Raw genomic sequence first — 57671 nt, forward strand, 5'->3', positions numbered from 1 at the left:
AATACAAATTAGCTGCTTAAAAGCAGCTAAAAAGAATCGTTATGCTTACTTGACCGGATAAGGTTCATATGTGTTAGGTGTTCTTTGTAAACCAGAATTCAATTTCATCTGTTTCTACTTCGAACCGAGCTGAATGTTCGACGTGGGCAGGAACGTGATACCACTGCCCGAGCCCTATTTTCTCAGTTTTTCCACCCATAGTTAGAATCAACTCGCCCTTAGTTATTACACCATAGTTGTCAGTATCATGTGTATGTAGTGGAATTTCAGTTCCCGCAGGATATGAGGCGAACAAAACATCGCTATCTTTAGCCTCTAGCTTGTAAGCATCAAAACGACCATCGTAGAGAGGTAATTTCTTTATTTTTGCAGGGTAACTTCCAGACATCTCAATCCTCGCTAGAACACATAACATTTTAGTATTTATGCGACACGCAGTTTGTGTTGCATAATCGCTTTTTGGAGGCTCTCACTTTCCTAGCTAGTGTTATCAGTTTAGCTAGCGTTATTAAGCTTTCCCTGCATTGCTCAGCGCTTATTATGTATTCATTACACCTAAATTTGCCTTAATAAGCAATTATATTTTTTACGCATAAAGAGGCCGCTAGCCTGAACAATTAATTAGGTTAACTACTTGATTTTATAAAGCAGCCCTAATCAAGCAGTTAACCCCTTGAGCAAAATTTTCTAGCTTGTTTTGGGCAGGAATGAGTTGGCTGAACGGCCGCTTTGTAGAATGAAAGTGACATTGACGACCCTCTAGTTTGCTCTAAGCCGCCTGTGAGGCCTGGTCTAGACCCATATTCAAAAATCAGAAAATGCTCTGTGAGTTCTATCTAGTATTTTTATGGGGGCTTAAAATGAATGAGTACAGACCAGACAGTGTGCTTTGAAAAGCCGACTGCCTGGTTTAATACAGGTTATTTTGAGCTAAACGAGCTCATTCCGATTTTCTTTTAACTTTTTCTTTGTGATCCGCCAGTTTAGATTGACACCAGCCGCCCCTATCAAAATTGCACTGGCACCAGCGAATTGTAGTAACGTCAAGCGTGTATCGAATGCCGCCCAGTCAACGATAACCGCAACGACCGGATAGATGAAAGACAACGCTCCTACCAAAGCGGTCGGTATTTTCTGAATGGCACTATATAATAGTAAACACATCAGCCCGGTATGAATAATCCCTATCGTAACTAAAAAAGACCAAGATACAGCTGAAATGGCAGAAATATCTCCCAAAGGAGTAAATGGAAGAAGCACAAAAATACCAATAAAAAGTTGAAATGCCACAATAATATGAGGTGGGATATGCTTCAGCTTTTTGGCCGTGATAGCCGCAATCGCATAGAAGGACGCGGCTATTACCGCATAAAATACACCTTGTAAGTAAGTGTCTTTATCAGTGAGCGCCGCCCCTCCTTCTTGTTTTCCCACAATAATAAATATGGTTCCTAAGAAAGCACATATTAGCCACAACACTTTGTCCGTAGAAATATGCTCTTTAAAAAAGATAGCGCCAAGCAAGACAAGTATAAACGGTTCAATATGATAAGTAATCGTAGCAATTGCAATGGATGATAGCGAAAAGGATTTGAATAAAAACAGCCAGTTGAGTGATAAAGCCACACCGCCAACTGTTAGTAATATGAGTGACGGTTTATTGAGTTTAACTTGTTTAAAAATGCCCTTATACAAACAAACTAAAAGCATGAAAGTGGCCCCAAATAAACAACGCCAGAAAACTGCCGTTTCCGGTGATTGTTCTGACATCACAACGAACCAGCCTATGGTCCCTGCAATGGTCATTGAAGCAATCATTTCGAGGTTTCCTCTAAAACCTTCCTGTTTTTGCATTCTAACTCACTCCTTTTTCAGTGTTATTGAACCTGCGGTTAAGACATTTCTATTAGACTATACCAATATAAGAAAATGGAAAGGCTTTCACTTCAATAGAGTGTTGATCTGAACTGACATAAGACTGAGCATTTCCTGCAACCACTTTCCTGTTGTCACTATTGAAAATGTTAGTTTCGATACGAACTTTGTTGATCCCTATTTTCTCTCGCACTGTAAGCTCTATACGTATAACTTCATCAATCTTTACCGCGCCCAAAAATGCTAGATCCTGACCAAGATAAATACTCCCAGGTCCGGGCATTGCCATCGCTAGCGCGGCACTTATCAACGCGCCACTTAGCATGCCATGAGCAACTCTAGTTTTAAAAACGCTTTGTTGAGCGAACACTTCATCAAGATGAAGCGGGTTACAATCGCCAGATACTTGTGCAAACAGTTCGACATCAGATTCAGTAACTTTTTTATATAAAGTGACCTTTTTACCTAGGTGTAATTCATCAAATGGTGTACTTATTAATGTGTGCATACTTAACCTTCGATGTCTTCCTGTACTGAATTCAGCAGCACCACTTTTCCCGGGTTGAGGATATTATTAGGGTCTAGTGCTTGTTTAATTTTTTGCATAAGGCTAATGGACTCGGACCCCAATTCCTGTTCCAGATAGTGCATTTTTCTCATTCCAACACCATGCTCACCTGTACAAGTCCCTTCAAACTTAATCGCACGTTCGATGAGTCTGGAATTTAATGCTTCAGCAGTTTGCCTCTCTGCTTCAATATCTGGGTCAATCAAGTATCCGAAATGAAAGTTACCATCTCCAACATGCCCCACAAGGAAATAAGGGAGACCTGAGTCGTTAACCTCATTAATCGATTCAAGTAAGCAATCAGCCAATTTATCTATTGGAACACATGTATCAGTGCTAATCGAACGAGCGTTCTCTTTTGAGGCGATAGCGGCATAATAGGTATCGTGTCTTGCCTGCCATAGTTTGTTTCTTTCTTCTTTTTCAGTTGCCCAATTAAACTCGGAACCACCAAACTGAGATACGATTGAATTTACTCTCTCAACTTGTTCACTGATATACTGCGACGATCCATGAAACTCCAAGATTAACTTTGGAATTTCAGATAGTTCAAGTTGGCTATAGTCATTCACTAAAGAAACAGTATGGCCATCCATCAGCTCTACTCGCGCAATAGGAATACTATTCTGAATTATACTAATAACAGAGTTGACTGCGTCAGAGATACTTTCAAAAGAACAAATGGCCACTGATATTTGCTCTGGTACCGGGTAAAGCTTCAGCGTAATTTCGGTGAATACACCCAACGTTCCCTCACTGCCGATCATCAATCTAGTCAAGTCATAACCTGCACTTGTTTTTCTCGCTTTGGTGCCTGTTTTAGCAAGCTTTCCTTCGCTTGTAATAACTTCAAGCCCGAGCACGTTTTCTTTCATTGTTCCATACTTAACAGCATTGGTACCACTGGCACCGGTTGAGCACATCCCACCTAGCGTCGCATTCACTCCTGGACCAATTGGAAAACATAAATTATATGCAGCAAGTGCCTGATCAAGCTGCTTTCTGGTAACGCCTGGTTGCACTTTTGCTGTAAGAGACTCAGGAGAAATTTCGAGAATCTGGTTCATGTGTGTCATATTCATGGCAATCCCCCCATGAATTGGTAGCACGTGACCCTCAACAGAGGTACCAGCTCCGAAAGGTACAATCGGCATTTTCATTTGATTAGCGATAGATACAATGTCCATCACATGCTGAGTATGCTTCGGGTACACGACTATATCAGGAGAAATCACGGTAGAAATAGGTGACTGATCTTGTCCATGCTTGACGCATTGATCCTCATCCATAGAACAGTCGACACCAAGATTTTTTAGTGCTTCAAATACCGTTAATGCATTTTGACTTACCATCATCTTTCCTTTTTAAACTGAAAGTCCACCGTCAACAGGAATAACTTGCCCTGTCATATAGTTACAAGAGTTTGAGCCTAAGAAAGTGACAATTTCTGCAATATCTTTTGCACTGCCAAATCGCTTCATCGGGATCGAGCCTAGTACTTGCTCCTTTACTCGCTCGTGCAGTTTATCTGTCATATCCGTTACGATAAAACCAGGGGCTAGAGCATTAACATTAACACCTCTGCTTGCATACTCTTTGGCAAGTGAACGAGTGAGACCCAATATGCCAGCTTTACTAGCGGCATAATTTGCCTGGCCTGCTACGCCTATTAAGCCAGATACAGACGCAATGTTAATAATGCTTCCTTGTGTTTCTATAAGGTATTTGATTGCCTGTTGGCAGTGTAAAAAGGTACCTGATAGGTTAGTATCTATAACTTGTTGCCAGTCTTCGTAAGATAGGGATTTAAAAGCCTTATCTCTGTTTATACCCGCATTGTTTATCAAATAATCTAATCTTCCAAATTGCGTAATGTGCTTCTCAATTGCCAGACAAATGCTATCTTTATCTGCTGCATTACTAAGTACACCGAGCACAGAACCATCACATTCCTGAATTAGTGACTCTGCGGCTTCTCGGTTATTTCGATAGGTGAATGTGACATTATAATTATGTGCGACAAGGTGACGAACGATTTCTCGTCCTATACCTCTGGCGCCTCCCGATACGAAAGCCGCTTTTTTTTCAATGTTGTTATGCATATCTAATTCCTTGAAATTAATTGTTTTATTTTTTATGACAATTCAGATTGGTTAGCCATGATTGATTATTTTGTGTTTTTGATATTTGAATATCTGATAACTTCTGAGCGAGTGTTTGCGCGGTCAAATACTGTTCAAAATTAAGGCTGTGCTGTAAATAATCAATTTTTTTAACTGAGGTGATACCCGCGGTGGTACCTGTAACAAAGACTTCTAACAGATCGCCGTTATACCAATCATTAATAAGTTGTTGCAGCTCAATGCTTGACTCTTCAACGGTAAAGTTATTTTGCTGTATAAGACTGATGGTGGTATCTCTGGTAATCCCCGGTAGAATCGAGCCACTTAGGCGAGGTGTTATAACTTTGTCTTTATAAACAAAGAAAATATTTGAGGAGCTTAACTCCTCTATATACTTGTTGTGGTTGGCATCTAACCACAGAACCTGGTGATAGTTCTGTTCTTTGGCCTGCTGCTGAGAGAGGATGGTTCCGGCATAATTACCAATCGCTTTAACAGCACCAGTTCCACCTTTAGCTGAACGACTGTAATTGGACTCAACCATAATGTTAATGGCGTTGGTTGAGCTAAAATAGTTGCTCATAGGACACGCGATAACAATAAACTTGAAGCTCTTAGCTCGACCATAGAAGCCTAATGAAGGCTCAGTTGCGATTATGAAAGGTCTGAAATAAAGCGTACCCTCCCTTATATCAGGAAGGTATTGAAGATCTGCTTTAAGCAGCGTAAGCAACGCATCAACAAACACATCTTCACCTAACACAGGGATGGCTAAGCGCTCACATGAAGATTGAAAACGACGAGCATGATCATAAGCTCTAAACAATGCCGCATCGTTGTTTGCTTGCCTAAATGCTTTTAACCCTTCAAATACACCTTGAGCATAATGAAAGCACTGAGAATGTGGCGCCAGAGACAGGTCATGATATTTCTGAAGATGAATATCGCCCCAGCCGTTAGCTTCATGCCAATCTATTGTGACCATATGGGGCGTCATCGTCAGACCAAAGTCAGATGGTGTATTCTTCATTTAGAATGTCCTCACTTTGTGGGTAACGTTGACAAAGTTGCTCTTGATAACCTAGCTGACTGATGTGTGTTGTAACGCGGTCTCCGGGCTTGAGGTAGGGTATATTGTCATTTCCAAGGGATATACCATCCGGGCTTCCCGTCAGTATTACATCACCTGGGTACAAGGTCATAAACTGGCTGACATAATGCACTAAAAAGGCAGGTGTAAAGACCATGTCTGTCGTACTTCCATTTTGTCTCAAGACCCCATTAACGTAACAAGTTAACGTTAGGTCCAGAGGGTAAGAGAAGGAATCAGCAGTCACAACGTATGGTCCTAGAGGACAAAAACTTTGAAAAGATTTGCCTTTTACCCATTCACCTTCACGTTCAAGTAGCCATTGTCTATCTGAGAAGTCATTGGCGACACAGTACCCTAATATCGAGTTGTGTGCTTGTTGCTCTGACTCCAATAATTGGCAGGTTTCGCCGATGACAACGCCGAGTTCAACTTCCCAGTCGACGTGGTTGGCGTGCGTAGGGATTAACACTGGGTCTGTCGGCCCACATACAGAGCCAATTGATTTGCAAGAAATAATGGGCTCCTTTGGTAAAGAAAGGCCCGCTACCTGAGCATGCTTTCTATAATTTAGCCCTATAGAAATGATCTGTTTTGGCTGTATTGGCGCTAGAAACTGAACTTCCTGGTCATTAAACTTAGGTAATAAGGTTAAGTTAACATCGGAAATTAAGGTGTTGAGTGCGCTAAGTGACAGCGCTGTATCATACCAAGAACTGATAATGCTCGACACATCTCTTAAATCACCATTGCAGTCAACTAAGCAAGGGTAGCGACTACCCTTGCTTAAAATGGTTGCTAACTTCATAAAGTAACACCACTATCCTGATGAAGGTAGGTCTCGAAAAATGCACTTTCTGCTGCACTTAAAGACCGGGGCCGTGACTTTTTATAGCAATAAGGTGCCATAGTTGTTTCAGCTGAAGTGCAAAGCCGATCGCCATCATGCACGGTATATGCAATGGTTACTGTCGCTGCGGATATGTCACTTACCCACATTGTAATGTTCACGGGCTCATGCTTGTGAACCAATGGAGCATGATATCTAACAGAATGAGACACAACTACCGAGCCTTGATCGAAAAATGCATCGCCATTTTTTTTTGAAATCCCCCAAATAAAATCAACTCTAGCCTCTTCGAGCAAACGCATGATTGATACATTATTTACTACACCATAGACATCCATATCAGACCATCTCACGGGGCATTTATATAAGTGCTTATTCATAACGCTTTCCTTCGCTATTCATACGTTCGGATCTAGCCGTAAACTGTTCGCCATAATCAGGGAAGCAAATGGGAGCATCAAAAAGTGCTTCGTCATAGCCAAACGCGTCAATGAGTGTGTTGATATGAGGCTCGAGGAGCAGGCAAAGCCTGTCGATTTCTCTGTCCAAGCCATGAATCAGCTCACACTGGACTAGACCACAACTGCAATACCAGGCTGAATCTTCTTTTAGAAGTGATAACCCAAACAAGCGACCTAAAGTTTCCAAATGTGATTGGGCTACAGAAGACTCACATTGCCATTTCGCCTGAGCTTGCAGCGCTAATCGATGGCCTCTCAGACGGGCTAACTTAATAGAATCATTTGCGTTGTCATTCCACTCATCAAAGAAACTACCTGCTGAGTTTATCTTATTCTCTGAAATGCTCTTATGTAAGTGGCTTTCTCTCGCGTTTAACAATGTAATGATATTCTCTACAGACAGTTCACTCAGGTGCTCATCACCTGTATGGATAAGAGCCGCAGGAGACTGATTGACAAGTTGCCCAGCCGCAGTGGCAATTAGGACTTGGTTATCACCTTCAGCCGTTACTAGGCCTTGCAGCAAGGAAATATATTCAGTGATTTTATTTATAGAGAATATCCCCTGAGCGCCAACTCGTTCTCGGCAGTTTGAGACAACATCAGCCATTTCCCAGGTTACAATGGCTTTAGTGATATTAATTTGAGTTGTTAAGTCGTTATCTACTTTGCCATCGCCATCGAGGAATTTAGTCTTGCCATCGTTTGTTAATGCAGACATGGCATACACTTTACTCAAGTTAACAAACAACGCTCGCTGGAATGGTCGGAAATGTATAATTGCAGTATCGCTAGCACCAGGCGCATTAGATAAACGATATTGAGCAAATTTCAAGGCAATGTAACAGCTCGCTTTGCCTGCTCCAAGCGCAGCACTCGAAACACAAAGGCGACCGGGCATGATGCGCGACATAGATTTTAAAAATCTTGCTCGTACATTCTTAATATTGGCTACAAATTCTCCATCTTCTGAGATAGCTGCGATCTCACCCATTAAAGCGTGATCTCGCTCGACTCTCAGGTTGTGGAACGAAGTGAGGCCATTGTCCAGACCTTGCACTGGTTTTTCTGGGCAAGGTATCGCCTGAATACCGTCACGTAACCCGTTTTCATCGCAAAGACGAACAACAAAGGGAAACACACCGTGGTCTTTCTCTTTAATTTTTAGTCTTGCCATTACAACAGCTATTTTAGGTATGTCTGAAAAGCCGCTGTAAGACATGTATTTTTGTGCCAGGCAGTCAGGTGTATTCAGAAAGAAGCACTTTTCATCATGGTCATAGATTGCTTCCGTTTTTAATGCGGCAACATTATTTCCATACCCTAGTTCAGTGGCCATATAAGGCCCGAAAGATTTTAGGTTATTTAATTCTTCTAATTCTGCAGCGGTCGCTTGGTTATGTAATGCATGGTCATAGAATGTACCCATAGTTAGGTTATAGTGAACCATGATGATTGAAAAGCAAGATACATCAAGCAAACCTGCCCACTCAGCAAGGGCAAATAGCCTAGAGGGATTTGCCAGTACCTCAAGAGGAGATTCAATCTTAGAGTGTATAAATTCACTTCTTTTATAAGATAGCTTACCCAACTCGGCCATATTAAGACCACTTTGGTATTTGAAAATATTGTCTCGTAATAAAACCTGCAGATCTTTATGATCCAAGTCATAAGCTCGGTTGTAGATAAAGCCTAGCAAGTCCTTTTTTGTCTGTAGTTCCATATAATTTTCCTTATTAATTTGATAACAACAGCGCCGCGTTTTGGCCTCCGAAACCAAATGAATTTGATAGCGCTATGCGATACTGTCGCTCAATGGAGTTACCTGCAATTACATTTACATTGATATTTGGGTCCAACTCTTTCAAGTTCGCACTGGCGGGGATAACGCCGCTTTGAAGCCCTTTGAGACAATAAATAGCCTCAATAGCACCACCTGCGCCTAGTAAGTGACCTGTGACTCCTTTTGTTGAGCTAACTGGTACTTGTGAGCCAAATAGCCTTTTTATCGCTTCACTTTCAATAACATCATTGCCTTTAGTTGATGTCCCGTGCGCATTAACGTAACCAACATCAGAGGGGTGACATTGCCCATCTTTTAGTGCCGCTTGCATCGCCAAAAATGCGCCTTCGCCTTCAGGGTGAGGCGTTGTTACGTGATGAGCATCGGCCGAAAAGCCATATCCTAATAAATGACCAGCTACAGGGGCATTTCTTTTGCTCGCATGTGCCTGAGATTCTAAGATTAGAACACCGGCTCCCTCTCCAATAACAAACCCGTTTCGCTCTTTGTCAAACGGGCGCGAAGCCGTAGCAGGATCGGGGTTTAAACTCAACGTCCGCATTTTTGCAAACGACGAGACATAGAAAGGAGTAATGGCGGCTTCCGCTCCTCCCGCAATGACCACATCGGCAATGTCGTTGTTAATTAGATATTTAGCTAGTCCAATTGCCATAGCACCTGACGCGCAGGCACTGCAGGGAGAAAAGCACGGTCCGAGCGCATTTACCTCAATAGCAACTTGCCCGGCAGCCATATTTAATAACCCCATTGGCAATGTCAGAGGAGATAAATCTTCATAATCACCTTCTAACATAGCGCGATGTTGCGCCTCCAATGTCTGTGTACCACCGGCGCCAGAGCCGATTAAAACAGCTACGCGTGTCGGGTCTTCCCAATTTTTGTGATCCAATCCCGCCGATCTCAGAGCTTCAAGAGTGGCAAGTTGGGCGAACTTTGCATAGTCGTCCCAAAACCAAGGTTTGGCTACTTCCATATCCAGTTCATCGATATTGTTGACTCTGCAACTTAATTTAACCGGACAATCTTTGAGACTTGGGTCTAAAGCCGCTTTGGTTTCGCCTTTGATGATATTGTCCCAGTTTTCTGAAACAGAGTTACCTGCAGGGGTGATCATCCCCATACCGGTAATCACCACAGGTTGATTGCTCATGACAGTTTCCCGCTGACATAATTAACAACATCATCTAGCGTTGAGATTGACTCCATATCATCATCGCTAATTTTAATGCCGTGTTGTTTATGGATCGCCTGAGCAAGATCCAGCTGAGAAAGAGAATCAAAACCGATGTCTTCGAGAGAAGTATCTCCGGAAGTTGTAGATACATCCATTTTGAATCTAGTTTCAATGATCGTTTTAAGTTCGTTTAGTGAAAACATAATTGCCTCGCTTGTTTTTTTGTTGATGAAAAAATGATTGGAAAATTAATTCCATTCTTTTGGATAGGTTCTGAGATCTGGCCAGGTCACAACCGTTGACCCCCAGGAGAAACCTGCGCCAAATGCTGTGATTAGAAGTTTCTGACCTGGTTTTAGCTGGTTGCTGTGTGCATAATCGTTTAGTAACAATGGAATTGAAGCCGTAAGCGTATTGCCATGATCAGCAATGTTGCTGGCTACTTTACATTCCGGTAGGTCTAACTCATACGCTACTGTTTGAAGAATTCTGATATTGGCTTGATGCCCGATCATCCAGTCTAACTCTTCGATGGTCAAATCGTTCTGTCTGACCGCTTTGAGTGAAGACTGGGTCATTTGTGAAACTGCATTTTCATATACGACCCGGCCATTCATACTGAGATAGTAGGCTTGGCTTTGCGCGTGTTGCCCTAAGGAGTCCTTAACCCTTTGCCTTGCCCCCCCTGCATGTGTGCATAATGCATCGCTGAGAGAACCATCAGCACCAAGATCAAATTGACCAATCGCACCTAGTTCATCTGGCTCTCCTTTGCCGATAACCATAGCACCTGCGCCATCGCCAAAAATTGGCCAAGTGGTTCTATCATCTTTATTAACAAATTTTGTAAATGCTTCCGCGCCAATAAGCAAAACAGTATCGGCAATGCCGCTTTCCACAAAGCCCTTTGCGGTTGCCATGCCATAAACAAATCCGGCGCAAGCAGACGTGATATCGTAGGCCGCGACTCCTTTAAGCCCCAGTTTGTCAGCCACTTCTGGAGCAACTGCCGGGCAAAGTCTTTCGGGAGAGGTTGTTGCAACGATAACCATGTCTATTTTATTGGTTTGTGCCGATTCGATTGCCCTAAGCCCGGCTTTAATCGCGAGATCCATAGTGGATATCTCGCCATCTACCATGTACCGGCGCTCTATTCCCGTCCGTTCACGAATCCACAGGTCGCTGGTATCAAGTGTTTTTGAAATATCATCGTTAGTAACAATATTTGGTGGGACACATACACCGATCCCTCTAATGACGGCTGTCATAATCGTTATTCCTTTAATTTAATGTTATTACTGCTTTTATAATGCTAAACACCAACCAAAATTAACAATAACTTTACCCAAAATCAACACTTATATTTAAATATTTACTTAAGTTTAAAGAGTATTGATTGTTACTTGATGGTGTGGGCTCTCTGTACACGATGCTGAACGAGGAGTCGCTGGATAAAAATTTTAACTGACTTGCAATAGCACCTGACGAAATTTCCGCTAAAAAGGCTAGGAACAGAGTAAACTTCACCTAAACACAAGGCCATAGAATACTGACTGAGTCTGCAATGAGCGGCCTAATGTTTGCGTTTTATAATAAAAATAAGAACAAGCTGAAGGTGTTGTATTGGGATAACACCGGCTTCGCTTTGTGGTAAAAGCGGCTTGAAAAAAGTTAAGTCTAAATGGCAAACAACTTAAAGATATTAAAATATCTAAATTTTTCAGTGCATTAGAAAAAATGTAAAAAGGAGATATTTGTAGGCTGAAGGCTAAATACTTAAGAAAAGTAAAAATTCAGCAAACCAAGGAGCTCGCACAAGTGGTTTGGAGCATTGCGCTGTGCTTAAACCAACACACAACGCAACAGTTAAATAAGTTTGTAGTTGGTTTTAAGATTTGTTCTCGCATTTTATCGTCTCTTCCCCTAGACGATAGGCATTATTTGCCAGCACATAAGTTCCCGAAATAATAGCAGTAGTAGGTACGAGTATCGGCGTTAATATAATTCCACTCACGGAATAATACGTATTGGTTTCATCTGCAACATCGACTATCTTTAGGGTTTTTCTATCCGATGAAATCTCGCACTTGTTGGTATGAGCAGTGTCTTGCACAGGCATTACTACACAAGCGCTGAGTGAGATTACCGGTAACATAATCAGTCTGTTTAACTTCATCACCTTTCCTTGAATTCAGTTTTCAATACTTTCATGATATGTCTCTTAGACATAACCTCCCTCTAAAGGTTCCCTGTGCCTTACGCTTAAACTGCGCCAAACTGGTATTATTCTCTACAGTTTTCAGTCTTGATCCAACAGCTATTGTGGCTCAATAAATCCGAGGAGCCTCGTTAAAAATGAAGCACCCCATACCAATAAGTAGAACCGAAATTTTAAGATTTGCCGAGGTTTTGTTCGTAGACCTTAAGTGCGTGTTCTAAATCTTCTATCAAGTCTTCTACGTCTTCAAGACCGATGTGAAGGCGGATCACGGGGCCCAATGTCCAACCTGTGGTTGATCGCAAATGCTCCATGGTTTTATTGGCTGTAACTAAACTTTCATAGCCGCCCCATGAGAAACCCATTTTAAAATGGGATAAAGCATCTAAGAAGCGGTTAATCGCCTTTTGGCTACCTTCTTTCATTACGATTGAAAATAAACCATTACTACCATCAAAGTCTCGCTTGAAGAATTCATGGCCTGGGCAAGTCTCAAAAGCGGGATGTCTAACGTGATCCACGAGCGGATGCGCTTCGAGCCATTTCGCCACTGTCATTGCCGACTGCTCATGTTGTTTTAACCTCGCAGGCATAGTACGTAACCCACGTAGTGCTAAATAGGCATCATCTGCAGAGGTACATTGACCAAGTAAATACGAGTGCTCTCTAAGCTCAGGCCAATAACGCTCGTTTGCAACGGCAACCCCCATCATGACATCCGAATGCCCAACAATATACTTGGTTGCCGCTTGAATGCTGATATCAACACCATGATCGAGCGGACGAAACTGCCAGCCATTACCCCACGTATTATCAAGCATAGTGATAACGCCACGGCGCTTTGCAACTTCAACCATCGCAGGCACATCTTGAACTTCCATGGTGATTGAACCTGGAGACTCTAAGAACAACACTTTGGTATTGTCTTGAATTAACGCGTCAATACCAGCGCCAACCATAGGGTCATAATAAGTGGTTTCGATACCATAGCCTTTTAACAGCTTATCGCACAAATCTCTGGTTGGTTCATAGGCAGTATCCACCATTAGCAAGTGATCGCCTGCTTTTAAAAATGACAGTAGTGACTGTGCGATAGCAGCAGCACCTGACGGATACAAGGCGCAACCCGCACCATTTTCAAGCTCTGTAATGGCATCTTGCAAGGCGAAATGGGTATTGGTGCCACGGCGGCCGTAAAACAAAGTGCGATGTCCACGTCCTTTTATCGCTTCTTGCATTTCGGCAACGCTCTCAAAAACTACGGTAGAGGCGCGCTGAACAACTGGGTTTACTACCCCTTTGGTATATTCTGCTTTTCTTCCAGCAGCAACGATTTTAGTATGCTTTTTCATAATTACTCTTCTGATTGTGCACGCCAGTATTCAACTAAATATCTGGAGATCGAGTCTTCTCTGGTGAGTTTATAGCCGGGCTTTGTATCGCCCCACTCTGAAAATGTATTAAGCTCCGCCCGTGAAAACCATTTAGCTTGCTCAAGCTCATCTTGCTCGACAAAAATCTCTGTGGTTTTCGCCTTCGCGATAAATCCAAGCATAAGTGAAGACGGAAACGGCCAAGGCTGTGAGGCAATATAAGTGGCGTCGTATGCTTCAACACCCGCCTCTTCCATCACTTCCCTTATCACGGCTTGCTCTAACGACTCGCCGGGGTCAACAAACCCAGCCAGCGTCGAAAATACGCCTTCTGGCCAAATTGCCTGACGGCCCAACAAGCAGCGTTCAACGCCATCAGGGAAAACATGAGTGACAAGCATGATAACGGCGGGATCTGTACGTGGAAACGTCATATGGCGACATTCAGGGTTAACACAACGTCTTGCGTGACCTGCCTCAACCATTTTATTGGGTTGCCCACAACGTCCACAAAAACAATGGGTTTTATGCCAGTAGCATAAGCCTCGTGCAAGCACACCAATTGAGCCTTGTTGCTTTGGTAAGTTACGACCCACTTGGCGCATGTCGATGAATTCTGACTCGGAGTCAATAAAAGAAAGCTTGTCTCGTTGTTTAGAGACGTCAAGCGCAAAATAGCTGTGCGCTTCGTCACGACCTAAGAATATCGCGTCTTGGAGTGCTAAATCAGCGACTTCTGTGCGAGAAAGATAATGTAATTCATTATCTCGGGCACGCACTAAATTAGCGTCGTCTTGAATTAATAACCAGCGACTATTGTCACCCATTTGAGATAATAACCAGTTTTGATCTTTTCTTTCGTTAGATGCTCTGTCCAACGTCATTTGAGTGTAATACAGCAAGCCCCTATTCCTTCGTGTTCTGGAACATTTTATCCACCTCGGCGAGACCTTAAAGCTACCATAGCACAAAGGTACAGGCAAAAAAAAAGCCCATAAATGGGCTTTTGAAAACTACAGTGTGATTTCACACTACAGAGAGGCAAGATAGTCCAGCAGCTTTTGATTTTCGTTTTCAATATGCTTATAGAATTCAATATCTTTTAGCTTAGATGCCGCAGCTTCATCGATGACAATTACAGCATCACGATGCATTTGTAGTGCCGAAGCCGGACACGCCGCAGTTAACGGGCCTTCCACCATAGCAACAACGGCATCGGCTTTATTTTCACCCGTCGCTAATAACACGACTTTTTTAGCGTCTAAAATCGTGCCAATACCCATTGTGATTGACAAGTGAGGTTGGTACTCATCAGCTTTAAAAAAACGAGCATTATCATCAATCGTCGCTTTCGTTAGGGTTTTAACCCGAGTGCGTGACGTTAAGCCAGAAGACGGCTCGTTAAAGCCAATATGGCCATTTCTGCCAATACCTAATAGCTGTACATCAATACCACCAGCAGATTTAATACGCGCTTCATACTCGCCGCACGCCGTAATTGGATTTTTTGCATCCCCCGGCGGTACGTGCGTGTTACTTTTATCAATGTTGATATGGTCAAACAGCTGCTGCTGCATAAAGTAACGATAACTTTGTGGGTGCGAGCCATCTAAGCCTAAATATTCATCTAGGTTAAAGCTGGTAACCTCAGCAAAACTGATTTCGTTCGCTTGGTTACGCTTAATTAATTCTTGATACAAAGCAACCGGTGTTGAACCCGTCGCTAATCCCAACACAGAGTTAGCTTTACGCTTTAATTGCGTTGTAAAAATGTCTGCACCATATGCTGCCACTTCGGCAGCGTCTTTTAAAATGACTACTTGCATACGATTAACCAAATGTTGAGATGATTAGAATAAAATGGGATCTGAGCCTTGCCTCGCGTGCAATCAAAGCAAGGTCAGATCGAACCTAATTGGGATACACAACATTAGGTTATTACCATTATGACAACGCTGTCATTATTATCAGAAATAATTCGCTTGTAAAGCAAAAGTGAAAAAAAATATGGATATTTTTTACTCTATGCAATCGAAAGGTGTTAAAAAGCCCACAACGGTGGGCTTTTTGAAAGAAGGCTTGTAAATATTATACACTTACAAAAATACGGCGTTTATACATCCAATGCAGCACTAAAAGCTGTACCGCCAGTAGCGCAAAAACAGCAATTAACGGCTGCCACGCTGTTGGCACGGCGGCAATCACGCCACCGAATACACTCTTACTAATAAAGGTCCAATTCACTAAGCTTGACGCCAAATAAATAATAATGGAATTAGCCCCAATAATAACAAATGGATACGCCCAACGCTGAAAACTCAGTACATCTACAATCGCGTAAAATACCGCAAGTAGAATTGCACTCCAGCCAACGGTTACTAGCACAAATGAGCTTGTCCACAGTTCTTTATTAACTGGAAATTGCATGTCCCAAAGCCAACCTAGTGCTAAGACGAGTACACCAGAGCCTGTCAAAATACCAACGGTTTTCCACTCTCCTTGCGTTTGTGCATTAGCAATAGCACGACCAGCAAATACACCTGCGATAGCATTTACAATGGCAGGTAAGCTTGACAGCACACCTTCTGGGTCAACCGGACGATTTTGATAACTGATCCCTGGCAGTAAATACGTGTCAATGAACGCATTCCAACTACCAACACCATTTGCACTTAAGTCCCCCGCTTGCCCACCAGGAACTGGGATAAAGCAAAGCAATAACCAATAAAATATCAATATGCCTACACCCACATAGGCCAAGGTTCGCAAACTCGTATGCCAAACCAGCAAAGCACAAAAGAACCAAGCAAACGCAATGCGACCTAATACACTGGCGTAGCGAACACCGTCAGGATCCATTGGGATCCCAGTTCCCCAACCATGGTTGTATAACACGCCAAAAGCACACAGTAACAAAAGGCGCTTCAGTGCTTTGAGATAAAACGGTTTACGTTCATTAAAGGGCAGATGGTCGATACGTTTAGGTGACAAGCCCATCGCCACACCCGATAAAAAGATAAACAGTGGAAAGATAAGATCATAAAAAGTGAAGCCATGCCAAGGGCTGTGTAGCGTGTGCGCTTCGAACGCCTTCCACCCTTGCCATCCGGTCAATACAAACAGTGCCGCAAAAATAGACTGGCCACCTAAGATCCAGAACATATCCATGCCGCGTAAGGCATCTAAAGACGCAAGTCGCTTTGGCTTATTATTCGTTGTCATTGTTATTTATCCGCGTGAAAACATTAACTATGGATCGCTCAATCAAGCAAATCCATTTGCCTCAAGGTTAGTTTTGATGCGCGTTGCAATCGCGACTGCATAATAACGCACACGACAATAACTTCCTGAGTCGTCAATCCACCCATGCTTAACCAAATACCGGCTAAGCTTAAAAAACAAAGCCCCGCGGTACTGCTGCGGGGTTTTATCAGGGAAACTTAAGCGGCCGTTTCCGTCCACTACTCGATTGCAAATCAGTTACAGCAACTGACCACCAATATAGGTTTGTTTCACAATCAAATCGCTGTCGAGCACCACGAAATCAGCATCAGCACCCGATCTTAGATGCCCCTTTTGAGACAGGCCAAGATATTGCGCAGGGTAAAGAGAGGCCATGCGCAAACTTTCCGCTAAGCTCACGTTAAGCGTATTGACGGTATTTCGCACCGCACTTGCCATATCCAACACACTACCAGCAAGCTCACCGGTTGTTGAATTTAACCGATCACCGGTACGAATAACTTTTCTGCCATCAAAAAAGTCAAACTCCGTATCATCAGTCCCAACCGGAGGCATGGCATCCGTCACTAGCATCATTTTGCCGCGCTGCTTAGTACGAATCGCAAGCTGTGCCGACAATGGATGAACGTGATGGCCATCAACAATCAAACCACACCAGCTATTGTCATTCCAAAGCGCGGCACCGACAACGCCCGGCTCACGAGAAGTAAACGCAGACATTGCATTAAATAGGTGCGTAAAGCCGTCAACGCCAACATTGAGTGCAGCGTTAGCAGTGTCATAGTCCGCGTTTGAATGACCGATACACACTTTCACACCCAGTGAAATCAAGCGTTCGATATCGCTAAGTGGCACAGTTTCAGGTGCTAAAGTCACCATTTTGATGCCTAAATCTTGACGCGCGTAAACCGCAAACTCTTGCTCTGAAATTGGTCTAATGAACTTTTCGCTATGCGTACCCTTTTTAGGATGAGATAAGTGTGGACCTTCAAAATGGATCCCAAGCACTCCGGGCTGTTTAGTAGCAATCGCTTCTGCTGTTGCATCTGCCGCTTGTTGCATCACTTCAATTTTGTCAGTGATAAGGGTTGGCATTGATCCCGTGGAACCAAATTGGCCATGTGCTTTAACCATAGTCGCCAAGCATGCCGTCGATTGTTCGGCGTTAAAAAATGCACCGCCACCACCATTAACTTGTACGTCAATAAAGCCTGGTGCAACTAGTCCCGATAACTTAGATACATTGGTCGCTTGCGACTCATTGATATAACCAATTTGGCCGTTGTTTATTTCGAAGTAAACGTCTTTTCTAACACTTTCACCATCAAAAAATTCTGGAGCAAAATAACATTGAGTCGTCATTAGTTCGCCTTTTTTAATTCTTGACCTGCACTTTGAATTGCAAAGTAAATTGCCCCCATTTCAGGAGGTTGTTTCGGTAATTGGACTTGCTTTGCAACTTCTGGGTCGAGCCAAGGTTGTAGCGGCTCTGATAATCCGCCGATCATAGAGAGTCTAGGTGGGTTTAGTTCAAGTAAACGCTTTGCTAAACGACTAATATATTCCGCACCAGACTTTACGATAGTAAGAGCAATTTCATCATTTAGCTTGGCTTGCTCTAATACATAACGAGCCAGCTTTGCATAACCACTAGACGGTTGTCCCGCCATTTGCTCTGCAATACCCATAGCCCCTTTCGCACTGAAGTGCTCTAGTAATACTTGGCTCAATGACGTTTTTTCGCCAAGGCCATCGAGATCGAGTAATGCAGCTTTTACCGCCTCTAATCCCATCCATGCGCCACTGCCCATATCGCCTTGAGCAAAGCCATGACCACCATAGTTCACTGTTTTACCATCAACTAACGCAAAACCACAGGAGCCGGTGCCCGTAATAATCACGGCACCATCGCTACCTTCATGAGCACCAATACACGCGGTGTGTAAGTCTGTGGTAAGGAACATTTGTTTAAAGGGATGCTCCCATTGCATGATTTTGTCATAGAGCGCGGGTAAGTTAACACCTGCAAGGCCAAGACCTGCATTTAGCTCATGTACTTGTTCAACACGAAGACCCGCGTCTTGTAACGCCATTTGTGTCGACACCATGATAGATTCAAGCGTACGCTCTAAACCATGTAAGGGATTCGCAGGACCGCCTAGACCCGTACCCAAAACGCCATGTTGAAGAGAATAAATTGTAGCGCGGCATTTTGTTCCACCACCATCGACGCCGATGTATAGTTGGTCTTGGTTAACCTGTTTAGCCATCATGTAAAGACCCCTACTTTGTTCTGGATTAGACCGCGTTATTGTTTTCGTTGGACACGGTTTTTCATTCATGTTGAATTGATGTTACACAACAAATGACAGCGTTGTCATTAATTTTTTCAAGAAATTTCTTCATTTTGAAAAAAACTAATATTGCACAGATTGTGAGGATTGTCAGTGAAAAATTGCAATAATCGTCAAATTACAAGGACTAACAGAGATTAGGGATTGTTAGACACATAATAAAAAAGCGACTCAATATTACATCAAGTCGCTTTATCGATTTAACCTTATCGTTCAGGTTATTCGCTATCGTAAGTCTAGATTACTTAACCCCAAGTTCTCTTAAACGCTCTTGCAAATAGCTATCTGCAGTGTAACGCTCTGACAACACAACATCCGGTCTTGGATGTAAGAATAGCGGCAATGAAATACGAGATTTCGTCGACGCTTTGCCCGTAGGGTTAATCACACGGTGAATTGTCGATGGGAAGTAATCACCCGACGCCTCTTGCAGCATGTCACCAATGTTAATAATCAACGAACCAAAGTCGCATGGTACGTCTAACCAACTGCCATCTTGTCTTTGCACTTGCAGGCCTGGCTCATTTGCCGCTGGCAATACAGTAAGTAGATTGATATCACCATGAGCTGCGGCGCGAATTGCACCAGGTTCTTCATCACCTGTCATTGGTGGGTAATGAAGAATACGCAGTAATGTCTGCTCTGATTCTTTGATCATATCTTTAAGATCAATAGAGAATCTCGCTCTCACATCTGCAGGCGCTTCAGCTTGTACCCAGCTTAGCAATTCTTGAGCAAACTCGCTCGCTAAACGGTAATATTCACGAATCTCTGCTTCTAATTGAGCTGGTACGCGACCTTTTGGATAAACGTGAAAGTACTCTTTGATGTCTTTGACTGTAAAACCTTTCGCAACTTCAGAGACTTCTGGTGGGAAGTAACCATCTTGGGTTTCTTTATTGAAAAGGAATTCGTGTTTTTCTTCTGAATTAAAAAATTCTTGCCAATGTTTGTAGATTGATTCAACCAACTCTTGTGGGATTGGGTGATTTTTTAGTACACCGAAACCCGTGTTTCTTAAAGATTCTACAAATTCTTTCGCAGCATTTGGCGATTGATAGTCTACGGTAGGTAACTGTTGCATAATGGTTCCACCAAAATTATTAGTAATTCATGGTTATTTACTCAATTGCACATTGGAGTAAATAACGCACTTCCCGTGTCATCTCAACACTGCGTACCTAGTAGAAGGTAAGGCGTATGTTATCGGGTCTGTTAACCTAGGGGGTTGTTTTTAAGCAGTAAACTTGTATTTAACAAGCCTCACTCAAAACAGCAACAGCAAAGGCTAAAAAGCCCTTATACGATCGTGTTGTCGATAATTCTTCAAAAAGTGTAGCTAATTACATGGTTAGCAGAGTACTTTTTAAAGATTACGTTTTAACAGCGAGCGAGCTTATTGAATTAGGACAAATGATATAAGGACTTATGTCCGCTTTTATGTATAGGACCTGAGACTTTTGATGCAGATCAAGCATTATCGGGGGCATCTATCGGTATTTGGATATTCCACTCCAATCCTTGCGGTGTATTTTTCACGCTAAACTCTCCATTGAGTGCCCCTGAAACCAAGTTGGCAGTTAAATTTGCGCTTAACCCAACATGGCCTGCATTACCTCTTTTTGTTGTAACAAATGGTTTTAATAACTCTTGTGTACTAATTCCTCTAAGCCCTATTCCATTGTCAGTATAATTCACATGTAAATTGTTACCCGAGTGCGTGAAGGTGATAGTCGCAAGGTGATCATGGTCAATCCAGGCATGCGCAATGGAATTTTCAACTAAGTTGCTCAATACCTCAACCAGGGCTTGACCATCCACGTAAACTTCAGTTGTTATGTTACCAACAAACTGAATTTGTACGTCTTGCTTTGAGAAATCTTTTTTCAGTCTTGTTTCTATTTCTTGTAATTTAACGTCAGCACAGCTGCTATCTCGCTCAGACTGAGAGACCGATTTTAATAAGCTGACAAACTTAGCCACTTTTTCTAGATTACGGCTGCACAGCGCACTACTGTCTTTGATCTGTTCAAACCCCGTAACCAACCCATCCTGCGTAAGCGTACCTGCGGTAAGTGCACTTTGTAGCTCTTGCATGACGCCTTCTAAAAAGGTGTTGGACGTAATACTGGTACCAAGCGGGGTATTGATTTCGTGTGCAATCCCCATCACCATTTGGTTTATGGCTTTAGATAGCTGCTGTTTTACCGCTAACTTTTGCGCTTCAATTAACTTAAATTGGGTGTTTACTCTGGCTATGATTTCAGCGGGTTTATAGGGTTTGGTGATGTAATCAACTCCACCGACCTCGAATGCCTGTACCAAGCTCTCGCTGTCTTCATAAGCACTCACAAAAATAACGGGAATGGCCGCCGTTGAATTGTCGGACTTAAGCACTTTACATAGCTCAATCCCCGACATATTTGGCATTTTTATATCAGTAATAATTAATTCAGGCTGATGCTTTTTAACGATACCTAAGGCAATGTCCCCCCCTCGTGCTGCCAATACTTTATATCCTTCTTTTCTTAGTATGAGCTGCAATACTTGGAGGTTTTCCGGCATATCGTCAACAATTAAAATGTCTGACATGTAACGTTACTCAAGTCCTTAAGATAGACACTTTTTACAGCATAGCTTGAGAAATTGTATATCGCGACTATGTTTATATATAAATTCACGCGTAAATAATAACTTATGTCCTCAAAAGCATTACTAAGTTGGATCGCACTTTTCGCCTTGATGGCAGCCCTAGGAAGCGCAACGCTTATCTACTACTCAACAACCACTCATAGCACACTCGCGACCGACGTTAATACCGCTTATCACAACCACCTCTCACTTGAGATGTATAGCAAAGATAAAAACGCCCAATGGCTCGATGACATCAAATCTGCACCAAGTCACTCATTGCCACTACCGCTACAACAAATTTATGAAACCCAAACAAGATTAAAATCTCGATTTTTAGCAAACACGGTTGAACAGGTCGATTTACCTCAAAGTTATCAAAACGCCATCCTACAACTGCCTCTCATTGCAAACGCCGAACTCGAAACACGCACCAATCAACAACTTAAAATACTGTTAATTACTGGCCTTGCTTTCGCGGTGTTAACACTATTTTTAGGCTTTTATGTTTGGTTTATGCGCACTAAACATTTCTCCCCGCTCTATCGCATCGTCAATACGCTACGTGCACAAGCGTTAAACGGCTCCCCTCTTTCAGTAGCCCCCACAAACAGTGATGCTGATGTAAAACGGCTCACACAAGCGATCCATGCTGCCACCACCTCTCAAAGCCAAAAGCTGGCGTCAGCCGCAATTATCGAAAACTATAATCGCGAACTAAAATCCATCACCGGCTCCGAACCTATCGTGCGCCACGCACTAGAGTTTATTGCCAATGAGTTCAATGCACCGAGTGTTTGTCTCTATGCCAATTTAGAAGACGACACCTTGTCATTAGTGAAAAGCCATGGAGTGACACCAAGCCACTCAATTATTGCGTCCACGATAGCGCTTTGCGCAACAAATAATGAACCACAAGTACAACAAGAACCGTTGTGGCTCAAAGAACAAGAAGTTGAAGTGAAGTTACAAAGCCGTTATTGCTTTCCACTAGCCATCGGTAATCATGTAGTGTATGTGCTGCTAGTCGGTAGTGCACAGGCGTTGATAGACAGCCAATTCGAAGCGCTTGAGTACTTGTGTAAGGACTTAAGCCTCGCGCTTGCTATTAATGAAAATATCGAAAAACAACAAAAGACAGAGTCGGCTTTAAGTGAACAACTTGAGCTTACCCACCACATAATCAATGCTATCCCAAACCCGACGTACTATCGTTCTACTGACGGGGTATTTATGGGGGTAAACAAGTCCTTTTTGGCGCTGTTAGATCAATTTGAAGTAGATGTGATTGGCGCCAAACTAGACGAAATTTTTGATTTAGGAATAGCCAGCCTATTTGAGTCCAAAGCCCACGAAATTATCACCACAACCCAAGAGCAAACTTACGAAGTACTATTGCTCGATGGCCAAGAGCAGGCGCGGGAACTGATTGTATACGAAGCGCCATTTTTTAATGAAAATGGCGCTGTAGCTGGGATTGTTGGCATGTACCTTGATGTTTCGGAGAGGAACCAACTACAACGAGAACTCATAGAAGCAAAAGACTTGGCCCAAAACTCGGCAAAAGCGAAAAGCGAATTCCTCGCCAACATGAGCCATGAAATTAGAACCCCAATGAACGCGATTATTGGTATGTCTCATCTCGCGCTCGCGACCGAATTAAATGCTAAACAGCACGACTACGTATCAAAAATAGATACTGCGGCAAAGCAATTACTGAGATTGATCAACGATATACTCGATTTTTCAAAAATCGAAGCTGGCAAAATCGAGTTAGAATATCAGGCTTTTTCAACAGAAAAGCTACTCGACAGTGTTGCCACCATCGTCAGTGTAAAAGCCCAAGAAAAACAACTAGAGTTAGTCTTTGATCTAGACTCACAAGTGCCCTACTGCGTGATTGGCGATCAATTTAGAATAAGCCAAGTACTCATCAATTTAGCGGGTAACGCGGTTAAATTCACAGAAACCGGTGAGGTTGTTATTCGTGTTGCCCTCGTCAATGTCGAAAAAGGGTTAGCGAAAATTAAGTTTAGCGTCAAAGACTCCGGTATTGGCATGAATAAACGTCAGCAAAAAAACCTATTTCAATCTTTCTCGCAAGCAGACAATTCAATCACCCGAAAATATGGCGGTACTGGGCTTGGCCTCACGATTTCGCAGCAACTGGTCAAGCTTATGGGGGGAGAAATATATGTTGAGAGTGAGGAGAACGTCGGTTCGGAGTTTTATTTCACATTAGAAATGGAAGTCAGTGACGAGCTGAGTCAGGCGAAAATGGCCTCTACCCACTTATCAGAGTTATCAGCAACAATTATTGACGATAACCAACACGCATTGGACGTGTTAAGCGGTATGCTAACAAACTTTGGTATGCAGGTTTGCTCTTATTTAGACCCTCATAAGGCGTTAAATCAATTCGTCCTGACACAAGATTTACCCGATCTTATTTTCGTCGATTGGCATATGCCGAAATTAGATGGTATTGAGCTGATCACTAAGCTGCAATCGCAAATCGATGTGTCGCAAAGTAAGTTCATTTTAGTCACAGCTTACGGTCGAGAATTAAACCTCAACGATAGCCAAGCCAGTTTAGTCGATGGTGTACTTTTAAAGCCGATTAATCCGTCAAATCTTGTGGACGTTATTCAAAGTGCCGTGTTTGACTCACCAGAAATAAGAACCACTATCACCAAAAAAGAACAAACGATTAGTAAACAAGCACTAAATGGCATATCGATTTTGGTTGCGGAGGATCAACCTGTCAACCAGGAAATCGCAGTGGAGATCTTATCTAGCTTCGGAGCTCAGGTGGCGGTCGCTGATAATGGGCAAGAAGCCATTGAGCAGGTTCATAGCAAACATATAGATATTGTTTTAATGGATATGCAAATGCCAGTGATGGATGGTATTACCGCGACGCAAAACCTTCGTATAGAGTTCGATAAAAATACACTTCCTATTCTCGCGATGACCGCCAATGCCATGGAAGAAGACATCCAGACTTGTATCGATGCTGGTATGAATGACCACGTCACCAAACCCATCGACGTTGAGCAACTCGTTAAAAGTATTTTGAAATATGCAAGCGCTGAGACCAGTAACCTTTCAGCAACGCCAGTAGCAAATCAACCAGAAGTCACTACAGAAGTAGAGGAAGTTGATGAGGTCATTGAGTTTGAAGGTATTGATATTGCCGAGGGTATTGCTCGAGCAGCTGGCAACCAAAAGGTTTACTTCGATATCTTAGAAAAGTTCCTGTCCCAGCAGATTGAAGAGCTGATCAATTTAAAACAGGCTTTAGCCATTGAGAATTTTGAACTGGCACATAGCATGTTACATGCATTAAAAGGTGCTAGCGCTAATCTTTCGATTATTAGGCTGACTGAAGAGTTTAAGCACATTGAGGCTTCTCTTAATGTCCGCCCACCTAATGCGAGCGAAATTGACGAACTGATTAAATACGTTAAATATGCACTGGAGCAATGCCAAAAACGTCGTAAAAAAGAAGCGTCTCATCAGGTAAAAAATGTAACGAAAAACAACGAAGAAAAAGGTGGCAATAGTCAATTAGAGGAACTCATCCAGCTCGCGTGTGCGTTAAGAGATTATGATACCCAAGCCACAGAGCTAGTAGACTCAATTTCGGTAAGTAGCTATTTGACTGAACCAGAACTACAGAAATTAAAAACCGCCATCGCCCGCTTTGAGTTCAATGAAGCCTTTATGATGCTAACATCCATAAAGCATGTAGAAGAAGCACCTGAGCTTAATGCAGGAAAAGGCGCACTGCATTAGTACCTTTGCTATCTATTTATCCTAGGGCGAAGTGAAGATTTTGACGTAATAGAAAGGCCACTGAGGTGGCCTTTCTAATTACGTGCTCCAAGAAAACGGTTTTACAGTCCTAACTGATCCATAAAGTCGTCATCTACAACATCTTCTTCCTGCGGCTTCGCTGGCTTTTTCTTCTCCGCCTGACTTGCAATAATGTCATCTGGGTCTACCGACTCCGCAATATCAAAGTCATGTAGCTTAATGAATTCAGTTTTATCCATTGCCAATTCAAGATAGAAAATATTCTGACCTTGCGTGGTAAAGGTAACGCGTCTAGCCTGCGGGCGATCCATCGTTGTGTCTACCGAGATCTGCACCTGTTTGTTGATAGCCATCATCTTAGGTTGGTTTTGCGTGATAGAGGTATGTAGTTGCTCACGTACTTTGTTGGTGAAATCACCAACAATTTGGTTCATCAACTCACCCAATACATTGGCAACGTCGTCGGACAAATGACTATGCGCAATTTCTTCTTCAGGCATGCCCATGTTGCGCATGTAATCGGTATACACCTCCATTGCTGCTTGCGCGGTAAAATTAGTTACGACTAAACCGGTAAAGCCGCCATCAAACAATACGAAACAGCCGATGTCAGGCCTCATACAGGTACGAGTGATCTTTTGTACCATCGCGGAATAGTTAATTTGGTTGCCGCTTGCCGACGACAGAACTTCTGTTACTGAGTGGCATAGCGTTGAGAGGATATCTTCTGTGCTAATCACTTTGCTTTTCGCCATTTTTGGTCTCATATTTACTTCTTATTATTAATAGTAGCCAAGCTACTGAATTTATCACTGACTATCCAGCATAAAATGCTAAAATAGCGAGATTATTTTCAAAGAGAGATTTAATGTGACGGGCAAAGACAGTATTTATGCCACTGAGCAAGCAGTAAAAGATTTCACTTTCGACGCCAATGTCGTCGAAGTGTTTCCAGATATGATCCAACGCTCAGTGCCGGGCTACGCGACAATAGTAAGCACAATGGGCAAACTTGCGGGTACTTACGCGCAAAGTAACTCAAACTTATATGACTTAGGCTGCTCTTTAGGCGCGGTCACGCTAAGCATGCGTAGAAATATAGATAAAGAAAACTGTCATATCATTGCCGTGGATAATTCACAGCCTATGGTAGAGCGTTGCCAACTGCATTTAAAAGGCTTTAAATCTGACGTCCCAGTCTCGGTCACTTTAGGTGATATCAATGAAATAGAGATTAGCAATGCATCTGTCGTTGCGATGAACTTCACCCTACAGTTTATTCCACCAGAAAACCGCAAAGCAGTTCTCGAAAAAATATATCAGGGTTTAAAACCTGGTGGCGTACTGCTATTAAGTGAAAAAATCCGCGGTGAAAACGGTACTAAAGACAACTTACTTATCGACCTTCACCACGACTTTAAACGCCACAATGGCTACTCAGAATTAGAGATCAGCCAAAAACGCACTGCGATTGAAAACGTGATGCGCACGGACTCATTAAGTACCCATATAACAAGATTAGAGGATATTGGCTTTAATCAAACTCAAGTGTGGTATCAGTGCTTTAACTTCTGCTCAATGGTAGCAATAAAATAGAGGCAATTATGAATCATTGGTTTACCGACTTTTATGCAACCATTGCGAAAACCCCTTTGAGCCATTGGCTAGAAACGTTGCCTGCGCAGCTTAGCCATTGGCAAAAAGAAGCCCAACATGGCGACTGGCCGAAATGGGAAAAAGTCATTAAAAATCTACCAGAGATCTCAACCACGCATGTTGATATAAAAACCAAGGTTGAGATAGGTACTGGCGAAGACGTTAATGAAGGTCATCAAAAGCAGTTAACGCATTTACTAAAACGCATGATGCCATGGCGTAAGGGACCATTTCATTTACATGGCGTCCATATTGATACTGAGTGGCGCAGCGACTGGAAATGGGACCGACTGCTCCCCCATATAAGTGACCTTCATGGCCGTAATGTCTTGGATATCGGCTGTGGTTCTGGTTATCACTTGTGGCGTATGCGCGGTGAAGGCGCAGAGCTTGTTGTTGGCATTGATCCTTCCGATCTATTTTTATGCCAATTCCAAACGATTAAACACTTTAACCCCGATCCAAACGTGCATTTACTACCACTAGGTGTAGAGCAATTGCCGGAGTTAAAAGCATTTGATACTGTGTTTTCAATGGGCGTGCTATATCACCGTCGTTCACCAATCGACTTTTTAGCGCAGCTAAAGTCTCAGCTAAGAAAAGGAGGCGAATTAGTGCTAGAAACACTCGTCATTGAGGGCGATGTAAATACAGTATTGGTGCCGACCGATCGCTACGCCAAGATGCGCAATGTATGGTTTATTCCAAGCTGTGATGCATTAACATTGTGGCTTGAGCGCGTGGGCTTTAAAGACATCAAAGTGGTAAACAAAGACGTTACGTCGTTAGACGAGCAGCGCCAAACTCCTTGGATGGAAACAGAGTCGCTTGCTGATTTCTTAGATCCAAATGACACCAGCAAAACCATTGAAGGCTACCCAGCTCCGCTCCGTGCTATATTTATCGCGAAAGCGTAAAACTGGTAAGGGGCACCAGCCCCTTACTCATAAGAACCATCAAAATAAAACCATAAACGACTGATTTAGTCGCATTATTTTACAAATCTAATACCAATTAGCTTAATAAAGTGATCTATTTTGAGGCGAGAAAATCTTGTCGATAACACCGCTTCCGCATCCTGCTCACGCCAAGGTACCTACATCCATGTAGGCAAGGCGAAAATTTTGCTATTTAACCTGAGGTTTGGATAAGGAATGAGCTAACTCATTGTTTTTAATACCACATTAAATTATACCCTTTCCTAGCCAGACAGTTTTAGGGATAACAAGGCGAATTTACGCACCAATAGCTGGCTATTGGAAGTGAATTCAACGCAGTTAGCGCTAAAACTGGCTGCTAGAAAGGCATTAATTATCCGAAGCTCAGGTTATTTAGTTGCTCTAAATGAGAAATTTTTAACGCAGTTAGCGTCAGATTTGCTCCTTCAAATTGAGCAAGTATTAAGATTAATTGGTATAAGGTTGACCCAAATATTCTTCGTTCATTACAATCACGCCACTATGCGGTTGCACTGCATAGCTTGAATTATACCAATTGTATTAGGTAAATGAGCTATTTGAAGCGGAGAAATAGCTTTAGTAGCTAGGCAAAAATTTTGCTATTTAGTTGTTCTAAATGAGAAATTTTTAACGACGCTAATATGGTATTTCACCCTTCAAATTGATTGGAGACTTAGTGCAATTGGTATTAGACTATACAATAAGGAATTGTTAATGAAAAAGATGTCTCTTACCGCCCTCTTCATTTCTTCACCCGCGCTTAGTGGTTAAGCAATTGCTGACGATTTTATGATCACGAAAGAAAAACAACCTAGTCGGATGCTAGTATTAAGCTCAGCAGGCGGTCTTTCGACTACAGAGTTTTCTGTATTAAACGTCGATTTAAGTGATATCCCATGTGGAAGCAAAACGGGTACTATCACTGGATTTAGCTATACTTCAGCGGGTTACGCCGATCCTGGCAATGAAACGGTGGAGCTTTGTTTCAGTCGTGCATACAGCACGGCACCTTTCAAGTGCACTGAAATTAATCCTAACGATTCAGGGAATACAGCTACGTTTAATGGTGAGGCATTTAAAGCGGGTATTTCAGCCTCTATCGTTCATAGAGTAGAAGCCACAGGCAACTTCCATTATGCAGAGCCAAGTCGAAAAGAAAGTATTACTTTCCACTACAACACTTATTAAAACGATTTAGCTAGTTTAGAAATAATGTAGGAGTCTCATAGGACTCCTACTTGTTAACCAAGCAAACGCTTAGTTATTAACCCAATAGTTCACCTAACTGCTTGCTTACCGCATCAACAGCTTGTGTACCATCTAGTTTGTGATATTGCGTGTTACCAGCATCCGCTTCCGCACTATAGTAATCTACTAGCGGTTTTGTCTGCTCATGGTAAATCGCTAGACGTTTACGTACTGTCTCTTCAGTGTCGTCATCACGAATGATTAGGTCTTCACCCGTTACGTCATCTTTGCCTTCTACTTTAGGCGGGTTATAAACGATGTGGTAAACACGACCAGAATCTGGGTGTACACGACGACCGCTCATACGCTCAACGATGATCTCATCTGCTACGTCAAATTCGATAACATGGTCAACTTTGATGCCATTTTCTTTCATTGCATCTGCTTGTGGAATTGTGCGTGGGAAGCCATCAAGCAAGAAGCCATTTGCACAATCTTCTTTTGCGATGCGCTCTTTTACCAAGCCGATAATGATTTCATCAGATACTAGTTGACCTGCATCCATGACTTTTTTCGCTTCAAGACCCAACGGAGTCCCTTCTTTGATAGCAGCACGTAACATGTCGCCTGTAGAGATCTGAGGGATCCCATATTTGTCCATTAGAAATTGAGCTTGAGTACCTTTACCTGCACCCGGCGCGCCTAGCAAGATGATGCGCATAATTGAATCCTCGTTTGGAGTTATTGGTGTTTGTGTGGTGAATTTTTCCATATACGGTGCCGATCCTCAAGGAACTTATACTAATTGATAAGGAAGAATGGCAATTTTTCCGTCAAAAACAAAAAAGCTCCGCTATCTGCAGAGCTTTTGGTCAGAAATTAATCCTGATTATAAAAATGCACCTAGTGCTTTAACTTGGTCTAGCATGCGGCAAGAGAAGCCCCATTCGTTATCATACCAAGCCATCACTTTTACCAGCTTTCCATCTACTTTGGTTTGTGTTGAGTCAAACACTGAAGAAGCCGGGTTGTGGTTGAAATCGATAGAAACCAAAGGTAATTCATTGTACTCAAGGATTGCACTCATCGCGCCCTCAGCAGCCGCTTTGATTGCCGCATTCACTTCTTCTTTTGAAGTGTCACGCTTAGCAACAAACGTTAAATCAACCAGTGATACGTTGATGGTTGGCACACGAACCGCCATACCATCTAGTTTGCCAGCAAGTTCAGGAAGCACTAAGCCAACCGCCTTTGCCGCACCCGTTTTCGTCGGGATCATCGACTGAGTAGCACTACGCGCACGATATAAATCAGGGTGGTAAACGTCTGATAGATTCTGATCGTTGGTGTAGGCATGAATGGTTGTCATGCTACCCTGCTCAATACCAATAGTATCATTCAAAACTTTTGCAATAGGCGCAAGACAGTTTGTGGTACAAGATGCGTTAGAGATAATGGTTGATTCAGCATTTAGCACTTCGCTGTTAACACCATGAACAACCGTTGCATCCATATCTGTGCCCGGCGCAGATACAATCACTTTTTTCGCACCGGCTTCGATGTGTTTAGCCGCAGCTTCGCGAGAAGTGAACAACCCAGTACATTCAAGTACGATATCAACGTTTAGCGCTTTCCAAGGAAGATTTGCAGGGTCACGCTCTTGCGTTAGCGTGATTTCGTCACCACCGATAACGAGTGTGTTGTCGTTAAGAACAACCTGCTCTTGAAAGCGACCATGTACAGAGTCAAATTGGGTCAAATGCGCGTTTACGTTCGCAGGTGCGAGATCGTTGATGGCAACGACTTTGATGTCTTTATTCTGACCTGACTCGTACAGTGCACGAAGTACGTTACGACCGATACGTCCATAGCCATTAATTGCGATATTAATCATGATAACTGTCCCCTAATCTATTTTACTTCACTTGCTTGTTTCGCAAGCGCTTCAATGGCTTGCCAGTCTTTGTTTGCGATAAGTGCTTTATCAAGCATCCAAGTACCGCCCACACATACCACATTGTCGAGTGCAAGATACTTAGGTGCAGTTGCCAACGAAATACCACCCGTTGGACAGAATTTAACTTGTGGAATTGGTCCACCAATGGATTTAAGCATTGGTGCACCACCTGCAGCTTCTGCAGGGAAAAACTTTAAGAATTCAAAACCGTGACTTGCAAGCTTCATCACTTCGCTTGGCGTTGCAGCACCTGGAAGAAATGGAATACTTGACGACTTAGCCAGTTCCAATAATTCGTCATTGACACCTGGACTTACCATGAAGTCAGCGCCGGCTTCAACAGAGGCATTAAAGGTTGCCTTATCCACTACCGTACCAGTACCAACATAGGCGTCTGGTAAGGCCGCTTTAATGTCTTTTACCGCTTGCGCTGCCACCGGTGTACGAAGTGTCACTTCAAGTGCTTTTAAGCCACCATTAAACAATGCCGTAGCAAGCGGCACCGCGTCTTCTAGGTTATCAATAACGATAACCGGAACCACTGGTGCTGCTGACAATATCTCTTTAATACTCATGCTCACCCTCATTCCCACTGTTATTATTCTTCGATGCCAAATGAGCATGCGCCTTGATCTGCACTGCTCACTACGTGTCTAAATCCTGAGAATAGCTCTCGACCCGTACCAAATGTTTGCGATTGCGGTGAAAGCTGTAATTCGCGCTGTGCCATTTCTTCATCAGAAACATGTAGCACTAATTCGCCTTTTGGTGCATTTAAGGTGATCAAATCACCTTCGTGTACTTTTGCAATTGCACCACCTTCAACCGCTTCCGGCGCAAGGTGGATCGCCGCAGGTACTTTACCCGAAGCGCCAGACATACGACCATCAGTCACAATCGCCACTTTAAAACCTTGGTCTTGTAATGTAGCCATGACAGGTGTCAGTTTATGTAACTCAGGCATACCTTTCGCTTTAGGGCCTTGCTCTTTGATCACGGCAATAAAGTCTTGGTTAAGCTTGCCAGCACTAAAGGCTTCTTGTAATTCGCTTTGAGAGCTGAATACTTTCGCCGGTGCAGTCACCGTTTGGTGCTGCTCTTGTACCGCAGACACTTTAATCACCGCTTTACCCAAATTACCATTAAGTAGTTGCAAGCCGCCTTGCTTGTTAAATGGATTTGCTACTGGGCGAAGTACTTCTTCATCCAGTGAATTCTCAGGTACTGGTACCCACTTCACTTTGGCAGGACCTTGATTATCGCTGATGATCACATTGCTGTTGATATCCAGTAATGGTTCCATCGTATAAGCATCAAGCCCTTCACCCACAATCGTTTTTACGTCATTGTGTAAGAAGCCGCCATCTCTTAATTCACGCATTAAGAAGCCCATGCCACCAGCCGCTTGGAAGTGGTTTACATCGGCATGACCATTTGGATAAATACGCGTTAATAACGGCACTACTTCAGACAAATCCGCCATGTCTTTCCAAGTGATTTGAACGCCAGCCGCTTTTGCCATTGCGACTAAGTGAATGGCATGATTGGTAGAACCACCAGTAGACAACAAACCGACCAAACCATTGATCACGGTTTTTTCACTCACGATATCCGCAAGTGCATTGCCGCTTTTACCGTCAAGTAGCTGAGTTAGCATGGTTTCAACCGCACTCGCCGTTAAGCCATCTCTTAATTCAGTGTATGGGTTGATAAACGAGCTACCAGGTAAATGAAGACCCATGATCTCCATTAACATCTGGTTCGAGTTCGCCGTACCGTAGAAAGTACAAGTACCTGCACTGTGGTATGAAGCACTCTCAGCTTCCAGTAACTCTTCGCGGCTGACTAAGCCTTGTGCAAACTTTTGACGAATACGTGCCTTTTCTTTGTTCGGGATCCCTGATTGCATTGGACCTGCAGGTAAAAAGAAAATGGGCAAATGGCCAAAAGACAAAGCACCGATTAATAGTCCTGGGACAATTTTGTCGCATACACCAAGACAGAAAACCCCATCGAAGACATCGTGTGATAACGCCACCGCTGTTGACATGGCAATGACATCACGAGAGAACAAAGACAGTTCCATGCCATCTCGGCCTTGGGTAACCCCGTCACACATAGCAGGTACACCACCCGCTACTTGCGCAGTCGCGTCAAACTTGTTTGCCACTGCTTTAATTAAATCTGGATATTCTTTATAAGGTTCGTGCGCAGACAACATGTCATTGTACGAATTGATAATTGCTAGGTTTGGTTGCTCGTCTTCTTTTAGGCGAGCCTTATCACTGCTTGAGCAAGCAGCCATTACGTGTGCTAGGTTTCCACAGCCCAGTCCCGCTCGTACGCGCGTTTGTTTTTTTGCTTGTTGGATTCGAGCTAAATAGGCTTGACGTGTTGCTTGGCTTCGCTCAATGACGCGTTCGGTGACTTCCTGAATTCGTGGATGCAACATATTACTGACTCTCTAGTGTTAGAGGAAAAAGGCTCTGCACGATTACCAGCATTCGTGGTAATCCTTGTACAGAGCTGCTTTGATTTACCCGTTCAAAGGTACGCTATCAGGTTGTCTCTCACCCCAACCTGACACCGGTGTCACTATATTTACGCACAAAGCTGACACCGGTGTCAACCCTTCTTATAAATTTAGTCTAACTTTTTAAAATGACCAAATTATAACCACTTAAAACTTTGCCGATATCTGCGATATTAAAATCATTACCTAACTGATTTTATTAGTAATTATTATGACAAAAAGAATAATAATAATGATTGAGCGAAATCATTATTTGATAGCAAAGTTATCAATGAGCCTTAACTTGGTAACATGGCCTTTAATCGCTGGGTCAGCGAGCCTGATTATCGCGACATAAATCTGCGCATTTATCTAGTCCGCAACGTTTTCCCTAGTAGCTGCGAAAATAAAAAGCCCAACGGCTAAGCGTTGGGCTTTGGGGCAAGTATAAAAATTGAAAAAGTTATGAATCCGAGCGCGCTTTCGTCGACTCTCGAGTGATAAGTTTAGCTTCTAAAACTTGCTGAAACGGTGCTTCTTGCGGCTGAGATATATGCTTAATCAGCTCTTCTACCGCTATCCGAGTCATTTCTTCCACAGGCTGTGCTATCGTCGTCAGACCCGGCCAAATATGCCTTGCAATAGGTGCGTTATCAAACCCAGCAATAGATAACTGCTCGGGCACTTTTATCTCTCGCTGCGTAGCAAGTTTTAACACGGCCGCAGCCATGTAGTCGTTTGATGCAAATACAGCCGTTGGTCTTGGCTCTAAGTCCAATATAGCTTTTGCACTGTCTGCGCCTGAGTGATAACTAAAGTTACCTTCTGCAACTAACCGCTCTCGATATTCAATACCATGCTTTGCTAGTGCTTTTTGGTATCCAGAGAAACGATTTTCTGTGGCACTGTGATCAGGGTGACCTTTAATAAAGGCAATTTCGGTATGACCTAAATTAATCAAGTGCTCAGTTAACTCAAAAGCGCCCTGCTCGTCATTACTGCGAATTGAAATCGAATCATCGCCTTCAATGGCTGAAGCAACGCGTGCATAGGGAATATTACGCTGCTTTAAAAAAGCAATAAGCTCGTTGGAGTCTGAAAACGGTGGAGTAAGCACAATACCGTCAAGTCTCGATGTGGTAAGCAGCTGATCAACATTGTCGATAAGGTCTTGGCCGCGCAGTTCACAAGGATGTATCAATAAATTGTAACTATGCTTCTGACACGCTTCCAGCGCACCGCTTTGCACTCGCGTGATATAGCTTTTTGATGGATTGTCGTATAAACAACCGATGATAAAGCTACGATTTTGTGCCAAACCGCGTGCGATAGGATTAGGCTTATAATTCAGCTCTTCAAAGACCTTCAGGACTTTTTCCCGCGTTGCTGGACTAACATTTGGCTCGTTATTTAATACCCGAGATACTGTCTTTTTAGACACTCCGGCATATTCGGCAACGCTATTAATAGTTACTTTTTTCATCGATTTTCCCTTAAGCCCGGCGTCGCTCATGAATACATGCAGCTGCGCCAATCAGTGGGATATTATCTTGTACCACCAAAGTAACTGGAATTTGGCTCGTGTACTGTGACATCATGCCTTTTTCGGTAAAGCGTTCAACAAAGCTACTTGCTTGTAATCGCGCTTTCATCCGCGGCAAGATCCCACCACCTATATAAACACCACCTAAGGCACCAAAAGTCAGTGCTAAATCACCAGCCACACTACCCATCCAGTCACAGAAGTGACTCAATGTTGCGTCGCACACTTTACATTCTTTCGCAAGTGCACTGATCTGCGCCGCATTAAGATCTTTAGCTTGCTCACCACGCACTTCTGCCATAGCTTTGTAGAGTCTCGCAATACCTGGGCCTGAAAACACCGTCTCGACTGAGACATGTTGAATACTCGCGCGCAGTACCGTTAACAGCTCTTTGTCTAAGGCGGTAACCGGTGCAAGTGAGATATGTCCCGCTTCACAGCTCATCACCGCGCTGCCGTTAATATCTCTAGCAAGGCAAGCTGCACCAAATCCAGTGCCAGGACCCATTACGCCGATATTTGCACCTAGCTCAGGCTGACCTTGCTTAATCACTAGGTTTTTCTCTAGTGCTAAGTAGGGCGCCGCATAGGCAAAAGCAGCAAAGTCGTTGATCACGGCAAGTTCGGTAAAATCGAACTGGGCTTTGATGTCTTCGGAATTAAAATGCCAACCTAAATTAGTTAAATGAACTTGCTGAGATTTGATAGGACCGGCAACCGCGAGACAGGCTCGGCTTGGCTGCGCAACAGGTAGCTCAGTTAAATATTTTTGGATAGCGGATTCAAAAGACTGGAATTCAGCACTAGGAAAAGTGGCTTGATGCGTAATTACAAAATGGTTAGTTCGCGTATCAAAATCTGACACGATTGCAAATCTGGCGTTTGTTCCCCCGATGTCGGCAACGACAATCGGCTCAAACGGCACGGATGAATGGCTTGTTGTCTGGCTCATATTATTATCTCTTTATCACTGCGATTATGCTTGGGCTAACATCAGGGCTGCCAGCACACGTCCTGCAATTTACTGTCTCAACTCGCCAAAATTTGCACGCCTTGGCTTTTGCTCTTACCTGTTATTCTGTTAATTTGGTAAAAAAATGCTGCCCTTGGCATAGGGCAGCCAAATACGTTTTGACAACAAAATGATAAAACATCGACATTATGACACCGGTGTCAGGCTGTATCAATAAAAATTTGCAAATTCGGTGAAATTGGTTGAAAAAAAAATTGAATGGCTGACAATGTCACTGTCTTAAGCGTTGAGAAGAACATGAAAGGTAAAGCAACTTCATTTGATATCGCCCATTATGCTGGCGTTTCGCAATCTACGGTGTCGCGTGCCCTAAGAAATAGCCCTTTGGTTAACGAAGAAACTCGTCGTCGCGTTCATGAGATTGCTAAAAAGCTTAATTATAAGGTCGATAAAAACGCGAGTAATCTGCGCACTCAGCAAAGCAGTACATTAGCTTTGCTGTTATTTGAAGATCCCACAGAAGACGAGTCACAAATTAATCCTTTCTTTTTAAGTATGCTTGGCAGTATTACCCGAGCGTGTGCAAAAGAAGGCTATGACCTTTTAGTATCGTTCCAATCGACGAGCAGTGATTGGCATGCCGATTACGAGGATAGTCACCGTGCTGACGGGTTAATTTTACTAGGCTATGGTGATTACATCGATTACCAGTCAAAGTTACAAACTCTACTCGACAACCACACAAAGTTTGTTTGTTGGGGGGCAACGGTTGATAACCGTCCAGACCTAACTGTGAGCTGCGATAATTACGGTGGTGGTGTATTGGCTGCAAAGCATTTAATCGACATGGTCAGAACAGATTGTGCGTTTATTGGCGATGCTTCGGATCACAGCCCGGAGTTTTTTGCACGTTTTAAAGGCTTTAGAGACACCCTTAAAGCAAAAGGTATTGAGGTGAGCGACCGTAAGATGGCAAATGCGATTTCCACAGAAGACTCTGGGTATCATGCAACTCGCTCCTTAATCGCCAACAATGTTAAATTTAACGCGCTTTTCGCGGCTAGCGATCTTATTGCTATTGGCGCGATTAAGGCGCTTCAAGAAGCAGGCGTTCGCGTGCCTCATGATGTACATGTCGTTGGCTTTGATAACATTGCCGCTGCGGGTTATGTTTCTCCCTCTTTAACTACTGTGCAGCAAAACACCACATTGGCAGGACAAATGCTGGTCGATAACTTACTTACGCTTATCCGAGGTGAAGCAGTAGCCTCTACCCTCTTGCCACCGAAATTGATTGTTAGGCAGTCTTCACGGTAGCAATAGCGATAAAAATGCCGAACTCATCTTCGGCATTTTTTATGTGTTTACTTACTGTTTGTTATTTCAGTTTACTTTCTACGATTGGGTAGTGATCCCACACTTGTTTTTCATTAAGAGAGCGCACTAACTTTACGTATTCAGCATGTGTCCAAGCCAAAGGCGTCGCCGAGTTGGTTCCTTCGCCAAGTTGATAGCCAAAGGTATTTTTACCCACACCATCCCATACTTGCTCAGGTAACATCATGCCTTCATTAGCAAAGTGCTCCATCCCCTTCACATAAGTATTTTGTATTTTGCTCTGCTCATCCGCACTCAACTCACCATCGAGCAGCGCCAGCGCAAGATCATAGTGACCACGCTCTCCGGTAAAGAAAGGCCACACTCGACCGCGTTGGCCATCGGTATTCTGACCATTTTCGGCATAATTAATACCGCGCTTCTCGTCTTCACCATAACCGTCGTTACCGTAACGGCGATACCCCGGATAACTATTAACATCGCCATCAAATTTAAAGCTATATTTTACTCTTAAGTTTTCAGCTATCAACTCATCATCATATTCAGGCATGGTAGCCACAATGCTCGGGGCATCAGCCCCTCTAACCCCGTAACGCACAAGTTCTAAAAAGCCACCATCGATGATCTGCTTCTTATCCATTCCGCTGCGGCCATTATTGGCATTTAAGGTCGTACTGGAATTAGGGTTTTCGTCTTGTCCAATACGGAAGAAATATTGACCGTCACTGTGTTTGCTTTGCAGATTACCTTTGGTTGTGAACATGAATGACTCAACATCACGATTATACTGATGCGCCGTCGCAAGGAATTTCTCTTGTCCCGCTTTATCACCGGCCAATTTAGCAATGTCGCTCGCCGTTACAAGACCTGCAATGATTGCCGCGGTAGTCGATGGTGAATAGCCATTTTGCTCTTCCCAACGCTCTTGTTGCGTCGCAGGCGGTGTGATTTGCGTGTCATTCCACAATATTTTAGCCAGTCCACCTTCAACTAAGAAGTTAGCTGCGGGCTTTAACATCTTATTGTACCAATAAACCAGTCTATCATCGCTTAGCACACCCGCTTGCCACAGTTTCCATGCCAGCATAATCGGCATTGCCGTTTGGTCAAGTTGTACACCAACCCACTCAAGCTCGCCATCTACATGCGTTTTTTGTAAGAACCAGCCGGTATCACCATGGTTACCCGGTGTTTTATCCGTAACTTGCACTTTTTCTAGATACTCAAAAGCAGTGAGCGCTGTTTGTGTATCTCCCATCGCCAAAAATGCCATCGCTACTTGATAAAAATCACGCACCCATACTGCTTTATAACCGGTATGGCCTTGCTCTGCTGGCACTGTGTCACCCCACGGATTTGACAACGATGCTATCAGCGCGCCGGCATGGGTTTTATCTTCTTGCGCCTTAAGCACAAGCGCACTGGTGTAAAGTAACTTGCCGTTGTCTGCGGTATTTGCCGTCATGGACTTTAGCGGCACTAAACTGTCGAGATAATCTTGCCAGCCCGTCGCTTCGCCTTGGCCATTATAATCAGCCAGTACCTTGTCATAACCTTTGGCTAATGTGGCTGCCCCCTCAGCAAAGCTCTGCTGCTGAGAATGACCAAAACTCAAGGTAAGGTCAAAGGTGCTGCTGCCCTTTACTTGTCCTAAGTTTGCCAACCAGTTAACGTTGCCACTCTCTTTGCCTGTAGATGCATAAGCCAGAGCTATATGTCCTGTAGTCTCAAGTGCCGCTAAATTATCGCTGGTGCCAGTAAAACCGACAGATGCTTCAACAAAGCCGGTTTTGCTCTGCAATGAGAGATAGTTCTTACCTTCCCATGCTAACAAACCTTGCTCTGTCACTTTTGCAAAATCGTTTAAGCCATTGTTATTCACGTATGGATTAACGTTCACAAAAGCCTGTACATTTTTGAATTCAGTATCTACTTTTGCTCGAACAAACAAGGTTTGTCCATCAGGGTCGGTAAAAATATGCTTTTCAAGAGTAAAACGGCCTTGCTTATCCTTGCTTAAAATTTTGTAAGCCAGCGATAACGGGCGCCCACTGGCATCTTTATAAAGGTAGTCAATCGTGACATCTAGAGCGTCAGTATCAGATTCTTTCACTGCAAAGCCGTCACCCACGATGATAAATTGCATGTCTTTGATCTGCGCTTGGTGAATAAGTCCAAACATGGTCTCTGTGATCATCCCTTTTGCAACAGAAAACCATACCTTTGAAACTGCTTTAGTAGCCGTAGAATCGCTGTACTTGCCGTCTTCGTACGCTTCGTACGACGTACCAATCCCCGTTTTTCCAGAGTATGACCAATAAGGTTTAACGCCAGGTGCACCTGGTGCCGTCAGGGTTTCATTGCCAGATTGCTGTGATCCGCAACCCATGAGGCCAGCACTTACCAAGGCAAGTGCGATTGTTGATAGTTTAATCATCTCGTTCTCCTTATTGAGCCTTTATCGTGACTCTTGAAACAGCTAATGCAGCGAGTAAAAATGACACGCCTCCGATGACGAGTGCGAATATCGGTTGGTTATCAAAACCATGACGCAGAATTAGACCTAGAATACTGGCGGCGAGTAATTGTGGGATCACGATAAAAAAGTTAAAGATCCCCATAAATACACCCATTTTGTTGCTTGGCAAAGCGTTACTTAACATCGCGTAAGGTAATGACAAAATAGATGCCCAAGCAAAACCAATGCCCACCATTGGCAACCAAAGTAATGTGGGATCACCAATAAATTTGAAGCTAATTAAAGACACTGCACCAAAAAACAAGTTAGCTGCATGTGCCCCTTTGAGGCCGATGCGCTTAACCATGAATGGGATCACCATCGCAGCAATAGCAGCAAAGCCATTGTAGGCTGCAAATAACACCCCGACCCAATCAGCACCGTCGTTATAAAGCTTGCTCGTTACATCTGACGTACCATAGTGATGGCTCGTCACCGCTGAGGTGGTATAGATCCACATGGCAAATAGCGAAAACCAGCTAAAAAACTGTACCACAGCAAGCTGCTGCATGGTCTTTGGCATCGTAAATAGGTCAAAAATAACATGATAAAAACCATTACTTATACGCTGTTTTTGCTGCATCACATGCGCAATGACAAATACAATTGCAAAAGCGATAAGCAGCCCACTAAGCAAATAAAGCTCTTTTTCAAGGCCAAAAAGTGCAACGGCAAGCAACACAATAACGCCAATGAAACCACTCACCGCACTGCCTTTTAAAAAGTTCACAGGTAGGTCTGACAGTGTTGCGCTTTGCGTATTCGTTTGCGCTTGTTCAAAAGCAGCGAGTTGCTCAGGGCTATATTCTTTCGTTTTTAGAATCGTCCACAATACGGAGATGAACAAAATAGCTCCCCCCCAGTAAAATGCGTATTTTACCGAGTCAGGGATTTGTCCTGCAGGAGCTGTGTTACTCACCTCAAACCAATTGGTCATCATCCAAGGCAGCGCAGACGCGACCACGGCACCAACACCAATGAAAAAGCTCTGCATCGCATAACCTGTAGCACGTTGCTTTTCATTCAGATTATCACCTACTAATGCTCTAAACGGCTCCATCGTGACGTTAATAGACGCATCCATGATCCACAGCATACCCGCCGCAATCCATAGTGTTGGAGAATTGGGCATGATGAAAAGCGATAGCGTGGTGAGAATAGCCCCCCACAAGAAAAATGGTCTTCTACGGCCAAGTCTTCCCCATGTTCTATCACTCCAGTAGCCGATAATTGGCTGCACGATTAAACCCGTTAAGGGCGCTGCAACCCACAAAATAGGGATATCATCGACCTTAGCACCGAGGGTTTGAAAAATACGACTCACGTTGCCGTTTTGCAGTGCAAAACCAAATTGGATCCCAAGAAACCCAAAGCACATATTCCATATCTGCCAAAAACTGAGTTGTGGTTTTTGTTGTTCTTGTTGCATAGGTTACTTCTCTAATTGATAAACCACGCTGGCAAGCGGTGCTAGCGTAATCGTTGCGTTGGCGTGCTCGCCATCAGTCGTTGGTTGTAATTGTAAAGTCGGGTGTGACTCTAAAACATCGTTATAAACACCATGCCACCCTTTAGGCAGATTGATGGTGACTATTTGTTCTTGTTCTGCATTAAAGTTGCTCACGACCAACAGCTTTTGTTGACCTAATTTACGGCCAAATGCCATGACTGTTTCAGCATTGCTTGGCATCTCAGCGCTCAGAGCGACTTGCTGGTATTCACCAGCCGCAATCGCCGGCTGCTTTGCAAGATTGAGTAATTTGACGTAGTAATTACGAAGTGCCTTTTGCTCATTTGAAAGTAGCGCGCCATCAAATTTCCCGTTATTCATCCATTTTTGATGTTCGGGTACACCTATATAGTCAAAGATACTGGTTCTGCTTGGACTGCCGAACCCCGCCTGCTCAGAGCCGTCTTCCCCTAATGTTTGCCCAAAATAGATCATCGATGGCGCTGTGCTTATCAGGTGACTAACCACCATAGCGGGTTTACCTTTTAGCGGATCGCCTACAAATTCAGGGCTTGCGATACGCTGCTCATCATGGTTTTCTAAAAAGTGCAACATATGGGGGGCAATATCGGCTACCGATTGATGCATATCCAACACCGCTTGGGCACTACCTTTGCCCTGCATTAACGCCTTCAAGGTGTCGTAGAAACCCACTTTGTCGTAAAGGTAATCCATCTTCCCTTGCTTGATATACGGGCGATATAAAGTGGGGTTATAGACTTCAGCAAGCAAGAAAGCTTCAGGATTTTTTGTTTTAATCGACGAGTTTAGGAAGCTCCAAAACTCTACTGGCACCATTTCCGCCATATCGTAACGGAAACCGTCTACGCCCTTTTCTAACCAAAAGTGCGTAATGGCTTGAAATTTGTACCAACTATCTGGCAATTGCTTGTGTTGCCAAAATTCAAAATGTGCACGGTAATCCTGCTGAGCATAATCGTCAGGCAAGCGGTCGAAATCGTAGCTACCGTCAGGCTTCACCCCGTAATTCACTTTGACGGTTTCATACCAATCATTAATATCAGGCTTTGCCGCACGAGCACCGTTACCGGTCCACTTTGCTGGATTTTCTGCAAATTTGCCATCCGCCAATGAATGAGAACCACCACCTAACACCTGATAGCCTTCACTCGTTGGTACTGTAAATTCCTCACCAACCACGTAATAAAAGTTATTGTCCCGAGCATATGCAACTTGCGTGTCGTCATTCGCGCCAAAATCGACAGTTCCTTTAGGCGCACCGAGTGACTCATAGTTACGAGCGACATGGTTTGGCACAATATCGATGATCACTTTTAAGCCAGCGTCATGTGTGCGCTTGATTAAGGCTTCAAATTCAGCCAGTCGCGCAGAAGGATCGTTAGCAAGATCAGGGTTAACGTTGTAGTAATCTTTTATTGCATAGGGTGAACCCGCTCTGCCTTTTACAACATCAGGATCATCTTGGCTGATCCCATACTTACTATAATCCGTCACTACAGCGTGATGAAGTACACCGGTATACCAAACATGGGTCACACCCATCGCCTTAATTTGTTGTAATGCCGTAGGAGTAAAATCAGAAAACTTGCCTACGCCGTTTTCCTCTAGCGTTCCCCAAGGTTTGTTCACCGCTTTGGTGTTGCCAAAGAGCCTTGTGAAGACTTGATAAACAACGGGTTTGCTCACTGGTGCCACTTCCGATTGCAATGTCATTTGTTCGGTTTTTTTATCAACTAGCTTGGGGCCACAGCCGCTTAAACTTACTGCACCACCCAAAAGCGCTGACACAGCCAATAGTAGAGATTTATTTTTCATAGTGTTGTCATAATGCTGTTTTAAAAGAGTCTACTTGCGTAAACGAACGTACTGAACCCATTACATATGTATTCAGAAAGACCCTTGATTAGATTTTATTTATAACGATTAATACCAAGTTACTAGTGAACATTTGCCGCAAAGCTTTCTAGCTCCATTCGGTGATCTTTAAAATTCAATCCACATCGTCTGATGAAGTCATTCACTTTTTCGATGTTATGTTGGTTTGCTAGGGCATTGCCTGACTTAAGCTGAGCTTGTTCTGGGTAGATACCATAACCTGCCAATAAACAATGCCAGCTGACTGAAGGGTAATATTGGTCAACGTTTTGGCGAACTAATTCATCCGATAAGTTGTTACCAGAAACCCAAGTCTGTAAAATTTGATAGAGTGACCGCGATAAGTGGTTATTGTTGGCATTATCAAGCCAGTAGTTGGTGTCAGTACGACTATTCACACGATAATGAGCGACGATATAGTCTCGAATAGCCTGATACCGTTCGCTCAAAGCGCGGTTGTGTTTATCTCTGTTACCATCGGTAAAATCCGCATCTTGATAGCATTCAATGAAACTTTGAACGGTTTCTTGGACTATATGCAAAGCAGTTGCTTCTAATGGCTCTATAAAGCCCTGAGATAAACCAATCGCTATGCAGTTTTTACTCCAATGCGCTTTAACTTGCCCGACTTTCATTTTTATATGCCGAGCTTCTACTTCTGAGTCCAACAAACCCAAAGCCGCCCTTAGCTCGGTTTCGGCTTGATCCGCATCGCAGTAACGCTGACTATAAACATAACCATTGCCGATACGGTTCGTTAGTGGAATGTGCCAAGACCACCCAAATTGACGCGCAACAGATTGTGTTTCGGAGCGAATAGTGTCAAGTTGCTTGGTAGGTATAACGACCGCAGCGTCGTTAAATAAATTGGACTCGAATGACTCAAAACCCACACCTAAAGTATGTTGTAGCAGTAAACTTTTGAAGCCCGAGCAGTCAATAAAAATATCACCAGCGATTTCTGTACCATCAGACGTTATCAGTGCCGCAATATCACCATCAAGGTGTTTCCGAACGTCGGTAATTGTGGCATCAATGTGTTTTACATTAAACTCAGCCGCTTTGCGAGCCAACAACTGGCCAAGCAATGCTGAGTCAAAGTGATAACCATAATTAATTTCGAATGGGAAGCTTTCTGCAGCAATTGGGGATTTATTTAAATCAGCCAAGTGAGTCGCTAAAAAAAAGTGGTCTGGGTGGCCTTCTACGTCAATCGCCTTACGCCGAACAAAGCTGTTATGAAAAAAAGCCGGTGCACTGTAGTCATCTGGTTGTGCAGGAAATGGGTGAAAATAGCTAGAAAACCCAGGTTTTGTCGACCAATCTATAAACCGAATGCCATTTTTATAGGTCGCATTACAAGCCGGCATCCACTCGGCTTCCGAGATACCTAAATAGTCCATAAATCCTTTGAACTGCGGAGTAGACCCTTCACCAACACCAATAGTCCCGATGCTAGAAGATTCAACCACAGTGATTTCTATCGCTTTATCTGCCCAGCTTTTTGCCATCATATTCGCGGCCATCCAACCTGCAGTTCCACCACCTAAAATCACTATTTTCTGATTTTTCATCGCCTTCGCACCTTAAACCTATTAAAAACCACGTATTGAAAGTGAAACAAACATATCAATTTAGATAATTGATGATAACCACTCATTGCGCTTTGAGCGATTATAAAAAAGCCACCAAAGCAGGTGTTACTTTGGTGGCCATGGATGCTTGCAACTAATTAGAAGCTATAGTTAAACCCTAAATAATACTGGCGACCAAACTCTTTGTACTCACCAGTGGCAAGTGCAGTACCATAGTTAGTGGTATTTGGCTCATCAGTTAGGTTATTAACCTGTAAGACGGCTTCCAAACCATTCTCAAAGTTGTACGATGCTTGCCAATCAACCACAGTATATTCATCAGCCCAAGCTAGAGAAGAGCCACCAGGTGAAGCCCCTTCATACACATACTCATCACGGTAACGGATATTCAGGTGTGTTGTGAACGAGTCTATGTTCCAAAATACCGTCGCACTCCAAACATTTTTTGATAGACCCGGGAGTGGCAATTGCTGATCAGGGAAGTTACCACCGCCATCTACCGTTGTTTCGCTCTCAGTATATGAATAGTTAGCGTTAAAACCTAAACCCGAAAAGACGCCCGGTAAATTATCAAACATCGTGGTATAAGCAAGCTCAATACCTCTTATGTATCCACCTTGATCATTGTTCTGAGTCGTTTGGTATTGACCTGCAACGAACCCATCTGGTACCTCTAGGCCAATATCAGCCCAGTCAACTTCACCTTCTTGATAAGTAATACTTTCAATCAAAGATTCAATATCTTTCCAGAATATCGCGGCAACAAAAGCACCACCATCTTCAAAGTAACGCTCATAAGATAAATCAATTTGAGTCGCTCTAAACGGGTCTAAATTTGGATTACCTTTTGACCACACATTATAACGAGGACTAGTACCATCATTTGCGGTGTCAGCCCAAGACCCTGCACCACCTCTAAGCTGGTAGACAGGTGGACGGCCAATAACTTCCGCAGCTGCAAACCTAATTTGGTCCGTGTCACTCACTCTGAAATTGAGGTTTAGTGAAGGCAATGTGTCTGTATACTCAGGACCATAATTAACATGACGATAATCGGTTCTTTCAACGCCATTGTCATCGATGATTGAGTCACCAACTTCATCGCCTTGGATCTGTTGAATGCCTATTGATTTCGTATCAGTTCTTACTACTCGAACGCCAAAATTACCCGTCACTGGTATGTCGGCAATTTCGGTATCTATATTTGCCATAATATAACCGGCTAATACTTCTTCTCGAACAGCTCCACTTTCAATAAGTGTCCAATTGTGGCCCCAAGTTTGTTGCGCCTCATAATTACCCGGACCAAATACTTCGTTAGCGATACCTTCAAGATCTAGTTCCAAATATTGGAAACCTCGAGTATCTCTAACCGAAACATATCCCGTCAAATCGTGAGGAATACACGGGTGGTTCTGATCATTAAATTCGCAGCCTTTGTTCGTGACGATGGTGCCATCCGGTAACTGGTAACCATTTTGACCTTCACGTGCGCCCCATCTAAATGTCGAGCGTTGATCCGTAAATTCACGGTCAGACCAACGCGCACCAACTTCTATCGAAGAAATAAAGCTGTTCTCAATAAAATACTTAAAATCAACCTTAATGCTATCTAACTCGTCTGTGTACTTGTGAGGGAATTGTTCCCAATCACCCAGTCGCATATTAGATAGGTCGGTATACCCGTTGCCAAGAGTTAACAGTGGTGAGTCTTTCTCTCTTTGTTCAAAAGAAAACGTTTGATTTCTTAATTCTTGCCAAGTGTTAACTAATGTTCCATCTTCCAGTGTAGACGTACCGTATTCGTATGCATGCATTGAAGCAATCATGTCTCTACGAGTTTTTTCCCCTTCACTATGAGCCCAGTCGAACTTTAATTCCCACGAATCTGTCGTGTATTGCAAGTTTAAACCAAAGCTGTCGGTGGTTGAGTCCGTTGATTGGTCTTCAGAGCGCATCTCAACCCATGGGCCATTGGGATCCGTAATAGTTACATCCCCAGCGACTAGAAAACCATCTTTAACAACTGCATTGTCAACCGTATACAACGAGTTAATATCTTTTGAAAACCCTTCAATATTTAAGCCGCTCTTTTTATCTTCCGATTCAAACTTAGAATGGAAATAATCAAATTGTACTTTGAATGCGTCTGTTGGCTGATACACCAAGGTGCTTAACAGGCCAAGTCTTTCATCGCTGCCTTTGGCTGAGCGATATTGAAAGCCATTGACTGAGCGCTCTTCAGTACCATCGCCATCAAAATCCTGAGAGCGTGTAGGTGCATGCGCTGAGATATCAATTGCGTTATTTGGTTGGTTTAGATACGCCCCACCAATCGCAAAACCAAGTGTCTCATTTAGGAATTTACCTCGGTATGAAAAACTAATACGTTCGCCTGTTGAATCCGCGCCTACATCTGACGCTGCATCATTGTAGGAATATCTTACCGAAGAATTAAAATTATGTTCTTTTTCAGCATCGAGAGGGTTTGCCGTTTTAAGTTCAACCGTAGCCGCAACACCACCTTCAATCAGCGATGCTTTTGGTGATTTATACACTGCGGCTTGATTAATTAATTCTGACGGATATTGGTCGAATGAAATCCAGCGACTACCTGCGGTATATCCACTGGTACTCGCCTGCTCACGTCCGTTTAATGTGGTTTGAATAAAGTCGCCGTTCATCCCGCGAATATTAAGTTGCGAAGATTGCCCACTTGCTCTTACCGCGGTGATCCCAGGTAGACGGCTTAGCGAGTCAGCGATTGACACGTCAGGTAAGGAAGCTAAGTCTCCAGCATCAACTACTTCTGCAATGGTGTCGCTAAATCTTTTTTTATCGATTGAGGCGATGATACTGCGCGAGATACCTCGAACTTCGATCACCTCAACGTTATTTTCTTCATTATTAGCAGTGTTATCTTCAACAGGAGCAGCATGGCTCACACCCGCAGCAATCAGCGCAAGCGTTAGCATACTCGGTTTGAACTTAGACATAATGTTTTATCCCAATTAACCATATTATATTGTGCGATTTGTTCATCAGGCGTGCAAAATGATGAAAAAACAAACGAGCACAGTTGTTGTCAGTCAAATACTAGCGGCTGATTAAATTTGTAAACAACTTTATGCATACGTATTCAAAGCTAGTGCATTTCAACGAAATTTACAGGCTTTTTACAGGAATAAAACTCAACCTTATGATAAATATATATTTTTATTAGTTAAGGTCATAAGACCGACGGCATTTATTTACCTGCTTTAATTTCACTAAATCTTAACTTTCATGGGCTATTATTGTCGACTGAGCATCAAAATATCCTCAACATGTCATCACTAGTCATACCCAAGTTAAATTGGTCTTACCAAAAGTTCACTCTCGAAAAGCTTTATTTGTCTGGTTATTCCTTTTTAAAGGCCAATATTGGTAAATTTATTTTATAAAATAAAATTATGTAAATGACTTATCATAAATTTACCCAACAAAACCTGCATACGTATGCAGGTTTTTTACAGCCCCATGAGCATGACGTATTCTTTGGCAAAATTAGTGGTGAAAGTGCCTAGCATAGTATTTACTTGATACTCAGCACTGCCACAAAACAAACACGCACATAGCCTGGAGAAAGTGCATGGCAAATAATGAATGGTGGAAAGGCGCGGTTATCTATCAAATATATCCGCGTAGCTTTCAGGACAGTAATGCAGATGGTATTGGCGACTTACAGGGTATTATTCAGCGACTAGACTACATTAAATCGCTTGGTGTTGATGCAGTATGGATTTCACCATTTTTTAAGTCACCAATGAAAGACTTTGGCTATGATATTAGCGACTATCGCGATATAGATCCTATGTTTGGTACACTCGAGGATTTTGACACGCTTATCAGCGAAGCACATAACCGTGATATTAAGATCATTATTGATCAGGTTCTTAGTCATACCTCAAATCAACACCCTTGGTTTGTCGAAAGTCGTGAAGACAAAACAAACGACAAAGCAGATTGGTATGTATGGGCCGATGCCAATCCAGATGGCAGTCCACCAAACAATTGGCTATCCATTTTTGGCGGTGTAGCCTGGCAGTGGGAGCCTAGACGTTGCCAATATTACCTGCATAACTTCCTCACTGAGCAGCCGGATCTTAACTTCCATCACCCTGAAGTACGTAAAGCCGTACTAGATAACGTCGAATTTTGGCTTAAAAAAGGCGTTGATGGATTTAGACTAGATGCAATCAACTTCTGTTTTCACGATAAGCAGCTTAGGGATAATCCAGCGAAGCCTATTGAGCTTCGTCAAGGTCGTGGCTTTAGCGAAGACAACCCTTATGCTTTTCAGTACCATTATTACAACAATACGCAACCTGAAAACTTACTGTTTATGGAAGAGATCCGTGCCTTATTAGATAGATACCCAGGCACAGTTAGCTTAGGTGAGATAAGCTCAGAAGACTCTTTGCAAACAATGGCAGAGTACACGGCCGATGGTAACAAGCTACACATGGGTTATAGCTTTGAGCTCCTAACTAACGACTATAGTGCAAAGTACATCAGAGAAACGGTTTCTCGCTTAGAGTCAGTCATGACCGAAGGTTGGCCATGTTGGGCGTTTGCAAATCACGATGTAGAACGGGTAGCAAGTCGCTGGAGTGTAGATGGCAAGGTAAACGATACACAGGTAAAAATGCTCACCGCCCTTCTCGGTTCATTGCGCGGTAGCGTCTGTATGTATCAAGGCGAAGAATTAGGACTTGGCGAAGCCGCCGTTGCCTTCGAAGAGCTGCAGGACCCATATGGCATTACCTTTTGGCCAAACTTTAAAGGCCGTGATGGCTGTAGAACGCCGCTTCCGTGGACGAAGGCAAAAACCAATGCTGGCTTCTCAGAGTCTAAGCCTTGGTTACCAGTTTCTGAAGCACATGCTCTACGAGCAGTAGACGAACAAGCAGTAGATAGCAATTCAACGCTCAGCTACTATCAAGCCTTTTTACAGTGGAGAAATGCGCAACCTGCACTAAAAACAGGTGACATTGAGTTTATTGATACCCCAGAGCCGGTGTTAGCTTTTTACCGTAAAACACAAACCCAGACACTGCTGTGCGCATTCAACTTAGCAGCTACTCAACAAAGCGTGACACTTCCTGAAGTTACATTGAGGCAGTGTGAGCTGAAGCACCTAAGCGGCACGGCAAGCGCAAATGTACTAACTCTTGATGCATTTGGTTGCTACTTCGCTGAGGTTGTACAATAGTTGGGCCTTTTTCTGAGCTTTGGTTAAATAAGAGCGGCTAAGCCGCTCTTTTGTTATCTAACACTTTACCTATCTCACGCTGTAGTTGCGGCAGTTCCAGTGCTTTGAAATAAAGCCAACCTTGATGCACATTCACCCCTCGACTTTTGAGATAACGAGCTTGAGCTTGGGTTTCTACCCCTTCAGCTATCAGTTTTTTATCCAGCTTTTCCGCCATATCAATCACTGCCGATAACACCGGGGATTGCAAAGTATCTAGGCCAATTGATGCAACAAAGCTCTGATCTATTTTTAGCAGGTCGATCGGAAAACTTTGTAAGTACTGCAAACCACTATATCCCGTGCCAAAATCATCAATCGCGATTTCTATTCCAGCACGTTTGAGCTCGGTGAGTACCGTTTTCGTTTGAGCCTGCGTCAGCACATCACGCTCAGTTAATTCAATAGTCAACGAGGATATTTGGTTTTTTGCAGCAAGTAAGGCATCGATATAGCGTTTAGAGCCCAGAAGTAAACCATTAACGTTAAACGACACCTTAAAGTCTGGCTGAGCGGCTAAGATGTCCGTCAAATCTCGCACAGCATTTTCAACTTGCGCTATCGAGATATCTAAAATAGTACCATCACGCTCAGCCTCTGGCACAAAGTAAGCGGGGCCGAGCACACCTTCAAGTGGATGACGCCAACGAATGAGTACTTCCACGCCCACTATCGATGGCACCTCAGCATTAACAAGAGGCTGATACACATTAAATAGCTCATCATTTGCCAATGCTCTTAATATTTGTGTTTTACTGCTTAGCTGGCGCTTGTCATAACTGATCAATAACAACGTGAGGCCAACCCAAGAGGCGCAATACAACACACTCCAAAGTACTAGCCACAACCACCCTAGACTCACTAGTTGCTCATCATTTTTTGCAATGATTAAGCTCATCTGCGGCAAACTCGGAATAGCTGCAACGTACGCAAACTTTACCTTTTCATCATCAAAGAGTCCTTCTACTGCGCGGCTATTAGCAGTTGGAAATAGTTTTTGGCGGATTGGCAAAGCATATTTACCATTTAAAAAAACCGGCACACCCGTGCTATTGTCAACCAAGGCAGCAAAATCGGTATTATGATGAGCCGAGATATCAAGCATACTCTTTAGCCAATGATCCGGCATCAACACATTTACCTCATAACCATCGTCTCTCGTGCGCGCTAAAACAAAGGCTGGAAGTTCTAAATAGTCGGTAATAATTGGGCCATAGTATCTAAGTCCGGGCTTTTTTATTGGGGCACTGGTATTCACAGGTGGAGTGAGTTGCCCAAAAGAATTGCAGACCAATTTCCCTTTACTATCTACGATCCCTATCTCGCTCATGCCAGGGTTTTCAAAAACCAATCGACGCATGCGGTGTAAACCCTCAGGGTCGCAATTTGGAGAAAGGTGGATGGCGTGTTTTAAGGTATCGTCTACAACGACAAACTCTTTGTTGATGTCAGATACAATTCGACTCGCTACGGTGACAAGATTGGATTTAGCGGTCTCTTTTTGATGCACATAAGTGAAGGCAGCCACAATTGAAAATACAAAGGTGCAAGACAACCAAGCAATAAAGATATTCTTAAACAACTTGCTTAAGGAGTGTGCTCCTCGCATAAGCTCCTCACTCCACGGAACGCAAACAGGCGCAGAGTGTAGCTTGAATATGTGACAAAACTATTTCAATATAAAAAAAGCCTTGGTATCACCACCAAGGCTTTCTTATATTACAAGTTTTTGCTTGTGCCGACCTCAACACGGGTTTTTAACTTTTGGCCAGGCCTAAAAGTTACCACGCGTCGCGCAGAGATAGGAATATCTTCCCCAGTTTTTGGGTTCCTACCTGGGCGTTCCTTCTTGTCGCGAAGGTCAAAGTTACCAAACCCGGAGAGCTTCACTTGCTCGCCGTTTTCTAGCGCTGAGCGGATTTCTTCAAAAAACGCTTCAACTAAGTCTTTGGCATCTTTCTTATTGATCCCCAGTTTTTCAAATAGGTGTTCAGCTATGTCGGCTTTAGTAAGCGCCATATCTAGTCCCTCAACGATGCATTGAATTGTTTGGCCAGTTCGGCCACCACGTTTTCTACAACCGCGCTGATGTCTTTCTCTTCGAGCGTTCTATCAACCGCTTGTAATGTTAGAGCAATGGCTAAACTCTTATGATCAGGTTCAACCCCTTGCCCTTTGTACACATCGAATAAGTTTAGGTCAACTAATTGATTTCCGCCAACTTTCTCAATGCACTCTAAAATATCGCCTATTTTTACGTCATCTGCAACTAAAATAGCAATATCTCTTCTATTTGATGGGAATTTCGAGATACTAACTGCTTCTGGAAGCAAGCGATTTTCTAAAGCAGCCATGTCGATTTCAAATACATATGGCGTATCTTTAAGTTCTAACGGCTTTAATAGCTGAGGGTGAACTGCACCGATGAAACCAACCTTTTTACCGTCTGCATAAATTGCAGCTGATTGACCTGGGTGCAAACCATCGCTCGCTTCTGCTTTAAAACTAAAGCGTGCTTTGTCGTTACAAAGCGCAAGTAATGCTTCTACATCGCCTTTCACATCAAAGAAATCAACTTTACGTGAAGGCACTGACCAATGTTCGTTATGCGTGTTACCATACGCGATACCACCGATCACAGCAGTTTGACGCACGCCGTTTTCTGCGTTGTCGTCTTTGATAAACTTAAGGCCCGTTTCGAATAAGCGAATACGTGACTGTTGGCGGTTTTGGTTATAAGAAACCGCATTGATCAAGCCTGTCATCAGGCTTACACGCATTGCTGACATTTCAACCGAAATTGGATGCGGAAGAATTAATGCATCTGCTTCTGGGTGTAGCTGCTGTTGTGCTTTTGGATCAACGAAGCTATATGTGATGGCTTCTTGATAACCACGGCTTACTAACTCATCTCTAAAACGCGCTACAGGCAAACGTGCTTCTTGATGATCTGTCATCTTTAACGCAGCGGTTGGTGCCACATTTGGAATATTGTTGTAGCCAAATACGCGCGCAACTTCTTCAATTAAGTCTTCTTCGATACTAATATCGAAGCGATAGCTTGGCACTTGAGCTTGCCACTGGCCACCTGCAAATGTTACCGCTAAGCCCAGACGTGTTAAGATGTCTGACACTTTAGCATCTTCGATATGATAACCGATCACGCGGTCTAAACGCTCACGGCGTAAAGTGACTTGACGCTCTTTTGGTAAATCAGTTTCTGACACAGCTTCAACAATCGGTCCTGCTTCACCGCCAACGATTTCAAGTAGCAAGCCTGTTGCTCTTTCCATCGCATCGCGCTGCAATACCGGGTCTACACCACGCTCATAACGGTGCGATGCATCGGTATGCAAACCGTAGCTGCGAGCCTGGCCTGCAATCGCAAGCGGTGCAAAGAACGCGCTTTCTAACAAGATGTCTTTTGTCTCGTCACTAACACCTGACTGTTCACCACCGAAAATACCTGCCATCGCAAGTGCTTTATTATCATCAGCAATCAGTAGTGTTGATGGATTAAGCTTCGCCGTGTTGCCGTCTAACAATACTAGCTCTTCATTCTCAAAGGCATTACGTACTTTAATTCCACCTTCGATTTGGCTTAAATCGAACGCGTGCATAGGGTGACCTAGCTCAAGCAACACGTAGTTCGTAACATCAACAACGGGATCAATCGAGCGTACACCGCAGCGGCGCAGTTTCTCTACCATCCAAAACGGGGTCTCTGCTTTAACATTAACGCCCTTGATCACACGACCTAAGTAGCGCGGACATGCTTCGCTGTTTACCAGTTCAATAGAGATTTTATCATCAATCGTTGGTGTAACTGGCGTGATAGCAACTTCTGTTACGTCGATGCTGTTTAGTACTCCAACTTCACGAGCCAGACCTTTGATCCCTAAACAGTCGCTACGGTTAGCCGTTAAATCGACATCAATCGTTACATCGTTCAAGCCGAAGTATTCACGAATATCTTGACCGATTGGCGCATCCATAGGGAGTTCTAAAATACCGTCTGAACTTTCCGCCATACCAAGCTCTTCAAACGCACACAGCATACCGTGAGACGGCTGACCGCGAAGTTTAGCTTTCTTAATTTTGAAATCGCCTGGAAGCGTTGCGCCCACTTTAGCAACCGCCACTTTTAAACCGGCACGGCAGTTAGCGGCACCACAAACAATATCTAGTAGTTCGTCTTCGCCTACGTTTACTTTTGTTACTCTAAGTTTGTCAGCGTCTGGGTGTTGACCACACTCAACCACCTCACCGATCACCACACCTTGGAAGTCACCGGCAACAGGGTCTACACCATCAACTTCTAAACCCGCCATTGATAATTGCTCAGATAGCGCATCAGTATCAATTGCTGGATTGACCCACTCGCGTAACCACTTTTCACTGAATTTCATACTTTTGTCGCTCTTATCTGAATTGGTTTAGGAATTTTAAGTCGTTTTCGAAGAAAGCTCTTAAGTCAGTTACGCCATAACGTAACATCGTCAAACGCTCAACCCCCATACCAAAGGCGAAACCAGTGTATTTTTCAGGGTCAATGCCTACCGAGCGCAGTACGTTCGGGTGCACCATGCCGCAGCCTAGTACTTCAAGCCATTTACCATTTTTACCTTTTACGTCCACCTCAGCTGAAGGTTCTGTAAACGGGAAGTATGAAGGACGGAAGCGAATTTCCATATCTTCTTCAAAGAAGTTGCGTAGGAAATCGTGCAAAATCCCTTTAAGTTCTGTAAAGCTCACGTTAGTGTCGACCATCAAGCCTTCAACTTGGTGGAACATTGGCGTATGTGTTTGATCGTAATCGTTACGGTATACACGACCTGGCGAGATAATTCGCAAAGGCGGCTGCTCAGCTTCCATAGTACGGATCTGAACGCCACTGGTTTGTGTACGTAGTACCAATTTAGGGTTGAAATAGAAAGTATCATGATCGGCACGCGCTGGGTGGTGCTCTGGAATATTTAGCGCGTCAAAGTTATGAAAGTCATCTTCAACCTCAGGGCCAGATTTAACAGCAAATCCTAGCTCACCAAAAAACTGCTCAATACGCTCAATGGTGCGAGTAACGGGGTGAAGGCCACCAGCTGGCATTGTACGACCCGGCAACGTCACATCAATCGTCTCAGCTGCTAGCTTCTGCTCAAGTGCTGCATTGGCTAACGCTTCACGTTTTACCGTAATCGCATCTTGTACTTGGGTCTTAGCTTGGTTAATCACTTGACCTGCATCTTTACGCTCTTCTGGTGCTAGTTTGCCTAGCGTTTTAAGAAGACCTGTGATCTCACCTTTTTTACCAAGGTAGTTAACTCTAACTTCCTCAAGGTGCGCAATTTCGCTTGCCTGCTCAACGGCTTCAAGCGCTTGCGCTAAAATATTTTCTAAATTCATTGTCTACCTGATCTTTGCTGAGGTAATTTGCTGTTATTTAATCTCTTATGATAACTGAATTGCAAGGCGATATTCTAGCCCTGTTACAGCTTTAAAGTGGCTTTTATAAAAGGAATTGTTAACTTTCTTTGCGCAGCCATGGATGCGTGATCGAGTTTATCCAATACATCAAGTAACGCACGCATATCACGACTCAATCTCGTGAGCAAAAATCGCGCACATTCATCGGAGAGCTCAAGGCCACGCATGTGTGCTCTTTTTACTAATGCTTCGGCTTTATCATCATCACTCATAGAGCGGATCTGAAAGGTCGTTCCCCAGGTTAGACGCGATTCTAAGTCTGGCAGTGACAAATTCAGCATGTTGGGCAACAGATCGGCAGTAACCACAAGGCATTTGCCTTTTTCATTAAAGCGATTGAAAAAGTTAAATAAGGCTTTTTCCCACGCTTCATCTCCTGCAACCAAATGCACATCGTCTATACAAACTACATCCAATGCATCGAGCCCATCTAACACTAACGGACCAAAATCCAACACTTCTCGCATCGACAATAAAATAGTCGAGAGTCCAAGCTCTTGCGCTTCAATGCACGTGGCATAAAGCAAGTGCGACTTGCCAGAGTCTGCCAACCCACACAGATAAGTGTACTGAAATCCGGTTAAACGACGGGCAAGACCATTTTTTAAGTGGCTTACTTCCAATGAAGCTTCGCCGCCAAAATACGAGGCAAAGGTTTCGTCATCAGGCAGCGTCACTGGCAACGCCATTTGACGTGGCGATTCCATCCTATTTACCCACCCAATTGTATTTAAGGTTGTTGTCGTCTGCGATTTGATAATAGGCCCTCGGGTCTTCGTACGCCTTAAAGCTTTGCTCCAATGCAATGGTTTTACGCAAGTCTGATACGCTTGAGGTATGTTCAATCGCAAATTTCACAGCTGTTTTCGCACGGTAGATCACATCAACATCCACCACGGTACTCATAGATAGCAAACGACGCTTCGCCATTTCTACATCCGTAAATGACTGTAATTGCTCAACCACAATTTCAGTTCGATGGGCTTCTAAAGTGAGATTAGGATCGATAACATATTTCTGAGCTAAGGTGCTAGATAACTGGTTCACCATATCAATAATAACTTGCTGCTTGTCACCAACATATTGCTCAGGCTCAAAATATTCGGCATCAGTGTAGCGCCAGTCTAGCTGCCAAGAATTTGTATGGGGAGGCTGGAACAAGCGTGCGGTGATAACTCGCTCCGCCTCATAACGCAATGACGCATCTTCTACTTCGTTAGAAAAGTTTCCCCACACCTCTGCGATACTCACATTGCTGCGATCTTCAAGATCCATCAAAGGAACAACCACTGGCACGCCCCATTCGTCTGCGGTGTCATAAATCAGGCGTTCGAGTTGAGGGTAACTTTCTTGCGTAACAAACTCTCGGCGGAAGTTATCTTCAATCACCATCCAAATCGCGACCATAGGACGGCGGTTACCCCAAAGCGGTAGGCCAGCTTCTCTGACTAGATCTTCGACCTTACCAGGCTCAAACTCCACCTTAATTTTGGTTACGCCTTGTCGATCATAATATTCATATCTCAGCATGTAATCTGAGATGCGCTTAAGGCTCGCTTGGATAGAAGGGTGAGAAAAATCATCGGCTTTACCTGTGAGCTTTTGCAACACTTTTAATAATGCCTGTTGGCTCGCTTGCGCTCGCGTTGCGCGAGATTTGTCGCTAACACTCAGCGAGGCTTCATATAAATTTTGAACTTCTACT

Annotated in this window: 46 protein-coding genes (1 of these 46 running past the window's edge); 7 read left to right on the plus strand and 39 right to left on the minus strand. The window is 43.5% G+C overall.

The genetic code is table 11. From position 1 onward, the window contains the following. Positions 1 to 73: 73 nt before the first annotated feature. The 12 genes from EXT47_RS09660 to EXT47_RS09715 all read right to left on the minus strand — a co-directional run bounded on the left by EXT47_RS09660 (position 74) and on the right by EXT47_RS09715 (position 11213). Positions 74 to 388: a cupin domain-containing protein gene (locus EXT47_RS09660; protein ID WP_039495568.1), complete on the minus strand. Its 315-nt coding sequence runs from the start codon at positions 386 to 388 to the stop codon at positions 74 to 76. Positions 389 to 930: 542 nt separating this feature from the next. Then, positions 931 to 1854 (minus strand): DMT family transporter, encoded by a 924-nt coding sequence (locus tag EXT47_RS09665; RefSeq protein ID WP_039495567.1) that lies wholly within the window; start codon positions 1852 to 1854, stop codon positions 931 to 933. Positions 1855 to 1906: 52 nt separating this feature from the next. Then, complete coding sequence (locus EXT47_RS09670) at positions 1907 to 2383, minus strand: MaoC family dehydratase (RefSeq protein ID WP_017219267.1); 477 nt, start codon at positions 2381 to 2383, stop codon at positions 1907 to 1909. A 2-nt stretch (positions 2384 to 2385) separates the two neighbouring features. Then, on the minus strand, positions 2386 to 3798 hold the full coding sequence (locus EXT47_RS09675; RefSeq protein WP_026001087.1) for an FAD-binding oxidoreductase: 1413 nt from the start codon (positions 3796 to 3798) through the stop codon (positions 2386 to 2388). A 9-nt stretch (positions 3799 to 3807) separates the two neighbouring features. Continuing rightward, a complete protein-coding gene (gene fabG, locus EXT47_RS09680) occupies positions 3808 to 4545 on the minus strand; it encodes a 3-oxoacyl-ACP reductase FabG (protein WP_039495566.1) in 738 nt (245 codons plus the stop codon). A 25-nt stretch (positions 4546 to 4570) separates the two neighbouring features. Beyond that, positions 4571 to 5596 carry a branched-chain amino acid aminotransferase gene (locus EXT47_RS09685; RefSeq protein WP_017219264.1) on the minus strand — a complete coding sequence of 342 codons (1026 nt, stop codon included), beginning with the start codon at positions 5594 to 5596 and terminating at the stop codon, positions 4571 to 4573. Beyond that, complete coding sequence (locus tag EXT47_RS09690) at positions 5577 to 6464, minus strand: fumarylacetoacetate hydrolase family protein (protein WP_039495565.1); 888 nt, start codon at positions 6462 to 6464, stop codon at positions 5577 to 5579. Before EXT47_RS09690 ends, EXT47_RS09685 begins: the two co-directional genes overlap by 20 nt. Then, on the minus strand, positions 6461 to 6886 hold the full coding sequence (locus EXT47_RS09695; RefSeq protein WP_039495564.1) for a thioesterase family protein: 426 nt from the start codon (positions 6884 to 6886) through the stop codon (positions 6461 to 6463). The genes EXT47_RS09690 and EXT47_RS09695 overlap by 4 nt, the downstream gene beginning before the upstream one ends. Continuing rightward, complete coding sequence (locus tag EXT47_RS09700) at positions 6879 to 8690, minus strand: acyl-CoA dehydrogenase (RefSeq protein ID WP_052258291.1); 1812 nt, start codon at positions 8688 to 8690, stop codon at positions 6879 to 6881. Before EXT47_RS09700 ends, EXT47_RS09695 begins: the two co-directional genes overlap by 8 nt. A 13-nt stretch (positions 8691 to 8703) precedes the next feature. Beyond that, the gene (locus tag EXT47_RS09705) at positions 8704 to 9921 is read right to left on the minus strand and encodes a beta-ketoacyl synthase (protein ID WP_130126494.1); all 1218 of its coding nucleotides are present in this window, start codon (positions 9919 to 9921) and stop codon (positions 8704 to 8706) included. Beyond that, complete coding sequence (locus EXT47_RS09710) at positions 9918 to 10148, minus strand: acyl carrier protein (protein ID WP_052258289.1); 231 nt, start codon at positions 10146 to 10148, stop codon at positions 9918 to 9920. The genes EXT47_RS09705 and EXT47_RS09710 overlap by 4 nt, the downstream gene beginning before the upstream one ends. 45 nt (positions 10149 to 10193) lie before the next feature. Then, entirely contained in the window at positions 10194 to 11213 is a 1020-nt protein-coding gene (locus tag EXT47_RS09715) for a beta-ketoacyl-ACP synthase III (RefSeq protein WP_017219258.1), read from the minus strand. A gap of 281 nt (positions 11214 to 11494) precedes the next feature. Here EXT47_RS09715 and tnpB point away from each other — a divergent pair, with 281 nt between their 5' ends. Continuing rightward, entirely contained in the window at positions 11495 to 11599 is a 105-nt protein-coding gene (gene tnpB, locus EXT47_RS24285; RefSeq protein ID WP_368773515.1) for an IS66 family insertion sequence element accessory protein TnpB, read from the plus strand. Positions 11600 to 11833: 234 nt separating this feature from the next. Here the strand turns inward: tnpB and EXT47_RS09725 are convergent, their stop codons facing one another. The 9 genes from EXT47_RS09725 to EXT47_RS09765 all read right to left on the minus strand — a co-directional run bounded on the left by EXT47_RS09725 (position 11834) and on the right by EXT47_RS09765 (position 21725). Beyond that, positions 11834 to 12121: a hypothetical protein gene (locus EXT47_RS09725; RefSeq protein ID WP_039495561.1), complete on the minus strand. Its 288-nt coding sequence runs from the start codon at positions 12119 to 12121 to the stop codon at positions 11834 to 11836. 215 nt (positions 12122 to 12336) lie between these two features. After that, positions 12337 to 13515 (minus strand): cystathionine beta-lyase, encoded by a 1179-nt coding sequence (locus EXT47_RS09730; protein ID WP_039495559.1) that lies wholly within the window; start codon positions 13513 to 13515, stop codon positions 12337 to 12339. Positions 13516 to 13517: 2 nt separating this feature from the next. After that, positions 13518 to 14420, minus strand: a complete 903-nt coding sequence (gene nudC / locus EXT47_RS09735; RefSeq protein ID WP_095727883.1) for an NAD(+) diphosphatase — start codon at positions 14418 to 14420, stop codon at positions 13518 to 13520. A 147-nt stretch (positions 14421 to 14567) separates the two neighbouring features. Beyond that, on the minus strand, positions 14568 to 15362 hold the full coding sequence (gene nagB / locus EXT47_RS09740; protein ID WP_045988699.1) for a glucosamine-6-phosphate deaminase: 795 nt from the start codon (positions 15360 to 15362) through the stop codon (positions 14568 to 14570). 262 nt (positions 15363 to 15624) lie between these two features. Then, complete coding sequence (gene nagX, locus EXT47_RS09745; RefSeq protein ID WP_039495556.1) at positions 15625 to 16758, minus strand: transmembrane glucosamine N-acetyltransferase NagX; 1134 nt, start codon at positions 16756 to 16758, stop codon at positions 15625 to 15627. A gap of 258 nt (positions 16759 to 17016) precedes the next feature. Next, positions 17017 to 18141 (minus strand): N-acetylglucosamine-6-phosphate deacetylase, encoded by a 1125-nt coding sequence (gene nagA, locus EXT47_RS09750; RefSeq protein WP_130126495.1) that lies wholly within the window; start codon positions 18139 to 18141, stop codon positions 17017 to 17019. Further along, the gene (gene nagK, locus EXT47_RS09755) at positions 18141 to 19052 is read right to left on the minus strand and encodes an N-acetylglucosamine kinase (protein ID WP_102056609.1); all 912 of its coding nucleotides are present in this window, start codon (positions 19050 to 19052) and stop codon (positions 18141 to 18143) included. The genes nagA and nagK overlap by 1 nt, the downstream gene beginning before the upstream one ends. A 322-nt stretch (positions 19053 to 19374) precedes the next feature. Further along, complete coding sequence (locus tag EXT47_RS09760) at positions 19375 to 20217, minus strand: isopenicillin N synthase family oxygenase (RefSeq protein ID WP_017219251.1); 843 nt, start codon at positions 20215 to 20217, stop codon at positions 19375 to 19377. Positions 20218 to 20603: 386 nt separating this feature from the next. Next, positions 20604 to 21725 carry a hybrid sensor histidine kinase/response regulator gene (locus EXT47_RS09765; protein WP_130126496.1) on the minus strand — a complete coding sequence of 374 codons (1122 nt, stop codon included), beginning with the start codon at positions 21723 to 21725 and terminating at the stop codon, positions 20604 to 20606. A gap of 105 nt (positions 21726 to 21830) precedes the next feature. On the opposite strand from EXT47_RS09765, the gene EXT47_RS09770 reads away from it, so the two are divergent. Next, positions 21831 to 25562, plus strand: coding sequence for a response regulator (locus EXT47_RS09770; protein WP_130126497.1), 3732 nt, complete (start codon positions 21831 to 21833; stop codon positions 25560 to 25562). Between the two features lie 101 nt (positions 25563 to 25663). Here the strand turns inward: EXT47_RS09770 and EXT47_RS09775 are convergent, their stop codons facing one another. Next, a complete protein-coding gene (locus EXT47_RS09775) occupies positions 25664 to 26338 on the minus strand; it encodes a DUF3334 family protein (RefSeq protein WP_010378035.1) in 675 nt (224 codons plus the stop codon). 115 nt (positions 26339 to 26453) lie between these two features. Here EXT47_RS09775 and cmoA point away from each other — a divergent pair, with 115 nt between their 5' ends. The 3 genes from cmoA (at position 26454) to EXT47_RS09795 (ending at position 29386) form a co-directional block, all read left to right on the plus strand. Beyond that, positions 26454 to 27179, plus strand: coding sequence for a carboxy-S-adenosyl-L-methionine synthase CmoA (gene cmoA / locus EXT47_RS09780; RefSeq protein WP_130126498.1), 726 nt, complete (start codon positions 26454 to 26456; stop codon positions 27177 to 27179). Positions 27180 to 27187: 8 nt separating this feature from the next. Beyond that, positions 27188 to 28156, plus strand: coding sequence for a tRNA 5-methoxyuridine(34)/uridine 5-oxyacetic acid(34) synthase CmoB (gene cmoB, locus EXT47_RS09785; protein WP_017219248.1), 969 nt, complete (start codon positions 27188 to 27190; stop codon positions 28154 to 28156). An 831-nt stretch (positions 28157 to 28987) separates the two neighbouring features. Then, positions 28988 to 29386: a hypothetical protein gene (locus tag EXT47_RS09795; RefSeq protein WP_240701604.1), complete on the plus strand. Its 399-nt coding sequence runs from the start codon at positions 28988 to 28990 to the stop codon at positions 29384 to 29386. A 76-nt stretch (positions 29387 to 29462) separates the two neighbouring features. Here EXT47_RS09795 and adk read toward each other — a convergent pair whose 3' ends face one another. From adk to glk, 6 genes are all read right to left on the minus strand, one after another. Further along, on the minus strand, positions 29463 to 30107 hold the full coding sequence (adk, locus tag EXT47_RS09800) for an adenylate kinase (protein WP_130126500.1): 645 nt from the start codon (positions 30105 to 30107) through the stop codon (positions 29463 to 29465). A 168-nt stretch (positions 30108 to 30275) separates the two neighbouring features. Next, the gene (gene gap, locus EXT47_RS09805) at positions 30276 to 31280 is read right to left on the minus strand and encodes a type I glyceraldehyde-3-phosphate dehydrogenase (protein ID WP_010604051.1); all 1005 of its coding nucleotides are present in this window, start codon (positions 31278 to 31280) and stop codon (positions 30276 to 30278) included. Between the two features lie 17 nt (positions 31281 to 31297). Continuing rightward, positions 31298 to 31918: a bifunctional 4-hydroxy-2-oxoglutarate aldolase/2-dehydro-3-deoxy-phosphogluconate aldolase gene (locus EXT47_RS09810; RefSeq protein WP_010378022.1), complete on the minus strand. Its 621-nt coding sequence runs from the start codon at positions 31916 to 31918 to the stop codon at positions 31298 to 31300. 23 nt (positions 31919 to 31941) lie between these two features. Further along, positions 31942 to 33795, minus strand: a complete 1854-nt coding sequence (edd, locus tag EXT47_RS09815) for a phosphogluconate dehydratase (RefSeq protein WP_130126501.1) — start codon at positions 33793 to 33795, stop codon at positions 31942 to 31944. A 523-nt stretch (positions 33796 to 34318) separates the two neighbouring features. Beyond that, positions 34319 to 35338: a LacI family DNA-binding transcriptional regulator gene (locus tag EXT47_RS09820; protein ID WP_039495542.1), complete on the minus strand. Its 1020-nt coding sequence runs from the start codon at positions 35336 to 35338 to the stop codon at positions 34319 to 34321. Between the two features lie 10 nt (positions 35339 to 35348). Further along, positions 35349 to 36350: a glucokinase gene (gene glk, locus EXT47_RS09825; protein ID WP_039495541.1), complete on the minus strand. Its 1002-nt coding sequence runs from the start codon at positions 36348 to 36350 to the stop codon at positions 35349 to 35351. A 318-nt stretch (positions 36351 to 36668) separates the two neighbouring features. On the opposite strand from glk, the gene EXT47_RS09830 reads away from it, so the two are divergent. Beyond that, positions 36669 to 37688: a LacI family DNA-binding transcriptional regulator gene (locus EXT47_RS09830; RefSeq protein WP_039495539.1), complete on the plus strand. Its 1020-nt coding sequence runs from the start codon at positions 36669 to 36671 to the stop codon at positions 37686 to 37688. Positions 37689 to 37749: 61 nt separating this feature from the next. Here EXT47_RS09830 and EXT47_RS09835 read toward each other — a convergent pair whose 3' ends face one another. From EXT47_RS09835 to EXT47_RS09855, 5 genes are all read right to left on the minus strand, one after another. Then, positions 37750 to 40146: a glycoside hydrolase family 15 protein gene (locus EXT47_RS09835; RefSeq protein ID WP_130126502.1), complete on the minus strand. Its 2397-nt coding sequence runs from the start codon at positions 40144 to 40146 to the stop codon at positions 37750 to 37752. A 10-nt stretch (positions 40147 to 40156) separates the two neighbouring features. Further along, positions 40157 to 41656, minus strand: a complete 1500-nt coding sequence (locus tag EXT47_RS09840) for an MFS transporter (protein WP_039495536.1) — start codon at positions 41654 to 41656, stop codon at positions 40157 to 40159. Positions 41657 to 41659: 3 nt separating this feature from the next. After that, complete coding sequence (locus EXT47_RS09845; protein ID WP_039495535.1) at positions 41660 to 43534, minus strand: alpha-amylase family glycosyl hydrolase; 1875 nt, start codon at positions 43532 to 43534, stop codon at positions 41660 to 41662. A gap of 122 nt (positions 43535 to 43656) precedes the next feature. After that, positions 43657 to 45168 carry a tryptophan halogenase family protein gene (locus tag EXT47_RS09850; protein WP_039495533.1) on the minus strand — a complete coding sequence of 504 codons (1512 nt, stop codon included), beginning with the start codon at positions 45166 to 45168 and terminating at the stop codon, positions 43657 to 43659. 158 nt (positions 45169 to 45326) lie between these two features. After that, entirely contained in the window at positions 45327 to 48185 is a 2859-nt protein-coding gene (locus EXT47_RS09855) for a TonB-dependent receptor (protein ID WP_130126503.1), read from the minus strand. A 635-nt stretch (positions 48186 to 48820) separates the two neighbouring features. Here EXT47_RS09855 and EXT47_RS09860 point away from each other — a divergent pair. Continuing rightward, a complete protein-coding gene (locus tag EXT47_RS09860; protein WP_130126504.1) occupies positions 48821 to 50443 on the plus strand; it encodes an alpha-glucosidase family protein in 1623 nt (540 codons plus the stop codon). A 37-nt stretch (positions 50444 to 50480) separates the two neighbouring features. Here the strand turns inward: EXT47_RS09860 and EXT47_RS09865 are convergent, their stop codons facing one another. The 6 genes from EXT47_RS09865 to EXT47_RS09890 all read right to left on the minus strand — a co-directional run. Next, positions 50481 to 52091: an EAL domain-containing protein gene (locus EXT47_RS09865; protein ID WP_130126505.1), complete on the minus strand. Its 1611-nt coding sequence runs from the start codon at positions 52089 to 52091 to the stop codon at positions 50481 to 50483. A 110-nt stretch (positions 52092 to 52201) separates the two neighbouring features. Beyond that, complete coding sequence (ihfA, locus tag EXT47_RS09870) at positions 52202 to 52501, minus strand: integration host factor subunit alpha (RefSeq protein WP_010377997.1); 300 nt, start codon at positions 52499 to 52501, stop codon at positions 52202 to 52204. A 2-nt stretch (positions 52502 to 52503) separates the two neighbouring features. After that, positions 52504 to 54891: a phenylalanine--tRNA ligase subunit beta gene (pheT, locus tag EXT47_RS09875; protein ID WP_130126506.1), complete on the minus strand. Its 2388-nt coding sequence runs from the start codon at positions 54889 to 54891 to the stop codon at positions 52504 to 52506. Between the two features lie 13 nt (positions 54892 to 54904). Beyond that, positions 54905 to 55885 (minus strand): phenylalanine--tRNA ligase subunit alpha, encoded by a 981-nt coding sequence (gene pheS / locus EXT47_RS09880; RefSeq protein WP_010604038.1) that lies wholly within the window; start codon positions 55883 to 55885, stop codon positions 54905 to 54907. Positions 55886 to 55968: 83 nt separating this feature from the next. Beyond that, positions 55969 to 56673, minus strand: coding sequence for a DnaA inactivator Hda (gene hda, locus EXT47_RS09885; RefSeq protein WP_117332898.1), 705 nt, complete (start codon positions 56671 to 56673; stop codon positions 55969 to 55971). Between the two features lies 1 nt (position 56674). Beyond that, positions 56675 to 57671: the 3' portion of a DUF2066 domain-containing protein gene (locus EXT47_RS09890; protein WP_130126507.1), read on the minus strand. It continues 65 nt past the right edge of the window; the window shows 997 of its 1062 coding nt (coding positions 66–1062); its start codon lies beyond the right edge, outside the window; the stop codon is at positions 56675 to 56677.

Origin of the sequence: Pseudoalteromonas sp. CO342X (assembly GCF_004208915.1) — a bacterium.
GTDB lineage: Bacteria > Pseudomonadota > Gammaproteobacteria > Enterobacterales > Alteromonadaceae > Pseudoalteromonas > Pseudoalteromonas maricaloris.

Coding starts and splice junctions, on each gene's coding strand:
- EXT47_RS09660 (WP_039495568.1), bottom strand. CDS start 388: ATGTCTGGAAGTTACCCTGCAAAAATAAAGAAATTACCTCTCTACGAT.
- EXT47_RS09665 (WP_039495567.1), bottom strand. CDS start 1,854: ATGCAAAAACAGGAAGGTTTTAGAGGAAACCTCGAAATGATTGCTTCA.
- EXT47_RS09670 (WP_017219267.1), bottom strand. CDS start 2,383: ATGCACACATTAATAAGTACACCATTTGATGAATTACACCTAGGTAAA.
- EXT47_RS09675 (WP_026001087.1), bottom strand. CDS start 3,798: ATGATGGTAAGTCAAAATGCATTAACGGTATTTGAAGCACTAAAAAAT.
- fabG (WP_039495566.1), bottom strand. CDS start 4,545: ATGCATAACAACATTGAAAAAAAAGCGGCTTTCGTATCGGGAGGCGCC.
- EXT47_RS09685 (WP_017219264.1), bottom strand. CDS start 5,596: ATGAAGAATACACCATCTGACTTTGGTCTGACGATGACGCCCCATATG.
- EXT47_RS09690 (WP_039495565.1), bottom strand. CDS start 6,464: ATGAAGTTAGCAACCATTTTAAGCAAGGGTAGTCGCTACCCTTGCTTA.
- EXT47_RS09695 (WP_039495564.1), bottom strand. CDS start 6,886: ATGAATAAGCACTTATATAAATGCCCCGTGAGATGGTCTGATATGGAT.
- EXT47_RS09700 (WP_052258291.1), bottom strand. CDS start 8,690: ATGGAACTACAGACAAAAAAGGACTTGCTAGGCTTTATCTACAACCGA.
- EXT47_RS09705 (WP_130126494.1), bottom strand. CDS start 9,921: ATGAGCAATCAACCTGTGGTGATTACCGGTATGGGGATGATCACCCCT.
- EXT47_RS09710 (WP_052258289.1), bottom strand. CDS start 10,148: ATGTTTTCACTAAACGAACTTAAAACGATCATTGAAACTAGATTCAAA.
- EXT47_RS09715 (WP_017219258.1), bottom strand. CDS start 11,213: ATGACAGCCGTCATTAGAGGGATCGGTGTATGTGTCCCACCAAATATT.
- EXT47_RS09725 (WP_039495561.1), bottom strand. CDS start 12,121: ATGAAGTTAAACAGACTGATTATGTTACCGGTAATCTCACTCAGCGCT.
- EXT47_RS09730 (WP_039495559.1), bottom strand. CDS start 13,515: ATGAAAAAGCATACTAAAATCGTTGCTGCTGGAAGAAAAGCAGAATAT.
- nudC (WP_095727883.1), bottom strand. CDS start 14,420: ATGACGTTGGACAGAGCATCTAACGAAAGAAAAGATCAAAACTGGTTA.
- nagB (WP_045988699.1), bottom strand. CDS start 15,362: ATGCAAGTAGTCATTTTAAAAGACGCTGCCGAAGTGGCAGCATATGGT.
- nagX (WP_039495556.1), bottom strand. CDS start 16,758: ATGACAACGAATAATAAGCCAAAGCGACTTGCGTCTTTAGATGCCTTA.
- nagA (WP_130126495.1), bottom strand. CDS start 18,141: ATGACGACTCAATGTTATTTTGCTCCAGAATTTTTTGATGGTGAAAGT.
- nagK (WP_102056609.1), bottom strand. CDS start 19,052: ATGATGGCTAAACAGGTTAACCAAGACCAACTATACATCGGCGTCGAT.
- EXT47_RS09760 (WP_017219251.1), bottom strand. CDS start 20,217: ATGCAACAGTTACCTACCGTAGACTATCAATCGCCAAATGCTGCGAAA.
- EXT47_RS09765 (WP_130126496.1), bottom strand. CDS start 21,725: ATGTCAGACATTTTAATTGTTGACGATATGCCGGAAAACCTCCAAGTA.
- EXT47_RS09770 (WP_130126497.1), top strand. CDS start 21,831: ATGTCCTCAAAAGCATTACTAAGTTGGATCGCACTTTTCGCCTTGATG.
- EXT47_RS09775 (WP_010378035.1), bottom strand. CDS start 26,338: ATGGCGAAAAGCAAAGTGATTAGCACAGAAGATATCCTCTCAACGCTA.
- cmoB (WP_017219248.1), top strand. CDS start 27,188: ATGAATCATTGGTTTACCGACTTTTATGCAACCATTGCGAAAACCCCT.
- EXT47_RS09795 (WP_240701604.1), top strand. CDS start 28,988: ATGATCACGAAAGAAAAACAACCTAGTCGGATGCTAGTATTAAGCTCA.
- adk (WP_130126500.1), bottom strand. CDS start 30,107: ATGCGCATCATCTTGCTAGGCGCGCCGGGTGCAGGTAAAGGTACTCAA.
- gap (WP_010604051.1), bottom strand. CDS start 31,280: ATGATTAATATCGCAATTAATGGCTATGGACGTATCGGTCGTAACGTA.
- EXT47_RS09810 (WP_010378022.1), bottom strand. CDS start 31,918: ATGAGTATTAAAGAGATATTGTCAGCAGCACCAGTGGTTCCGGTTATC.
- edd (WP_130126501.1), bottom strand. CDS start 33,795: ATGTTGCATCCACGAATTCAGGAAGTCACCGAACGCGTCATTGAGCGA.
- EXT47_RS09820 (WP_039495542.1), bottom strand. CDS start 35,338: ATGAAAAAAGTAACTATTAATAGCGTTGCCGAATATGCCGGAGTGTCT.
- glk (WP_039495541.1), bottom strand. CDS start 36,350: ATGAGCCAGACAACAAGCCATTCATCCGTGCCGTTTGAGCCGATTGTC.
- EXT47_RS09830 (WP_039495539.1), top strand. CDS start 36,669: ATGAAAGGTAAAGCAACTTCATTTGATATCGCCCATTATGCTGGCGTT.
- EXT47_RS09835 (WP_130126502.1), bottom strand. CDS start 40,146: ATGATTAAACTATCAACAATCGCACTTGCCTTGGTAAGTGCTGGCCTC.
- EXT47_RS09840 (WP_039495536.1), bottom strand. CDS start 41,656: ATGCAACAAGAACAACAAAAACCACAACTCAGTTTTTGGCAGATATGG.
- EXT47_RS09845 (WP_039495535.1), bottom strand. CDS start 43,534: ATGAAAAATAAATCTCTACTATTGGCTGTGTCAGCGCTTTTGGGTGGT.
- EXT47_RS09850 (WP_039495533.1), bottom strand. CDS start 45,168: ATGAAAAATCAGAAAATAGTGATTTTAGGTGGTGGAACTGCAGGTTGG.
- EXT47_RS09855 (WP_130126503.1), bottom strand. CDS start 48,185: ATGTCTAAGTTCAAACCGAGTATGCTAACGCTTGCGCTGATTGCTGCG.
- EXT47_RS09860 (WP_130126504.1), top strand. CDS start 48,821: ATGGCAAATAATGAATGGTGGAAAGGCGCGGTTATCTATCAAATATAT.
- EXT47_RS09865 (WP_130126505.1), bottom strand. CDS start 52,091: ATGCGAGGAGCACACTCCTTAAGCAAGTTGTTTAAGAATATCTTTATT.
- ihfA (WP_010377997.1), bottom strand. CDS start 52,501: ATGGCGCTTACTAAAGCCGACATAGCTGAACACCTATTTGAAAAACTG.
- pheT (WP_130126506.1), bottom strand. CDS start 54,891: ATGAAATTCAGTGAAAAGTGGTTACGCGAGTGGGTCAATCCAGCAATT.
- pheS (WP_010604038.1), bottom strand. CDS start 55,885: ATGAATTTAGAAAATATTTTAGCGCAAGCGCTTGAAGCCGTTGAGCAG.
- hda (WP_117332898.1), bottom strand. CDS start 56,673: ATGGAATCGCCACGTCAAATGGCGTTGCCAGTGACGCTGCCTGATGAC.